The sequence below is a fragment of the Streptomyces sp. NPDC047841 genome (assembly GCF_040704085.1).
Taxonomy (GTDB): domain Bacteria; phylum Actinomycetota; class Actinomycetes; order Streptomycetales; family Streptomycetaceae; genus Streptomyces; species Streptomyces argyrophylli.
Map to the genome: position 1 here is coordinate 280462 of NZ_JBEYRP010000008.1, position 56918 is coordinate 337379.

Consider the following 56918-nt stretch of genomic DNA (forward strand, 5'->3'; position numbering starts at 1 on the left):
CGGAGCCTGTGCTGGTTGCCGGTGCTGGGGAGGTCGTGGCTGCGGAGCAGGTTGTCGCGCAGGCCGTTGAGGTTGCGCACGCTGCCGAAGCGGCTCAGTTCGCCCAGCCCGCGCAGGCTGCTGCCGTCGGGCAGGCTTCTGACGCGGTGCCGGTTGCGGATGGTGTCCAGGTCGCCGAGGTGCCGCAGGCCGCCGAAGCCGGGGATGCCGCTGACGTGGCGCAGCCCGCCGGTGCCCCGCAGCCCGCCGACGCCGCCCAGGTTCCCAGCGGTGACCAGATCGCCGAGGTGCCGGAGGTCGCCGTTGCGCAAGCCGCCGACGCCGCACAGCCCCACCTTCCCGCAGAGGCTCAGGTGCCCGCCGAAGCCCAAGCCGCCGTCACCCCCCAGGGTGTGGTGGAGTCCGCCGACGCGGTTGCCGTCCAGAGCGCGGCCGCGACGCACGAAGCGGCCACCGTCCAGCCTGAGGAAGCGGCCGGCGCCCAGCCTCAGGACGCGCCCGTCCAGGTGACCGTCGACAGCGCCGCCCCGGCCGTCGCCGAGCCCGCCGTCGCCGCCCATCCCACGGCCGCCCAGGTACCGGAGCCAGCCGCCCCGGTCGCGGAGGCACCGCACGGTGACGGCGTCCAGGCACCGGAGCCAGCCGCCCCGGCCGCCGCGGAAGCACCCCAAGCCGACCCGGCTCCCCAAGCCGACCCGGCTCCCCAAGCCGACCCGGCTCCCCAAGCCGACCCGGCACCTCACGCCGACCCAACGCAGGCCCCCGTACCCACAGCCGCCGACGGAGAGACCGCCGTACCCGTCGCCGCCGGGCCGGCCCCCGTACCCGCCGCGCCCGCCGGTGACAGCGCCGCCGAGGCCGTAGGGGTGGCCGAGCCGGCCGTGCTCCAGGGCCCGCAGCTCGCCGAGAGCGTCCCGCAGGCCCCCGGTGCCCCGGCCGCCCCGCAGCCGGACGCCGCCGTACCCGGAGCCCCGCACCCGCAGGGCCCCGCGCAGGAGCCCGCCCAGGTCCCGGAGCAGCCGCTGCCCTCCGGGCTCCCCGCGGGCGCGGATCCTCGGCCGCTCGGGGAGTTCGTGCCGGTGGAGGGGCAGGTCCCCACCACCCCGCACCTGGCGCCCACCCCGCCGCACCCCCTCGTCGTGCCCGCACCCCGCGACGGCGAGCCTGCCCCGGCGCCCGCCCCCGATGTCGTCCAGCACGCGGAGGACCTGCGGACCAGGGGCGCCGACCAGGAAGAGGACACGGTCCCGGTGGCGGAGGCACGCCAGTCCGCCGGCCCCGCCGCGCCGGGCTACGCCGACGCCGAGCGCGAGGCCGTCCTGAAGGTGATGCGCGAGCGCCGCGACATCCGCAACGGCTTCCGCGGCGACCCCATCCCGCACGAGGTGCTGCTCAGGGTCCTGGAGGCCGCGCACACCGCGCCGTCCGTGGGCCACTCGCAGCCCTGGGACTTCGTCGTCATCCGGTCCGCCGAGACCCGGCGGACCATGCACGAACTGGCGATGCGGCAGCGCGAGGCGTACGCCAAGTCGCTGCCGAAGGGCCGGGCCAAGCAGTTCAAGGAACTGAAGATCGAGGCCATCCTCGACACCCCGGTCAACATCGTCGTCACCGCCGACCCCACCCGCGGCGGCCGGCACACGCTCGGCCGTCACACCCAGCCGCAGATGGCGCCCTACTCCTCGGCGCTCGCGGTGGAGAACCTCTGGCTCGCCGCCCGCGCCGAAGGCCTCGGCGTCGGCTGGGTCAGCTTCTTCGACGAGCGGGAGATGGTCCGCGCGCTCGGCCTGCCCGAGCACCTGGAGGTCGTCGCCTACCTGTGTGTCGGGTACGTCGACGAGTTCCCGGACGAGCCCGAGCTGATGCAGGCCGGCTGGTCCAAGCGACGCCCCCTGTCCTGGGTGGTGCACGAGGAGACGTACGGCCGCCGCGCCCTGCCCGGAGAGGAACCCCACGACCTGCTTGCCGAGACCGTCGCACAGATCCGCCCGCTCGACGCCAAGGCGCTCGGCGAGGCGTGGGAGCGCCAGAAGCGCATGACCAAGCCGGCCGGCGCGCTCGGCATGCTGGAGATCATCTCCGCACAGCTGTGCGGGCTGTCCCGGCAGTGCCCGCCGCCGATCCCGGAGCCCGCCGCCGTCGCCATCTTCGCCGGCGACCACGGCGTGCACGCCCAGGGCGTCACCCCCTGGCCGCAGGAGGTCACCGCCCAGATGGTGGCCAACTTCCTCGGCGGGGGCGCCGTCTGCAACGCCTTCGCCAGTCAGGTCGGCGCCGAGGTGTGCGTCGTGGACGTGGGCGTCGCCGCCGACCTGCCGGCCACCCCCGGCCTGCTGCCCCGCAAGATCCGCGGCGGCACGTCCGACATGACCACCGGACCCGCGATGACCCGCGAGGAGGCCAAGGCGGCCATCGAGGTCGGCATCGAGACCGCCCGCGACCTGGTGGCGGCCGGCAACAAGGCCCTGCTCACCGGGGAGATGGGCATCGCCAACACCACCGCCTCCGCCGCGCTGATCTCCGTGTTCACCGGCGCCGACCCGGCGGAGGTGACCGGGCGCGGGACGGGCATCAACGACGAGACGCTCGCCCGCAAGACGGAGGTGGTCCGCCGTGCCCTGGAAGTCCACCAGCCGGACCCGGCCGATCCGATCGGCGTCCTCTCGGCGATCGGCGGCTTCGAGCACGCGGCCATGGTGGGCCTGCTGCTCGGCGGTGCCTCGCTGCGCACGCCGGTGATCCTGGACGGCGTGAGCGCCGGCGCGGCCGCCCTCGTGGCCCGCGCCATCGCCCCGGAGGTCCTCGCGGCCTGCATCGCCGGCCACCGCAGCGCCGAGCCGGGCCACGTGGCGGCCCTGAACAAGCTGGGCCTGCGCCCCCTGGTCGACCTGGACCTCCGTCTCGGCGAGGGCACCGGCGCCCTGCTCGCGCTGCCGCTGGTGCAGAGCACGGCGCGGGCCATGCACGAGGTGGCCACGTTCGATTCGGCGGGGGTCACGGAGAAGTAGGCCCGGCGGCACGGGCGGTCCGGTGTTCAGCTGCCGGACCACCCGTGCCCCGCGCCCTGCCCTCCGCTTAAAATCTGCACGTCAGGGCCGCTCCGAAGGTGCAGCGCGCCCATCGCACAGCTGCACGAGGAGCCGTCCCTCATGGCCGAACACCCCGCCTACCCCGTAGGCCTCCGCCTCTCCGGCCGTCGCGTGGTCGTCCTCGGCGGCGGCCAGGTCGCGCAGCGCCGCCTCCCGGCGCTCATCGCGGCCGGCGCGGACGTCGTCCTCGTCTCCCCGGAGGCGACCCCCTCGGTGGAGGCCATGGCGGACGCGGGCGAGATCACCTGGGTGCGGCGCGGGTACGCGGACGGCGACCTCGCCGAGGCCTGGTACGCCCTCATCGCCACCAGCGACCCCGCGGCGAACACGGCCGCCTCCGCCGAGGCGGAGCGCCACCGCGTCTGGTGCGTCCGCTCCGACGACGCCGACCAGGCGACCGCCTGGACCCCGGCGACCGGCCACAGCGAGGGCGTCACCGTCGCCGTGCTCACCACGCACGCGCGGGGCCGCGACCCCCGGCACACCGCGGCCATCCGGGACGCGGTCGTCGAGGGCCTGCGCGACGGCACCCTCGTCGCCCCGCACCACCGCACCCGCACCCCGGGCGTGGCCCTGGTCGGCGGCGGCCCGGGCGACCCGGACCTGATCACGGTCCGCGGCCGGCGCCTGCTCGCCGAGGCGGACGTCGTCATCGCCGACCGGCTCGGCCCGCGCGACCTGCTCGCCGAGCTCCCCCCGCACGTCGAGGTGATCGACGCGGCGAAGATCCCGTACGGCCGGTACATGGCCCAGGAGGCCATCAACAACGCGCTCGTCGAGCACGCCAAGCAGGGCAAGGCGGTCGTCCGGCTCAAGGGCGGCGACCCGTTCGTCTTCGGCCGGGGCATGGAGGAGGTCCAGGCGCTCGCCGAGGCCGGCATCCCGTGCACGGTGGTCCCGGGCATCTCCAGCTCGATCTCGGTGCCGGGCGCGGCCGGCATCCCGGTCACGCACCGGGGGATCGCCCATGAGTTCACCGTGGTCAGCGGCCATGTGGCGCCCGACGACGAGCGCTCCCTGGTCGACTGGGCCTCGCTGGCCAAGCTCACCGGCACCCTGGTGGTCCTGATGGGCGTCGACAAGATCGGGAAGATCGCCGAGACGCTCGTCGCCCACGGCAGGCCGCCCGCGACGCCGGTCGCCCTGGTGCAGGAGGGGACGACGGCCGCGCAGCGGCGCGTGGACGCCACCCTGGCCACGGTCGCCGAGGCGGTCCGCGCCGAGGACGTGCGGCCCCCGGCGGTCATCGTCATCGGCGACGTGGTGCGGGTCGGCCCCGCGCCGGTGGCCTGACCCCGGCCTGATCACGCGTAACCCGGGGTAACCCATCCGTTGGCACCACCTCCAGGACAAGGCAGTATCACCCCGTGGCCGATCTCATCACCGTCGAGGATCCCGACGACCCGCGCCTGGCCGACTACACGGGCCTGACCGACGTGGAGCTGCGCCGCAGGCGTGAGCCCGCCGAGGGCCTGTTCATCGCCGAGGGGGAGAAGGTCATCCGCAGGGCGAAGGACGCCGGTTACGAGATGCGGTCGATGCTGCTCTCGGCCAAGTGGATCGACGTCATGCGCGACGTCATCGACGAGCTGCCCGCGCCGGTCTACGCCGTCAGCCCCGAACTCGCCGAACGGGTCACCGGCTACCACGTGCACCGCGGCGCCCTCGCCTCCATGCAGCGCAAGCCGCTGCCGACGGCCGGCGAACTGCTCCGCTCCGCCCGCCGGGTGGTGGTCATGGAGTCGGTGAACGACCACACCAACATCGGCGCCATCTTCCGCTCGGCGGCGGCCCTCGGCATGGACGCGGTGCTGCTGTCGCCCGACTGCGCCGACCCGCTGTACCGGCGGAGCGTCAAGGTCTCCATGGGCGCGGTGTTCTCGGTGCCGTACGCCCGGCTGGAGACCTGGCCCAAGAGCCTGGACTCGGTGCGCGAGGCCGGCTTCACCCTGCTCGCGCTCACTCCGGACGAGAAGGCCCGCACCCTCGACGAGGCCGCCCCGCACAGGATGGACCGGGTGGCGCTGATGCTCGGCGCCGAGGGCGACGGACTGTCCACGCGGGCGCTGGTCGCCGCCGACGAGTGGGTCCGCATCCCGATGTCCCACGGCGTCGACTCGCTCAACGTGGGCGCGGCAGCGGCGGTCGCCTTCTACGCGGTGGCCACGGGCCGGCCGGAGTCCTGACCGGGCACACCCCGGGCCGCCGAACCGCCCCGCGGGCGGCCCTCAGTTACCGGCGTCGCGGCTCACGGCGGACGTGTCCGGGTTCGGCACGAACGTCGCGTCGCCCAGCGGGAAGTGGCCCGGCTGGGTGTGCTGCTGCCGGGGGACGCCGTCGTCGCCGAGCCCGCGCGCCGGTCCCTGGCAGCCCTGGGCCACCGCGATGCCGAGCGCCACGAGCAGCGTCACCACCACGAACACGAACAGCCGCTGGCGCAGCAGCCGCGGATTGGCCGGCCGCCGCAGGCTCCCCGTAGGGCGCTGCCCCGGCCGGCCGGAACCACCGCGCTGAGCGGGCCGGCCGCCACCGGAGCGCGGACCCCTGCCGCGCGGCACCGGGGTGGGGCGCGCCGTACCCGGCCGGGAGGACCCGGCGCCGCGTGAGGGCACCCCGCCGCGCGAGGACGCCCCGCCACGGGACGGCACCTCGCCGCGCGAGGACAACCCGCCCCTGGAGGACACGGAGGGCGCGCCGCCCCGGGCGGGGGTGCCGCCGCGCGGCAGCGGGGTGCCGGGGGAGGCGCGCCGCTGGGTGCGCTGCTGCTCGGGGTAGGTGTCGGCGAGCCGTCCGGTGGGCCGGTCCGCCTCGGCGGCACGCGGCGAGGGCGGCCGTACGCCGTCCAGGCCCTGCGCCTCCCGGGCGGCGATCTCCTTCAGCCGCAGCGACAGCTGGAGCGTGCTGGGCCGCTCGTTGGGGTCCTTCGCCAGGCAGGCCCGGATCAGCGGGGCCAGCGCGTCCGGGACGCCGTACAGCTGCGGCTCCTCGTGCACCACCCGGTACAGCATCACCTCGGAACTGCCCTGCCCGAACGGCGAGTCGCCGGTCGAGGCGTACGCCAGGGTCGCGCCCAGGGAGAAGACGTCGGTGGCCGGGGTGACCGCGGCCCCGCGCACCTGCTCCGGGGCGAGGAAGCCGGGGGAGCCGACCGCGGTGCCCACGTGGGTGAGCGTGGAGGCACCGGTGGCCCAGGCGATGCCGAAGTCGATGATCCGCGGCCCCTTCGGGGACAGCAGGATGTTGGAGGGCTTCAGGTCCCGGTGGACGACCCCGGCCTCGTGCACGGCGACCAGCCCCTCGGACAGGGCCGCGCCGATCGCCGCCGTGTCCGCCGCGCCGAGAGCGCCCTCCTCGGCGACCTTGTCGTGCAGGGACGGGCCCGGTACGTACTGGGTGGCGAACCAGGGCCGCTCGGCCTCCAGGTCCGCGGCGACCAGCCGGGCCGTGCACCCGCCCCGGATCCGCCGGGCCGCCGACACCTCGCGCGCGAAGCGCGACCGGAACTCCTGGTCCTCCGCGAGATCGGGCCTGATCACCTTCAGGGCGACCCGTTGCCCCTTCTTGTCGGAGCCGAGATAGACCACGCCCATCCCGCCCGCGCCGAGCCGTCGGTGAAGCCTGAACGAGCCGACGACGCGCGGGTCCTCGCGCCTCAGGCGCATCATCGCCATGTTCATCCCCGCTGCCCGGTCCCTGTGACGTGGCACAGCTTACGTTTCCACGGCCGCCAGCGCGCAGAGGCCGCGCCCTCCGGGCCGGATGGATTGTGTCGGCCGTCCGGGGGAGGTGAAAGGCGGTCAGCAGGCTCCGGCGAGCGGCGACTTCGCGCCACCGGTGGCCCCAACCGGTCGGTGGGGCAGGCAGGTTGACGTTCTGCTGGGCGGCGGTGCACGGGCCGGTACGCCCACCGGCCCGTGCCCGGCGGCGACCCGCGGCCGCGCCCGCGCCGCGGATGCCGGTCCATCCCCGGCGCTCCCTCCGACCCGGACGGGAGTGATCGAAGTCACTCAACTCATCCCATAGAGCGCGTCGGAAATAACAGGACGAAGTGGGCTACCCCTCCGGGAAGACCCCGAGACGCCGGCCCACGTCTCCACCCAGGGGAGTACGTCGCAGGTCACGGCTCATCCTCATGGAGGCCCGGCAATCGGTACGCGGGCATGACGCCCGGTGGGAGCCGCGCGCCTAGATTTGAGGTCAAGCGGCGGGTGCAGCACTCGTCCCCCGAGGTCACCACCCGCCGCTGCCGACGACAACCGAAACGGTCAGGAGAGGGACCATGGCCCACACGGCACCGCGACGCACGGCGCTCGCCACCCGCCGGACGGGCCGTCGCCACCCCCTGGTGGCGACGCTCATGGCCCTTCCCCTGGCGGCCCTGCTCCTGCTCGTCTTCGACGGCTGGGAGACGGTGGCCACACAGGCGTCGTCCGTGGGTGCGATGCTGGGGCGCTGAGCGGCGTCCCCAGGCCCGGAAGAGCGGTCCGGGCGGGGACATCCATCCATGAAACCCCGTGGGGACGGGGGTACGGCGGACGGCACAAATGCCGGCGCAGCTGGGGAGCTGCGCCGGCATTGGCCGTTCCCCGGCGTCGCCGGCCCGCGGTGCGCACGGCCGCGAGGCACCCGGGGCGGTCTCACCCGGTTCGCCCGACCCCCGCCGCCCCGCACCCCGGTACGCTCACCCGAGCACCCCGCCCCAGCCCGTCCGAGGCCCTCCTTGACCGCAGACACCGACACCGGAGCCGCCGGGACCGACGACCCCGCCCTCGGGTCCGCGCTGGCCGACCGGGCCAAGGCCGCCGCTCACCCCCGTACCCCCGCCGTCCCCTGCTCCTGCCCCAGCACCCCCCTCGCCGACCGCCGGGACGCCACCGTCGTCCGCCACGACACCACCGTCGCCAAGGCCCACGCCCCGGACACCGACCCCGCCGCGCTCACCCTCCGCGTCGCCACGGCCGCCCGCCTCCCCGGCCTGCTCCTGCCCCCGCTCACCCCGGTCACGGACACCCTGCGGGACCGCCTGGTCACCTTCTGGCCGTACGGCGCCCCCGTGGACCCGGACGACCCGGACGCCGCTCCCTGGGAGGCCGCCGCCACCCTCCTCGCCCTCCTGCACCGCACCCCCGTCCCCGCCGGCCTCCCCCCGATGCGCGGCCCCGTCAAAGCCGCCCGCGCGCTCGACCGGCTCCGGGCGGCCCTGCGCACGACGCCCGGCCGGGCCGCGCACCCGGCCGCCCGGCCCGTCCTGGAGGCCTGGGCCGCCCTGCCCGCCTGGGCCCGCGCGCAGGCGCCGATGCCCGGCCCGCCGGCCCTCTGCCACGGCGACCTGCACCTCGGCCAGCTCGTCCGGCACCCCGCGCCGGACGGCCCGTGGCAGCTGATCGACGTGGACGACCTCGGTGCCGGCGTGCCGGCCTGGGACCTCGCCCGCCCCGCCGCCTGGTACGCCTGCGGACTCCTCCCGCCCGAGGAGTGGACCCGCTTCCTGACCGCCTACCGGCAGGCCGGCGGCCCGGCCGTGCCCGCGGACGGCGACCCCTGGACCGCCCTGGACGTCCCGGCCCGCGCGCTCACCGTGCAGACGGCGGCCCTCGCGGTCACGAAGGCGCTCGCCGCGGACCGCCCGCTGGACGAGGTGGAACAGGCCGTGGTGGACGCGTGCGCGCGCATGCCGTCCGTCCCCGCCGGCTTCCCGCGTCCCCCGCGGCCCGCGCCCTGATTCCCGGTCCAGGCTGCAACCGCCCGGGGCCGGACGGAGTCTGTCCTGGGGAAACACGAAGCACGACCGACTGGCGAGGAGTTGAGCCGACCATGCAGTGTCCGAAGTGCCATGCGCCGATGCACACCTACAACCGCAACGGCATCCAGATCGAGCAGTGCAGCGGCTGCCGCGGCATATTCCTCGACTACGGCGAGCTGGAGGCGCTGACCCGCCTGGAGGCCCAGTGGTCGCAGCCGGCCCCGCCGCCGCCCGCCGCACCGCAGGCCTACCCGGCGGCTCCGCCCGCACCTGCCTGGGGCGCCCCGCACGGCGGCCACGGCGGTCACGGTCACTACGGCCACCACCGCCACAAGAGCTTCGGGCACATGCTCTTCTCCAGCTGATCACCCGCTGGGCACGCGCAGGAGCCCCCGGCCGTACGAGACGGCCGGGGGCTCCTTGCTGCGTGGACGATACTGGGATTGAACCAGTGACCTCTTCCGTGTCAGGGAAGCGCTCTCCCGCTGAGCTAATCGTCCGCGGGCTGTGACCCGTGAGTCACAGGCAGTGCGCGATACTGGGATTGAACCAGTGACCTCTTCCGTGTCAGGGAAGCGCTCTCCCGCTGAGCTAATCGCGCGGGCAGGATCTCCGAGAAGACCCAGGATCCGAAGATCCAGTGGACGATACTGGGATTGAACCAGTGACCTCTTCCGTGTCAGGGAAGCGCTCTCCCGCTGAGCTAATCGTCCTTGGAGGTGGAGACGGGATTTGAACCCGTGTAGACGGCTTTGCAGGCCGTTGCCTCGCCTCTCGGCCACTCCACCAGGAGTGTAAGGGGATCGGGACGACCCCTTCTCCTTCGAGCGGACGACGAGGCTCGAACTCGCGACCTCAACCTTGGCAAGGTTGCGCTCTACCAACTGAGCTACGTCCGCCTGTCGTTTCGGACCGCTTCCGCGTCCCGGCGACGTGTTGAACTCTAGCGGATTCCCGGGCCAGCACAAAAACGCGTTTGCGCAGCGTGCTGCGGTGCGTCCGGCGGACCCCGTGGTCAGGGCCCCCTCCGGGACATCCCGCGGCCGCCTCCCGGACACCCGCCCTAGACTCGACCACGTGCTCCACCACCCATCCGGCCTCCCCCCGCTGGCCCGTTTCGGCGACCGCGTCGCCACCGGCCTCCTCGACGTCACCGGCGATCCGGCCGCCCTGGACTCCACCGGCTTCTGGGCCGTCTGCGCGGACTTCGAGGGCCGCTTGACCTGCGCGCGCTTCGCGGACGTACGCGAGGAGCCGGTGCCCGCGCCGGTGCCCGGCGGATGGCGGGGACCACGGCCGGGGGACTGGAGCTCCTCCCTGGACCGCGCCGCGTACACGGCGGCCGTCCACCGCATCCGCGAGCACATCGCGGCCGGCGAGGTCTACCAGGCCAACCTCTGCCGCGTGCTCAGCGCGCCGGCCGGCCCCGGCGCCGACGTGGACGCCCTGACCGCGCTGCTGGCCCGCGGCAACCCGGCGCCGTACGCGGGAACGATCCGGCTGCCGGAGCACGGCGTGGAGATCGCCACCGCCTCGCCCGAGCTGTTCCTGCGCCGCGCCGGCCGTACGGTCGAGTCGGGACCGATCAAGGGCACCGGGCGCACCGAGGCGGACCTGCTGGAGAAGGACTACGCCGAGAACGTGATGATCGTGGACCTGGTCCGCAACGACATCGGCCGCGTCTGCGCGACCGGCAGCGTGACCGTCCCCGACCTGTGCGCCGTGGAGAAGCACCCGGGGCTCGTCCACCTCGTCTCGACCGTCCGCGGCGAGCTGCGGGCGGACGCCGGCTGGCCGGAGCTGCTGGCCGCGGCGTTCCCGCCCGGCTCGGTCACCGGCGCCCCCAAACCGAGTGCCCTGACGATCATCGAGGCGCTGGAGACGGCGCCGCGCGGCCCGTACTGCGGCGGCATCGGCTGGGTGGACGCCGACCGGGGCACCGCCGAGCTGGCCGTGGGCATCCGCACCTTCTGGATCGACCGCGCCGCGGGCGCCCTGCGCTTCGGCACCGGAGCCGGCATCACCTGGGGGTCCGACCCGGAGGGGGAGTGGCGGGAGACCGAGCTGAAGGCGTCCCGGCTGCTCGCGGTAGCGTCGGGGGCGTACGACGAGACCGAGGGGGCGCTCCTATGAGGATCTGGCTGGACGGCGAGCTGCGGGACCTGGAATCCGCCAGGATCTCCGTCCTCGACCACGGACTGACCGTCGGCGACGGTGTCTTCGAGACCGTCAAGGCGGTCCACGGCACGCCGTTCGCGCTCACCCGGCACCTGGACCGGCTGACCCGTTCGGCTCGCAGCCTCGGCCTGCCCGACCCCGACCACGACGAGGTGCGCCGCGCCTGCGCGGCCGTCCTGGAGGCGGACCCGGTGCCGCTGGGCCGGCTGCGGATCACCTACACCGGCGGCCACGGCCCGCTCGGCTCCGACCGCGGCGACGCGGGCCCGACCCTGGTGGTCGCCGTCGGCGAGACCAGCCGCCGTCCCGACTCCACGGCGGCGATCACCGTCCCGTGGACCCGCAACGAACGCGGCGCCCTCGCCGGCGTGAAGAGCACCTCGTACGCCGAGAACGTCGTCGCCCTGGCCCGCGCCCACCAACACGGCGCCTCCGAGGCGCTGTTCGGCAACACGGTCGGACAGCTCTGCGAGGGCACCGGCTCCAACGTCTTCGTCGTCCTGGACGGCGAGATCCACACCCCGCCCGTCACCTCCGGCTGTCTGGCCGGCATCACCCGGGCCCTGGTCGTCGAGTGGGTCGGCGCCAAGGAGACCGACCTGCCGCTGGACGTCCTCCAGCGCGCCGACGAGGTCTTCCTGACCTCCACCCTGCGGGACGTACAGGCCCTGCACCGGATCGACGACCGCGAACTGCCCGGCACCGGCGGCCCGGTGACCGCCGAGGCCATGCGGATCTTCGACGCGCAGGCCGGGCGGGACCTGGACCCCTGAGCCGGAAAACGGGCTGACGCGGGCGGTCGTCCTGGGTAGAACACCTGTGATGACCACGACCCTGCGGCCGGCCGAGCCGCTCCAGCAGCACCCCGACGGATCCCGTTCCCGCCGCTACGCGGTGTGCGTGAACAGCCGTCCCGTCGGCGAGATCCACCTCGGCACCTCGCCGTCCCTCGGCGCCTCGGTGGCCCGCGTCGTCGACCTGCGGATCGCCGGGCCCGACCGGCGGCGCGGCCGGGGCACCGTGGCCGCGCTCGCCGCCGAGGAGGTGGCCCGGGGCTGGGGCTGCGCACAGATGGAGGCGGTGGTGCCCGCCGCGGCGGACGCCGCGCTGCGCCTGTTCGGTGCCCTCGGCTACACGGTGCGCAACCGCGGCATGGAGAAACGCCTCGGCGCCACCCCGCCCGCGCTGCCGCCGGGCAGCCACGCCCGCCCCATGACCGAGGCCGAGTTCGCCGCCTGGCGGGAGGCGGAGGGCGAGCGGTACGCGCGCGGGTGGATCGGGCGGGGCGTGCCCGAGGCCGCGGCCCGGGCCAAGGCCCGCGACGACCACGCGCGGCTGCTGCCGCACGGGCTCGCGACCGAGGGCGTGCTCTTCAGCGTGCTGGAGCACGAGGGCACCCGGGTGGGCACCCTCTGGCTGGCTCTGGAGGACGCCAAGGCGTTCGTGTTCGACGTGGAGACCTTCGCCGCCCACCGGGGGCGAGGACACGGCCGTACGCTCATGCTGCTGGCGGAACGCCAGGCGATCGAGGCCGGCCGGACGGTCCTCGGCCTGAACGTGTTCGCGGGCAACAGCCCGGCCGAGCGGCTGTACGCGTCACTCGGCTACGAGACGGTGACCTGTTCCCTGAGCAAGCCCCTGCTGTAGGACCGAGCGGGGCCCGTGCCGCGCGGCACGGGGCGACGGCCCGCGCGCCGCCGGGCCCCGCGGAGCGGTCCCGCGGCCTCGCCCGCGCCCGGTCAGACCTCCCGGTCGGCCAGCAGCCGGTCCGCGATCTCCTCGATGCGCTCGCGCAGGCCCTCCTGGCTCTTGCCGCCGTCGAGGCGCTCGCCGCCGATGACGTACGTGGGGGTGCCGGTCACGCCGATGGCCTTGCCCTCGGCCTGGTCGGCGTCGACGGTCAGGATGTGCCGCCCGTCGATCAACGCGGTGTCGAACTCCTCCGCGTCCAGACCGAGTTCCCGGGCCACCTCGACCAGGAGGGGTTCTCCCTCACGGTCCAGCTCCGCCACGCGCTCCAGCACGGCCTCCACGTACGCCCAGCCCTTGCCCTGCTCCAGTGCCTCCTCGGCGGCCTGGGCGGCGGCGAAGGCGTGCTTGTGCTTCTCCAGCGGGAAGTGCCGCAGCCGCAGCTCGAGCCGGTCGCCGTAGCGGGCGCGCAGGGCGCGGACGTCGTCCAGGGCGGTGCGGCAGTCGGGGCACTGCAGTTCGCACCAGACGTCGAGGACGAGGGCTTCGGTGCGTGCGGGGGAGGAGTCGCTCATGTCCACAGTCTTCCAGGCCGGGACCGGGCGGCCCAATCGGGACCCCGGCCGGCCGGGGGTGGTGACCGGCGCTCCGGGCATCGGGCCTGGACGGCACTCCAGGAGGAGGCGACCCGGAGATGTCCCTGATGTCTGGCCGGGGCATGGCATCGCGGGGACCGGGCGGTGCACGATGGAAGCGACGGACGAGCCCGCCAGGAGGACGGATGATTGCCGAGACAGTCTGCTCCGCCGTGTCGGCGGCGGGCCTGGGTATCGCGGTGGTCACGGCCTACCGCAAGCGCTTCCTGGCGGCGGCCCGCCTCGCGGCCTACTCGCTGGTGCCGGTCGGCCTGGTCATGACCGGGGTCGTCGGCTGGCTCGCCGACACCGCCCTGAGCCCCACCGCCTGGGCGGGCTTCGGGGTGCTGGGCGCGGCCTGGCTGCTGTTCGCCGGCACGCGTGCCGTGGAGCGACGGCGCGGAGGCGCCGGACGCGAGGCGGCCGGGCGGGCCGAGCAGGACGCCGTGGCGCCCGCGGCCTCGGCGCCGTCCCTCGGCGGGGCACCCCGGCCCGCGGCGCGCCCCACGGCCGGCCCCCGGGCAGGCGCGCCCCGGACCGCCGACTCGGGCGAGGACTTCAGCGACATCGAGGCCATCCTGAAGAAGCACGGCATATGACAGTCACATGACTGGCTGAAACGACACAGTGGGTGCCCGGACGGCCGGAATCGTTCACGAGCCGGACGAGACCTCGCGGTATTCGGCGAAGTCCCGCAAGATCCGTGAGCGTTGATCGCGTACGGCCCCTCGGGTGCGCCATCATCGGCCGCGAGATGCTGGACACGCAACAGAGCGAGGCCGCGCCGCAGAAGGACGAGCCGCGCGGATGCCTCTTCGCCCTTTCCCAGCCACCGCTGATGATCTTCCTAGCGGTGATCGGGTGTCTGCTGCTCATGGCTGCGCTGCACGACCTGCTGCTGCTGTGAGCCGTACACGTCCGTCCCGGCGCCACCCGCCGGGACCGACGTCGCACCGGGGCGGGCGGAGGACACCCCGGCCCGCCGCTCCCGGCCCGCGCCGCCTCCCCGGCCAGGCCGCCTCCTCAGCCCGTCGCCTCCTTGCGCCGGGCCCGGTAGGCGGCGACGTGCAGCCGGTTGCCGCAGGTACGGCTGTCGCAGTAGCGGCGCGAGCGGTTGCGGGACAGATCCACGAAGGCGCGCCGGCAGTCCGGGGCCTCGCAGCGCCGCAGCCGTTCCTGCTCGCCCGCCACCACGAAGAAGGCGAGCGCCATCCCGCAGTCCGCGGCGAGGTGGTCCGCCACGGAGGCGCCCGGTGCGAAGTAGTGCACATGCCAGTCGTAGCCGTCGTGGTCGGTCAGACGGGGCGTGGTGCCCGCGGCGGCGACCAGTTCGTTGATCATCATCGCGGCGGACCGGGCGTCCGGGGCCGCGAAGATCGCCGCGAACCGCGCCCGGACCCTGCGCACCGCGGAGAGGTCGAACTCCGAGAGCACGCCGACGTCGCTCATCTTGTGGCTCCGCACGAAATCCGCAAGAGCCGGGACGCCGGGCAGTCCGTCCGCCGCCGCGTCGTCCTCCGGCGCGGTGTTCACCAGATCCACCACGGTGTCGAGGGCGCACCGGGTGTCGTGGGTGATCAGCACGTTTCGCTCCCTGGCCTGGGGGGTCGGGCGGACGCCCGCCGATGCTGGCCGATGGTAGCGACAACAGCGCCCACCGCACCCGTGTGTGCCGGACCTCTCGCCCGGGGGTAGGACGCCGCCGGCCGCCCGGGGGTTCCCGGGCCAGGCCGGGCGCACGCAGCGCGCCCGGACGGACACGCAGGGCAGCCGGACGCGGACGGCCCGACGCCGCCTCCGTGACACTCACGGTGACGGCGACGGCCTGTGCCGTATGCGGTTGTCTTGGCCCGAGCCGTCTCCCCGAGTGGACGGCGCCGGGCTGCTCGGGAGGGCCGCGGCCTAGCTCTCCGCCAGGATGTGCGAAAGCTCCTGATCCAGGTCGAAGTGCCGGTGTTCCGTGCCGGGCGGCACGGCGGCGTCGGTTCGCTTCAGGAAGGACTCCAGGGCCCGCGCCGGGGCCTCGAGCAGCGCCTCCCCCTCCGGGGAGCTGAGGGCGATGCACACGACGCCCTGACCATGGCTGCGGGATGGCCAGACGCGGACGTCGCCGGTGCCGGTGGGCCGGTGAAGCCCCTCGGCGAGGAGGTCGCGGGCGAACACCCACTCGACGGTCTCCTCGGCTCCGGTGTGGAAGGTGGCGTGCACGGCGTAGGGGTCGGCCGTGTCGTACCGCAGGCCTGCGGGGACAGGCAGGGAGGACTCGCTCGACACAACGAGGCGCAGGTGCAGCTCGCAGCTGACCGTGGTGTTCATAAGCGCCAGGGCCTTTCGCTCAGTGTGCGCTCGGGGATTCGCACGTCGGCGAAATCGACATGCCACCTACGGTGCCGTTGTAAACCCCTCTGAGGGTTTTGCGTGTGTTTACGTAACTCTTCCGGCCGAGAACTCGTGCCGGATCTACGACCATTCCGGTGACTGGATTCACTCGGGTAGGGTTTGTCTGTATGAATACGGGGAGTGACGAGCCGGGCGAGGTCGCCGTGGCAGCGGACAAAGCGAGGGCGGACCGGAGCGACACCGGGGACGACACCGGCCACGAGGCCGGGCACGAGGGCGAGCGCGGGCTCGGCTCGCGGGCGCCGGAGTTCGTCAAGGCCCGCCGGGTCCTGCACCTGAGCTGGCAGGTCGGGGTCTTCGTGGTCGGCCTCGCGGTGGTCGGCGCAGGGATCGTCATGCTGCCGCTGCCCGGGCCCGGCTGGGTGGTGATCTTCGGGGGCATGGCGATCTGGGCGACCGAGTTCGTCTGGGCCCAGCTCGTGCTCCGCTGGACCAAGCGCAAGGTCACCGAGGCGGCCCACCGGGCCCTCGACCCCAGGGTGCGCCGCCGCAACATCGTCCTGACCGTGATCGGACTGGTGATCATCGGCGTGCTCGCCGGGATCTACCTGTGGAAGTTCGGCCTCGTCATGCCGTGGAAGATCAAGGACCAGTGACGCGGCCCGGGGGCCCGGCCCGCCTCCGCCGTCCAGCGCCGGTCGGAGGCACCCCCTGACATGGGGTAATCTTCTTCCTGTGCCCGGGCGATTAGCTCAGTGGGAGAGCGCTTCGTTCACACCGAAGAGGTCACTGGTTCGAACCCAGTATCGCCCACCCGGACCGACGGCCCACCTGCGACCAGCAGGTGGGCCGTCGGCGTATGCGCGCCGCGCCCTGCCGGTCGGTGGCGGGTGCGAGGGGGTCGGGCCCCCGGCCTCCCGTACCGGCGCGTTGTGCGGAAACGGCGACAACGCTCGGGGCTGCGCACCTGATCGTGGTGACGCGGGCCTCGGCCGGGCAGCCCGAGCGCCGGACCCCGGCCCGGTCACCGGACCCCGGCCCGCGCGCCGGTCGCCGCACGACGGGCGGCCCGCACCCCGGGGACCACGTCAGCCGGCGCCGACGACCGGCCATCACGGGCCGGCCCTCCTGTCCTGCGCCGACGTCCCCGCCCCCACCCACCTCAAGACGGGCTTCCCGACGTAGTAGTCCTTGTGGAAGAAGCCCCAGACGGAGGCCGTCGGCGGAAAATCCCCGGGACGTTTTCCAAAAGGCCGTCATATTCCTTGGGAAGTATGACAAGCGAGGAATTCGCCTCGACCTGATGTCACAGGTGCGAGCCGGAATCCGAGCCTGGACCACAACTTCCGGAAGGCGGGCGCCGAACCGCGGCCGGCCGAGACCTTGGAGGAGTAGTCCAGGCTGATCTGACGGAGTGGTGGACCGGCGCCTACAGCCGGCAGGCCCCGCACCACGACCCCCGCACCACCTCGCGCACACTCGACCCATGGAATGGAACCACTACCGCTTCCTCAGCGTGTGGCCCCTGCCCGCCCCGCCGGCCACCGTGTACGCGGCACTGGAACGGGCCGAGGACTACCCCCGCTGGTGGCCGCAGGTACGGGCGGTGACCCGGCTGGACGACGGCACCGGCGTGATCACCATCCGCTCCGCGCTGCCGTACGCCCTCACGTCCACCGTGCGGGAGACCCGGCGCGACCCCGCCGCAGGCGTCCTGGAGGTCACCCTGTCCGGCGACATCGAAGGCTGGGCCCGCTGGACGGTGACCCCCGGCGGCCCCGGCACCCTCGCCCGGTACGACCAGGAGGTCCGCCTCCGCAAACCCCTGCTCAGACGGCTCGCCGTACCCGGACGGCCGCTCTTCCGCCTCAACCACCGGCTGATGATGCGGGCGGGGCGGCGCGGACTGCTGCGCCACCTGGAAGCGGTTTGAAGGAACCCGGCCCGGGCCTGTATTGTTCAGTGCGTTCCCGGGCGATTAGCTCAGTGGGAGAGCGCTTCGTTCACACCGAAGAGGTCACTGGTTCGAACCCAGTATCGCCCACCGGGAGAGGCCGGTCCGCCGACGCGGGCCGGCCTTCCGCATGCCGCCAGGCCCTCACGCGGCCGCCGGCAGCTCCGGCCGGAGCGGCCACTCCGTACTGACGACCTCCTCCGAACCGCTGCGCGCGAACCACGCCTGCAACCCCCGCGCCTGCGCCGCGTGCCAGTTCGCCTGCAAGGTGTGCAGGTCGGCGGGGGACAGGCGTTCCAGCCGGGCCGCGAACCGGCGGCCCAGCGCCCGGACGACCTCCATCGCGGCCAGCGCGTCCGCCGCCGCGTCGTGCGCGTCCTGCAGCGTCACCTCGTAGTGCGCGCACAGGTCCGTCAGCGTGCGCCGGCCCTTGCGGTACCGGTCCAGGTGCTTGTCCAGCACCCGCGGGTCCAGCACCCTGAGCGGCACCGACTCGAACCAGCGGTCCAGCGACGACGCCCGGTGCCGGCGCAACTCCCGGTCCAGCAGCGTCAGATCGAACGGCGCGTTCATCACCACCAGCGGCCGGCCCAGCGCCGCGTGCTCGGCCAGCTGCTCGGCTATCTCGTACACCACCGGGGCCGGCCAGCGCCCGTTGTGCTGCAGGTGCTCCTCCGTCAGCCCGTGCACCGCCGTCGCCGCCTCCGGCACCGGCACACCCGGGTTCACCAGCCACCGGCTGATCCGGGGCCGGGTTCCCGGCGCGTCCTGGACGACGACGGCGGCCGACACGATCCGGTCGGTCTCGACGTCCACGCCCGTCGTCTCCGTGTCGAAGGCGGCCAGCGGCCCCTCGTACCAGGTCGTCATGCCAACCCAACTCCTCGCTCACCCATGGCAGATGGCGTTCCGTCTTCTGCCCGTTTGGTGATACCCGGGCCGTTTGCGCCGTACGCCGCGAGGAGACAACAGGAGTACGGGTCTTTGCAGTTCAACGGCCCGCAGCGGGGAAACCCTTGCCCTGGAAGGCTGTTGGTCATGGCCATAGCGCAGCCCGAGCGGGGCGGGCTGCTGCCCGAACGTCCGGGACACCTTCGCGGCTCGCTCGCCACCACCGCCTGCATGGAGACACTGCAGGTCGGCTATCTGCACGCGGTCGCCGCCGCGGCGGGCTGCTCGCTGTCCCAGCCGTTCCCGGACAACGGCATCGACTGGCACGTCAGCCACAGCGCGCCCGGGCACACCGTCGACGACGAGGTCACGATCAAGGTGCAGCTGAAGGCCACCTACCAGATCCCGCCGAACCCCCCGGGGCGCTCGTTCTCCTTCACCCTCGACAACGACCACCTGCGCAAGCTCGCCCGCACCCCCGTCTCGGTGCACAAGATCCTGGTCGTCATGCTCGTGCCGCGCTCCCAGGACGACTGGCTGCGCGCCGGCCACGACCGCCTCGACCTGCGGCACTGCTGCTACTGGAGCAACCTCGCCGGCCACCCCGTCACCGGCCGGAACCGGACCACCGTACGGATACCGACCTCGCGCATCTTCGACGACCGGGCGCTCTGCGAGATCATGACGCGGGTCGGGACGGGAGGCAGACCATGAGGAACCGTCCCTGCGACGAGCCGGTGCGGCACGTCCGGCCGCACCCCGACGACCTCCCCTGGGACCGGCCGCCCGAGCCCGCCGACGTCGACCCCGCCGTGCTCGGCGCCCTGCTGCGCCGGCACGGCTGGCAGCGGCGCGGCGGAGCACCCGGCCGGTACGGCCGCTGGACCCCGCCCGGCCCGGCCGACGGCGCGACCAGCCTGCTCGTCCCCGAGAGCCGCGCCTTCCCCGACAGCGACGACCTGCTCGGCGAGGCCCTCGGCGCCCTCGCCCGCAGCCGCACCCCCTCCGCGCGCGAAGTCCTGATCTCCCTCGCCGTACCCAGCGACGAGGTCCGCTGGTGGCGCGACACCCCGGCCGGACCCGCCGGCGCCGCCCCCTGGACCGCCGACGACCACCTGCGCGGCGCCGCCCGGCGCACGCTGCTCGCCGCCGCGCTCGCCACGCGCGCGCGTGCCGGCTACTACGGCGCCCGCCACCGCCGCTCCGCCGCCGTCCTCCTGGACGACGTCCTCGTCGGCCCCGCCGGCGAGGGCCGCACCCTCACCGCCTTCGTCCCCCTGACCGCCGGCCGGCCCCTCGCCGTCCGCCTCCACCAGGCCCTCCACGCCGCGCGTGAGGCCATCGACTACCGCAGGGCCACCGGCGGCATGGACGCCTTCGACGGCGCCGTCGAGGCCGGGGTCAGCCGGGAACTCACCGAGGCGCTCGCCGCCCTCGTCCGCGGCACCGAGGGCGCCCGCGTCGCCGTCGCCTGGGCACCCGGCGCCGGCGTCCCCGAAGGCTGCGCCCCCTCCGCCGAACCCGTCGAGTTCTCACCCGGCGACCTGCCCGCGCTCCGCGAGGCCGCCGCCCGCTACCTGCGCGCCGAACCCTCCGTCCCGGTCACCGTCACCGGCGCCGTCGTCCGCATGCGCCGCTCCGGGCCCGGCGGCGAGGGCACCGTACGCCTGCGCGTCCTCGCCGGCGCCGACGTCCCGCACGTCCGCGTCACCCTGGGCGAGGAGGACTACCGCATCGCCGGCCACGCCCACCTCGTCGGCCTCCCTGTCCGCGTGCGCGGCCGGCTGGAGCGCCGGGGCGGCTTCCGCACGCTCACCGGCGCCTCGGGAGTGGTCCCCGTGCAGGTGGACGAGGCCGAGCGGGACCGGCTGCTGAAGTCCCTGCAGGAGAACCTCGACTTCTTCGAGGAGGCGTGCGGGGAGGCGTGACGGAAGGGGGGCGGACGGTAACCGTTTCGCGGTCGGTGCCGTCGGGTCGGTACGATCGCCTGTGCGCGCGCTCCTGGTATGGCGCCGCACCCCACCTTCAGTCAGGAGAGACCGGTGTCAGACGTCCGTGTGATCATCCAACGCGATTCCGAGCGGGAAGAACGCGTGGTGACGACGGGCACTACGGCCGCCGACCTCTTCGCGGGCGAGCGCTCGATCATCGCCGCGCGCGTGGGCGGCGAGCTGAAGGACCTCGCGTACGCACTGTCCGACGGCGACGAGGTCGAGGGCGTCGAGATCTCGTCCGAGGACGGCCTGAACATCCTGCGCCACTCCACCGCGCACGTCATGGCGCAGGCCGTGCAGGAACTGTTCCCCGAGGCCAAGCTGGGCATCGGCCCGCCCGTCAAGGACGGCTTCTACTACGACTTCGACGTCGAGAAGCCGTTCACGCCCGAGGATCTCAAGGCCATCGAGAAGAAGATGCAGGAGATCCAGAAGCGCGGGCAGCGCTTCGCCCGCCGTGTCGTCACCGACGACGCGGCCCGCGAGGAGCTCGCGGACGAGCCGTACAAGCTGGAGCTGATCGGCCTCAAGGGCTCGGCGTCGCACGACGACGGCGCGGACGTCGAGGTCGGCGCCGGCGAGCTGACGATCTACGACAACCTGGACGCCAAGACCGGCGAGCTGTGCTGGAAGGACCTGTGCCGCGGTCCGCACCTGCCCTCGACCCGCCTCATCCCGGCGTTCAAGCTGATGCGCAACGCGGCCGCCTACTGGCGCGGCAGCGAGAAGAACCCGATGCTCCAGCGCATCTACGGCACCGCCTGGCCCTCCAAGGACGAGCTGAAGGCGTACCTGGACTTCCTCGCCGAGGCCGAGAAGCGCGACCACCGCAAGCTCGGCAGCGAGCTGGACCTGTTCTCCATCCCCGAGCAGATCGGCTCCGGCCTCGCCGTCTTCCACCCCAAGGGGGGCATCGTCCGCCGGGTCATGGAGGACTACTCGCGGCGCCGCCACGAGGAAGAGGGCTACGAGTTCGTCTACACCCCGCACGCGACGAAGGGGAAGCTCTTCGAGACGTCCGGGCACCTGGACTGGTACGCCGACGGCATGTACCCGCCCATGCAGCTCGACGAGGGCGTGGACTACTACCTCAAGCCCATGAACTGCCCGATGCACAACCTGATCTTCGACGCGCGCGGCCGGTCGTACCGCGAACTGCCGCTGCGCCTCTTCGAGTTCGGGACCGTGTACCGGTACGAGAAGTCGGGCGTCGTGCACGGCCTGACCCGCGCGCGCGGCTTCACGCAGGACGACGCGCACATCTACTGCACCCGTGAGCAGATGTCCGACGAGCTGGACAAGACGCTCACCTTCGTCCTCGGCCTGCTGCGCGACTACGGCCTGACCGACTTCTACCTGGAGCTGTCCACCAAGGACCCGGAGAAGTTCGTCGGCTCCGACGAGGTCTGGGAGGAGGCGACCGAGACCCTGCGCGAGGTCGCCGAGAAGCAGGGCCTGCCCCTCGTCCCCGACCCGGGCGGTGCCGCCTTCTACGGCCCGAAGATCTCCGTCCAGGCCAAGGACGCCATCGGCCGGACCTGGCAGATGTCGACCATCCAGCTCGACTTCAACCTGCCCGAGCGGTTCAACCTGGAGTACACGGGCCCCGACGGCTCCAAGCAGCGCCCGGTCATGATCCACCGCGCGCTGTTCGGCTCCATCGAGCGCTTCTTCGCCGTCCTGCTGGAGCACTACGCGGGTGCCTTCCCGGCGTGGCTGGCGCCGGTCCAGGCGATCGGCATCCCGATCGGCGACGCGCACGTGGAGTACCTGCAGAAGTTCGCGGCCGCCGCCAGGAAGCAGGGGCTGCGCGTCGAGGTGGACTCCTCCTCGGACCGCATGCAGAAGAAGATCCGCAACGCCCAGAAGCAGAAGGTGCCCTTCATGGTCATCGCGGGCGACGAGGACATGTCGAACGGCTCGGTGTCCTTCCGCTACCGCGACGGCTCGCAGGAGAACGGCATCCCGTTCGACGAGGCCCTGGCGAAGATCGCCAAGGTGGTCGAGGAGCGGGCCCAGGTCTGAACCGCCCGAGCACCGAAGGCCCCCGGACCACGGTCCCGGGGGCCTTCCCCGTGCCCGCCCACCGGCCGGGCCCGGTCACGGAGCGCCGGCCGGCCGCCCCGGCGACACGCCGGGAAGGGCCGAAGCCATATGCTGCCTAGCATGACGAGTGAGCCGGAGCAGCAGATCGGAGTGGGGACGCAGGACGCGTTCCAGCGCCTGTGGACGCCCCACCGGATGGCCTACATCCAGGGCGAGAACAAGCCGACCGGCCCGGGGGCCGGCGACGGCTGCCCCTTCTGCTCGATTCCGGCCATGTCGGACGAGGACGGGCTGGTCGTCCGGCGCGGTGAGCATGTGTACGCCGTCCTCAACCTGTACCCGTACAACGGCGGCCACCTGATGACCGTGCCCTACCGCCATGTGGCCGACTACACGGACCTGACCGGGCCGGAGACCGCCGAGCTGGCGGAGCTGACCAAGCAGGCGATGACCGCCCTGCGGACCGCGTCCGGCGCGCAGGGGTTCAACATCGGCATGAACCAGGGCGGGGTGGCGGGGGCCGGTATCGCCGCGCACCTGCACCAGCACATCGTCCCGCGCTGGGGAGGCGACACGAACTTCATGCCGGTCGTGGGCCACACGCGGGTGCTGCCGCAGCTCCTGGCGGACACCCGGAAGATGCTGGCGGAGGCGTGGCCGGCGGCGTGAGCCCGTCCGGCACGTGCGGACCGTGAGGACGAGGCCGTCCACGACCGGCGCGCGGGCCCAGGGCCGGCCCCGGACCCGCGCACCGGCCGAACCGACGGGGGCCTACGCGTCGTAGACGTCGGCCTTCTTCGGCATCGGGTCCTGGACGTTGCCGCTGAGGAAGGCCGAGCGGGCGCCGAACTTCTCCGTGTTCACGCCGTTCTCCGCCAGGAGCTTGATCGCGGCGGAGTGGACCACGCGCAGCACCGGGGTCGCCGCGCGCAGCGCGTCGTCGGCCATGAAACGGTGGCGCCACGGCTGGTCGGCCCAGGCGTGCCGCAGGCCGAACGGCTCGGGCAGGCCCAGTGAGCCGCCGAGCCAGTTCAGCAGCGGCGGGTACCAGGTCAGCGGGGCCCGCACGGCGAGCCGTACCACCTCGTCGGTGGTGACCAGCGGCAGCTTGATCGTGCGGTTCTCCCAGGGCTTGAAGGACTTGGCGACCTCCTTGGTCGGCGCCTCCGGCTTGCTGGTGAACAGCGAGTTCACCGGCCCCAGCGCGTGCCCGGTGACCTCGATGCGCAGCGTCTCGTGCAGCACGGTGACGGTGATCAGCATGGTGATGACCAGCTGCCCGTCCCACAGGGTCCACTGCACGCCCAGGTAGTGCCGGTCACCGCTGCCGAACTGCTGCTTGTTGCAGATGTCCTGTATGGCGTGCGGCTTGACCTGGAAGGCCTCGACGTCGGTGCCCTCGGGCCGGGACACCGCCGTCGCCTTCTCGCCGATGGGGGTGACGATCCAGTGCCGTATCGACGGCTTGGGGAAACCGCCGGTGTTCAGCGGGCCGCGCTCCAGGAGGGCCAGCTGGTCGTGGATCGCGCGCACGACGTCCCAGCTGCGGAAGGGGTGGATCTCCCGGCCGGGGTCGGCGGGCACGAGGTCCTCGGCGAGCTGCCAGGCGCCCCAGCGGGTGCCCATGCCGAGTATGCCCTTGGGGCCGGCGTAGAAGACCGAGTTCGACTGCTGCTCGGCGCTCAGCCGGGCCAGTGACTGGCGCAGCTCCTCCGCGGCGGTCTGGCCGGGGCCGCGCGGCACGGCCTCCGGGACCTTGGCGCCGACGCTGGTGCCCGAGAGCAGGCCGTCCCAGCGGACGCGCAGGTCCTTGGCGGTGCGCTCGCAGATCTGCTTGGCCCAGAACCAGCCGAGCACGGGCACGACCACGCACGCGCGGGCGTACCAGGCCCAGAAGCCGGAGAACGGCATCTTGATCAGGAACAGCGCGGCGAGCACACCGACGCCCAGCAGGAGCGCGGTGGCCAGTGCCCCGGCCCGCTTGTCCTCGCGCCTGGCGACGAACGTGCGCAGCTGGAAGACGAGCAGCCAGCCGATCATCCCGGGCAGGAAGAGCAGGCCGCAGACGACGGTGATGACCGTCAGGCGGTTGTCGCGCTCCCGGCGGATGTTGTTGGCCGCCAGGGCGTGCTCCACGACGAACTTCGGTTCGGAGCCGAAGGACTGGATGAGCGGCTTGCGTCCGGGGGCGAGCATCCGGTCGACGAGGGCCCGGGAGAACGCCTCACCCAGATTGGGCCGGAACAGCTTGAGCCGGCCGGGCTTGACCGTCGACTGGTGCCACTCGTTGTCGGCCTTCTTGATCTCCTCGATCGGGCTGTCCCGGTACGCCGCCGAGGCCAGCGCGGAGGTGGCCGCCTGCCCCTCGTCGCCCGAGACGGGTACCTGGGGCCCGTCCCACTCCGTTCCAAACGACATTCCCGCCCCCATCACCGCCGGTGCCGTTCCTGCGGCCTTCCCGACTTCCCTGCCCCGCACACCTGTTGGACCGGCCGTCGTGCCGGCACCGGTCGGCTGCCGGTCGGTCGCGGCGCGACGACATCAGGTGATCAGCGTATCCGCCGGCACCGACAGCGTGTGGGCGGACGGCCGAAGCCGCCCGCCCGTGCGCCGGTCGTGCGCCGGTGTACTAGGCCTCGTCCCCGGCCTGTTCGCGGACGCGTTCGGCGATCTGCGGCGGCATCGGCTCGTGCCGGGCGTACCTGCGGTCGAAGCGGGCCGTGCCGTGCGACAGCGAGCGCAGGTCCACGGCGTACCGCCCGATCTCGAACTCGGGCACCTCGGCGCGGATCAACGTCCGTCCCGTGCCCACCTGTTCGGTGCCGAGCAGCCGGCCGCGGCGGCTGGAGAGGTCGCTCATCACGGCCCCCACGTAGTCGTCGCCGACCAGGACGGTCACCTCGGCGACCGGCTCCAGCAGATGGATCCTCGCGTCCGCCGCGGCCTCGCGCAGCGCGAGCGCGCCCGCCGTCTGGAAGGCGGCGTCGGAGGAGTCCACCGAGTGGGCCTTGCCGTCCACCAGCGTGACCCGCACGTCGACCAGGGGGTAGCCGGCGGCGACCCCCTTGGCGGCCTGCGCGCGGACGCCCTTCTCGACGGACGGGATGAACTGGCGGGGCACCGCGCCGCCGACCACCTTGTCCACGAACTCGATGCCCGAGCCGCCCGGCAGCGGTTCGATCTCGATCTCGCAGATGGCGTACTGGCCGTGGCCGCCCGACTGCTTGACGTGCCGGCCGCGCCCGGCGGCCCGGGTCGCGAACGTCTCCCGGAGGGAGACCCGGTGCGGGACGACGTCGACCTGGACGCCGTAGCGGCTGCGCAGCCGTTCCAGGGCGACGTCGGCGTGCGCCTCGCCCAGGCACCACAGGACGACCTGGTGGGTGTCCTGGTTCTGCTCCAGGCGCATGGTCGGGTCCTCGGCGACCAGCCGGGACAGCCCCTGGGAGAGCTTGTCCTCGTCGGCCTTGCTGTGCGCGTGGATGGCGAGCGGCAGCAGCGGGTCGGGCATCTGCCAGGGCTCCATCAGGAGCGGGTCGTCCTTCGCGGAGAGGGTGTCGCCGGTCTCGGCGCGGCCGAGCTTGGCCACGCAGACCAGGTCGCCGGCGACGGCGTGAGTGACCGGGCGCTGCTGTTTGCCGAACGGCATGGACAGGGCGCCGACCTTCTCGTCCACGTCGTGGTCCTCGTGCCCGCGGTCGGCGAGGCCGTGCCCGGAGACGTGCACGGTCTGGTCCGGGCGCAGGGTGCCGGAGAAGACGCGGACCAGCGAGAGCCGGCCGACGTACGGGTCGGAGGAGGTCTTGACGACCTCGGCGACCAGCGGGCCGTCCGTGTCGCACGGCTTCAGCTCGCGCGGCTCGCCGTCGATGGTGGTCACCCCGGGCAGCGGGTGCTCGAACGGGGTCGGGAAGCCGCGCGTGACCAGCTCCAGGAGTTCCACCGTGCCGAGACCCTGCCTGGCGCCCTCGGCGGCGGGGGCGGCGGCCAGCACGGGGAAGAACGAGCCGCGTGCCACGGCCCGCTCCAGGTCCTCGATCAGCGTCTTGACCTCGACCTGCTCGCCGCCCAGGTAGCGGTCCATGAGGGTCTCGTCCTCGCTCTCCGCGATGATCCCCTCGATGAGCCGGTTGCGGGCCTCCTCGATGTCCGGAAGCTGGTCCTCGCCCGGTTCGGACTCCTTGCGTTCCCCGGTCGAGTAGTCGAACAGCTTCCGCGACAGCAGTCCGACGAGCCCGGTCACGGGCGCGTGCCCGTCGGGGCCCTCGAGGCCGCGCAGCGGCAGGTACAGCGGCAGGACGGCGTCGGGGTCGTCGCCGCCGAAGGTCTCCGCGCAGATCCGGGTCATCTCCTCGAAGTCCGCGCGGGCGGCCTCCAGGTGCGTGATCACGATCGCGCGGGGCATGCCCACGGCCGCGCACTCCTCCCAGACCATCCGGGTCGATCCGTCCACGCCGTCGGAGGCCGAGACGACGAAGAGGGCCGCGTCCGCCGCCCGCAGACCGGCCCTCAGCTCACCGACGAAGTCGGCGTAGCCCGGGGTGTCCAGGAGGTTGACCTTGATGCCGTCCCATTCGACCGGCACGAGGGAGAGCTGTACCGAGCGCTGCTGCCGGTGCTCGATGTCGTCGTGGTCGGAGACGGTGCCGCCGTCCTCGACGCGCCCCGCCCGGTTCACCGCCCCCGCGGTCAGCGCGAGCGCCTCCACGAGGGTCGTCTTTCCCGAGCCGGAGTGGCCGACCAGCACCACATTCCGTATGGACGCGGGTCGGTCGGCCGCCAGAGCCCTGCCGGCGGCCCCGGGGTGGTGTGTCTGTGCCTTGTCGCCCATGATCCTGCCTCCCGTACACGGTGAGGGTGGGCGCGGACACGCGGGATCCGCGTGTGCGGCGGCTCCGGCGACGCCCGCGGTTATTCGAGCTTTCCACTCCCGTCACGCCGCGTCCATACGAAGGACCGCGACGGGTGCGCAGCGTGCGTACGCGGCACCGATCCCGTCACGCACGCCCCGCGCGCGACGGCACGCGCCGGTTCCCGGCGCGGCTGTGGGTGCCCGCCCGCCACGCACACGCGCGCGTGGCTACGATGGGCCAGCCGGCGGCCACCAGGGGCCGCGGCGACACCGACCGTCGGGAAGGCCATGCTGAACAAGTACGCGCGTGCATTCTTCACGCGTGTCCTCACACCGTTCGCCGCGTTTCTCATCCGCCGGGGCGTGAGCCCCGACACGGTCACGCTCATCGGCACGGCCGGGGTGATCGCGGGGGCGCTGGTCTTCTACCCCAGGGGCGAGTTCTTCTGGGGCACGGTCGTGATCACCCTGTTCGTCTTCTCCGACCTGGTCGACGGCAACATGGCCCGCCAGCTGGGCCGCTCCAGCCGCTGGGGCGCCTTCCTCGACTCCACCCTGGACCGGGTCGCCGACGGCGCGATCTTCGGCGGCTTCGCGCTCTGGTACGCGGGCAACGGGAACGACAACGTGCTGTGCGCGGTGTCGATCTTCTGCCTCGCGAGCGGCCAGGTGGTGTCGTACACCAAGGCGCGCGGCGAGTCGATCGGGCTGCCGGTCGCCGTCAACGGGCTCGTCGAGCGTGCCGAGCGGCTGGTGATCTCGCTGGTCGCGGCCGGCTTCGCGGGCCTGCACAAGTTCGGTGTGCCGGGCATCCAGTGGCTGCTGCCAATCGCCCTGTGGATCGTCGCCGTCGGCAGCCTGGTCACCCTGGTCCAGCGGGTCGTCACCGTCCGCCGCGAGTCCGCCGAGGCGGAGGCGGCGGCCCGGCAGAGCACGAGCGAGGCGACGCAGTGAGCGCCGCCGACCGGCTCACCGACACGCTGTACGGACTCGGCTGGAGCACCGTCAAGAAGCTCCCGGAGCCGGTGGCGGTGCGTCTCGGCCGGACCATCGCCGACCTCGCCTGGAAGCAGCGCGGCAAGGGCGTCCAGCGGCTGGAGGCCAACTACGCGCGCGTGGTGCCGGGCGCCACCGCGGAGCGGCTCGCCGAGCTGTCCCGCGCGGGCATGCGCTCCTACCTGCGCTACTGGATGGAGTCCTTCCGGCTGCCGGCCTGGAGCGCCGAGCGCGTGCGGACGGGCTTCGACCCCAAGGACGTGCACCACCTGACCGACGGCCTCGCCTCCGGCCGGGGCGTGATACTCGCCCTGCCTCACCTGGCCAACTGGGACCTGGCCGGCGCCTGGGTCACCACGGAGCTGAGGACGCCGTTCACGACGGTCGCCGAGCGGCTGAAGCCCGAGACGCTCTACGACCGGTTCGTCGCCTACCGCGAGGGCCTCGGCATGGAGGTCCTGCCGCACAGCGGCGGCTCCGCGTTCGGCGCGCTGGCCCGCAGGCTGCGCGACGGCGGCCTGGTGTGCCTGGTCGCCGACCGCGACCTGTCCGCCTCCGGCGTCGAGGTCGGCTTCTTCGGCGAGACGGCCCGGATGCCGGCCGGACCGGCCCTGCTGGCCCAGCAGACCGGCGCGCTGCTGCTGCCCGTCACCCTCTGGTACGACGAGACGCCCGTCATGAAGGGCCGGGTGCATCCGGCGATCGAGGTCCCCGGGTCAGGTAACCGGGCCGAGAAGACGTCTGTCATGACACAGGCGCTGGCCGACGCCTTCGCCACCGGGATCGCCGACCACCCGGAGGACTGGCACATGCTCCAGCGGCTGTGGCTCGCCGACCTCGACCCCGCGAAGGGACCCGCGTGAGAATCGGGATCGTCTGCCCGTACTCCTGGGACGTGCCCGGTGGCGTCCAGTTCCACATCCGCGACCTCGCCGAGTACTTCCTGCGGCTCGGCCACGAGGTGTCCGTCCTCGCCCCGGCCGACGACGACACCCCGCTGCCGCCGTACGTGGTCTCCGCCGGCCGCGCGGTCCCGGTGCCGTACAACGGCTCGGTGGCCCGGCTGAACTTCGGCTTCCTGTCGGCCGCGCGGGTACGGCGCTGGCTGCACGAGGGCGCCTTCGACGTGGTGCACATCCACGAGCCGACCTCTCCCTCGCTGGGCCTGCTGACCTGCTGGGCGGCGTCCGGCCCGATCGTGGCCACCTTCCACACCTCCAACCCGCGCTCGCGCGCGATGATCGCCGCGTACGCGATCCTCCAGGCGGCGCTGGAGAAGATCAGCGCGCGGATCGCGGTCAGCGAGTACGCCCGCCGCACCCTGGTCGAGCACCTCGGCGGGGACGCGGTGGTCATCCCCAACGGCGTGGACGTGGACTTCTTCGCCGGGGCCGAGCCCAAGCCGGAGTGGCAGGGCGGCACCATCGGCTTCATCGGCCGCATCGACGAGCCCCGCAAGGGCCTGCCGGTGCTGATGCGGGCCCTCCCGCGCATCCTCGCCGCCCGGCCCGGGACACGGCTGCTGGTCGCCGGCCGGGGCGACGAGGAAGCCGCCGTCGAGAACCTGCCGAAGGAGCTGCGCTCCCGCGTCGAGTTCCTCGGCATGATCAGCGACGAGGACAAGGCGCGGCTGCTGCGCAGCGTGGACCTGTACGTCGCCCCCAACACCGGCGGGGAGAGCTTCGGCATCATCCTGGTCGAGGCGATGTCCGCCGGCGCCCCCGTGCTCGCCTCCGACCTGGACGCGTTCGTGCAGGTCCTCGACCAGGGCCAGGCCGGCGAGGTCTTCACCAACGAGGACGCCGACGCGCTGGCCGAGGCGGCCGTACGGCTGCTGGAGGACCCCGCCCGCCGGACCGCACTGCGCGAGCGGGGCAGCGCCCACGTGCGGCGGTTCGACTGGTCCACGGTCGGCGCGGACATCCTGTCCGTCTACGAGACCGTGACGGCGGGCGCGGCGGCGGTGGCCGCGGACGAACGCACGACGGGCCTGAGAGCACGCTTCGGGCTGGCACGGGACTGAGCGCCGGGCCGGACGCGCGGGCCGTCCGAGCCGAGCCGCGGAGCCTGCCCGGAGCCGCTCCCGGGCCGTGCCGGACGGCGTGGTACCGGCTCGTGGCGGCGGTCCGCGCAGCCGATAGCCTTCCGGCGTGACCGCAACCCTCATCTGGATCCTCGTCGCGCTCCTCGCCGTCGGCGTGTACCTCAGCTGGACGGCCGGGCGGCTGGACCGGCTGCACGTGCGGATGGACGCCGCGCGGGCCGCGCTCGACGCCCAGCTGCTGCGACGGGCCTCGGTCGCGCAGGAGCTGGCGACCTCGGGCGTGCTGGACCCGGCCGCCTCGATCGTCCTGTACGAGGCCGCGCACGCGGCCCGGCAGGCGGAGGAGGAGCAGCGGGAGGTCGCCGAGAGCGAGCTGAGCCAGGCGCTGCGGGCGGTCTTCGAGGACCCGGCGCAGGTGGAGGCCGTACGGGAGGCCCCCGGCGGCGAGGAGGCCGCCCGCGAACTGGCCGAGGCCGTCCGCAGGGTGCCGATGGCCCGCCGCTTTCACAACGACACCGTGGGGGCCGCCCGCCGGCTCCGCGAGCACCGCAAGGTCCGCTGGTTCCGGCTGGCCGGCCACGCCCCCTTCCCGCTGGCCTTCGAGATGGACGACGAGCCGCCCGCGGCCCTCGTCGAGCGGGTCGCCTGACCGACGGGCGCAGCAAAAGGATCCACCGGCTTGTCATTGGCCCTTGCTGTGGCCTGGTCCACTCGCGTTTCCTCGTCGGTGCAGAAAACCCTCTTCCCTTTCAGTGAGGTCACCCGTGTCCACCATCGACAACCAGGCTCCCGAGACCGGCACCGCCCGCGTGAAGCGCGGCATGGCCGAGCAGCTCAAGGGCGGCGTGATCATGGACGTCGTCACGCCGGAGCAGGCGAAGATCGCCGAGGACGCGGGCGCCGTCGCCGTCATGGCCCTGGAGCGGGTCCCGGCCGACATCCGCAAGGACGGCGGCGTGGCCCGCATGTCCGACCCGGACATGATCGAGGGCATCATCGACGCCGTCTCGATCCCGGTCATGGCCAAGTCCCGCATCGGCCACTTCGTCGAGGCCCAGGTGCTCCAGTCCCTCGGCGTCGACTACATCGACGAGTCCGAGGTGCTCACCCCGGCCGACGAGGTCAACCACTCCGACAAGTGGGCCTTCACCACGCCCTTCGTCTGCGGCGCCACCAACCTGGGCGAGGCCCTGCGCCGCATCGCCGAGGGCGCCGCGATGATCCGCTCCAAGGGCGAGGCCGGCACCGGCAACGTCGTCGAGGCCGTCCGCCACCTTCGCCAGATCAAGAACGAGATCGCCCGCCTGCGCGGCTTCGACAATCACGAGCTGTACGCCGCCGCCAAGGAGCTGCGCGCCCCGTACGAGCTGGTCAAGGAGGTCGCCGAGCTGGGCAAGCTCCCGGTGGTGCTGTTCTCCGCCGGCGGCGTGGCCACCCCGGCCGACGCCGCCCTGATGCGCCAGCTCGGCGCCGAGGGCGTCTTCGTCGGCTCCGGCATCTTCAAGTCCGGCGACCCGGCCAAGCGCGCCGCCGCCATCGTCAAGGCCACCACCTTCTACGACGACCCGAAGATCATCGCGGACGCCTCCCGCAACCTCGGCGAGGCCATGGTCGGCATCAACTGCGACACCCTCCCCGAGACCGAGCGCTACGCGAACCGCGGCTGGTAAGGCACTGGAACCCATGAACACCCCCGTCATCGGCGTCCTGGCCCTCCAGGGCGACGTACGGGAGCACCTCATCGCCCTGGCCGCGGCCGACGCCGTGGCCAGGCCGGTGCGGCGCCCCGAGGAACTCGCCGAGGTCGACGCCCTCGTCCTGCCCGGCGGCGAGTCCACCACCATCTCCAAGCTGGCCGTCCTGTTCGGCGTGCTGGAGCCCCTCCGCGCGCGCGTGCACGCCGGCATGCCGGTCTACGGCACCTGCGCGGGCATGATCCTGCTCGCGGACAAGATCCTCGACCCCCGCTCGGGCCAGCAGACCATCGGCGGCATCGACATGATCGTTCGCCGCAACGCCTTCGGACGGCAGAACGAGTCGTTCGAGGCCGCGGTCGACGTCAAGGGCGTCCCGGGCGATCCTGTGGAGGGCGTCTTCATCCGCGCCCCGTGGGTGGAGTCCGTGGGTGCCGGGGCCGAGGTGCTCGCCGAGCACGACGGCCACATCGTCGCCGTACGCCAGGGCAACGCGCTCGCCACGTCGTTCCACCCGGAACTGACCGGCGACCACCGCGTGCACTCCCTGTTCGTCGACATGGTGCGCGCGCACCGGACACCGGAGTAGGACGAGAGTCCTTGTAGGATCTCTGGCGTTCGTATCTGGATGGGTTACGCGAAGGAGACAGGCAGATGTCCGGCCACTCTAAATGGGCCACGACGAAGCACAAGAAGGCCGTGATCGACGCCAAGCGCGGCAAGCTCTTCGCGAAGCTCATCAAGAACATCGAGGTCGCGGCGCGGATGGGCGGCGCGGACCCCGAGGGCAACCCGACGCTGTACGACGCCATCCAGAAGGCGAAGAAGTCGTCGGTCCCCAACAAGAACATCGACTCCGCGGTCAAGCGCGGCGCGGGCCTGGAGGCCGGCGGCGCCGACTACGAGACGATCATGTACGAGGGCTACGGCCCGAACGGTGTCGCGGTCCTCATCGAGTGCCTCACCGACAACCGCAACCGCGCCGCCTCCGAGGTCCGCGTCGCCATGACCCGCAACGGCGGCTCCATGGCCGACCCGGGCTCGGTGTCGTACCTGTTCAACCGCAAGGGCGTCGTGATCGTCCCCAAGGGTGAGCTGAGCGAGGACGAGGTCCTCATGGCCGTCCTGGACGCGGGCGCCGAGGAGGTCAACGACCTCGGCGAGACCTTCGAGGTCATCAGCGAGGCCACCGACCTGGTCGCGGTCCGCACCGCCCTCCAGGAGGCCGGCATCGACTACGACTCCGCCGAGGCGAACTTCGTCCCCACCATGCAGGTCGAACTGGACGAGGAGGGCGCGAAGAAGATCTTCAAGCTGATCGACGCCCTGGAGGACAGCGACGACGTGCAGAACGTCTTCGCCAACTTCGACGTGAGCGACGAGATCATGGAGAAGGTCGACGCGTAACGCCCAGAGCCGACTGACCGGGCCGACGGGACACCCCGTCGGCCCGTCGCGTTGTCCGGCGTTGTCAGTGGCACCCGATAGCCTGCACGGACAAGCGACGGGGTGATCGAAGGAAGGGGCGCGCGTGCGCGTACTGGGGGTGGACCCCGGGCTGACCCGGTGCGGGGTCGGTGTCGTCGAAGGGGTCGCGGGCCGTACGCTCACCATGCTCGGCGTCGGGGTCGTCCGCACCCCCGCGGACGCCGACCTCAGCCACCGGCTGCTCGCCGTGGAGCAGGGCATCGAGCAGTGGATGGACGAGCACCGCCCCGAGTTCGTCGCCGTCGAGCGCGTCTTCAGCCAGCACAACGTGCGCACGGTCATGGGCACCGCCCAGGCCAGCGCCGTCGCCATGCTGTGCGCCGCCCGGCGCGGCATCCCCGTCGCCCTGCACACCCCGAGCGAGGTCAAGGCCGCCGTCACCGGCACCGGGCGCGCCGACAAGGCACAGGTCGGAGCGATGGTGACCCGGCTGCTCCGGCTCGCCGCGCCGCCCAGGCCGGCCGACGCCGCCGACGCCCTCGCGCTCGCCATCTGCCACATCTGGCGGGCGCCCGCCCACAGCCGGCTCCAGCAGGCCGTCGCCCGGCAGGCAGTCCACGCAACGAAAGGCCGTACGGCATGATCGCCTTCGTCAGCGGCACGGTCGCCGCGCTCGCCCCCGACGCCGCGGTCGTCGAGGTCGGCGGCGTCGGCATGGCCGTCCAGTGCACCCCGAACACGCTGTCGACGCTCCGGATCGGTCAGCCGGCCAGGCTGCACACCTCCCTCGTCGTCCGCGAGGACTCGCTCACCCTGTACGGCTTCGCCGACGACGACGAGCGCCAGGTCTTCGAACTGCTCCAGACCGCGAGCGGCGTCGGCCCCCGCCTGGCCCAGGCGATGCTCGCCGTGCACGCCCCGGACGCGCTGCGCCGCGCGGTCGCCACCGGTGACGAGAAGGCCCTCACCGCCGTCCCCGGCATCGGCAAGAAGGGCGCCCAGAAACTGCTTCTGGAGCTGAAGGACCGGCTCGGCGCGCCCGTCGGCGCCCCCGCCGTCGGCGCACCCGTCAGCCAGGGCTGGCGCGACCAGCTGCACGCCGCCCTGATCAGCCTGGGCTACGCCACCCGCGAGGCCGACGAAGCGGTCGCCGCCGTCGCCCCGCAGGCCGAGGCCGCGGGCGGCACCCCCCAGGTCGGGCAGCTGCTCAAGGCCGCCCTGCAGACCCTGAACCGCGCCCGCTGACCTGCGCCACCGCTAGGAGAACTTCGTGAACTGGGACGACACGACCGACGGCGCCGCCGAGGAGCGGCTCGTCGGGCCCGCCGAGGAGCGGCTGGTGGGCTCTGTCGCCGACCGGGAGGACCAGGCCGTCGAGGCCGCCCTGCGCCCCAAGGACCTCGGCGAGTTCATCGGCCAGGAGAAGGTCCGCGAACAGCTCGACCTCGTCCTGCGCGCCGCCCGCGCGCGCGGCGCCACCGCCGACCACGTGCTGCTCTCCGGAGCGCCGGGCCTCGGCAAGACCACCCTGTCCATGATCATCGCCGCGGAGATGGGCGCCCCGATCCGCATCACCTCCGGCCCCGCCATCCAGCACGCCGGCGACCTCGCCGCGATCCTCTCCTCCCTCCAGGAGGGCGAGGTCTTCTTCCTGGACGAGATCCACCGCATGTCCCGGCCCGCCGAGGAGATGCTGTACATGGCGATGGAGGACTTCCGCGTCGACGTCATCGTCGGCAAGGGTCCCGGCGCCACCGCGATCCCGCTGGAGCTGCCGCCGTTCACCCTCGTCGGCGCCACCACGCGCGCGGGCCTGCTGCCGCCGCCGCTGCGCGACCGCTTCGGCTTCACCGCGCACATGGAGTTCTACGAGCCGCACGAGCTGGAGCGCGTCGTGCACCGCTCGGCGCACCTGCTGGACGTCGAGATCGAGCCGGACGGCGCCGCCGAGATCGCCGGCCGCTCCCGGGGCACGCCCCGCATCGCCAACCGCCTGCTGCGCCGGGTCCGCGACTACGCCCAGGTCAAGGCCGACGGGGTGATCACCCGTGACATCGCGGCCGCCGCCCTCGCCGTGTACGAGGTCGACGCGCGCGGCCTCGACCGGCTGGACCGCGCGGTGCTGGAGGCCCTGCTGAAGCTGTTCGGCGGCGGGCCGGTCGGCCTGTCGACCCTCGCCGTCGCGGTGGGGGAGGAGCGGGAGACCGTCGAGGAGGTCGCCGAACCGTTCCTGGTCCGGGAGGGCCTGCTCGCCCGCACCCCGCGCGGCAGGGTCGCCACGCCGGCGGCATGGTCGCATCTCGGCCTCACCCCACCGCGCTCGTCCGGCGCGGGAAACGGACAACAGGACCTGTTCGGGGCGTGATGGTCACCGTCCGGCGAGGGCAATGGTGCGGGCCGGAACCCAGGTGCCATGCTGGGCGTTGTTCCATGCGAGCGGACTCGCTTAGACTCCGCCGATGCCGCCCTCGCGGGCGGCGCCGACCACACCCCCATCCAACTGGCCGCTCACCCGCGCGGTCGCGCGAAGGAATTCCGTCCCGTGAATGCCTATACCCTTCTCCCGTTCATCGTGCTCATCGCGGCGATGTTCCTGATGACGCGTTCGGCCAAGAAGAAGCAGCACCAGGCCGCCCAGATGCGGAACGAGATGCAGCCCGGCTCCGGTGTCCGCACGATCGGGGGTATGTACGCGACGGTCAAGGAGGTCAACGAGGACACCGTCCTCCTCGACGCCGGACCGGGCGTCGAACTCCTCTTCGCCAAGAACGCCATCGGCAGCGTCCTCAGCGACGACGAGTACAACCGGATCGTCCACGGCGTCGAGCACGACCTCAAGTCCGACGCCGGCCTCGTCCCGGACGACGCCTCCTCCCTCACCGAGACCGACGAGACCGACGGGCCTGCCGCCGCTGCCGCCGCCTCCGACGACAAGATCGACCTCGGTAAGAAGGACGCCGTGGAGGACGCCGACGCGGCCGGTGCCGCCGACGCCAAGGCGGAGGACGAGCCGAAGAAGACCGACGGCGACTCCGACGCGAAGTAGTCACGCCCCGGGAGGCGCGACGGCGGCATGACGGCGCCCCGCGCATCCCGGGCGCGTCTGTTTCCCGCACGGGAGCCCGACACCATGTCATGGCCGACCGCGCCGACGGGGCGCGGGGCGGCCCGAGAGGGAGTACGAGAAGGTGGCAGCACCTAAGAGGGGCCGAAGCGCGAGCGCCCAGAGCAAGCCAGGGCGCTCGCTGGCCCTCATCCTGATCGCCATCGTGGCGCTCACCGGGGGGATGTTCCTCTCCGGGCACACCACTCCGCGTCTCGGTATCGACCTCGCCGGTGGCACGAGCATCACGCTCAAGGCGAAGGCCGACCAGGGGTCCGCGATCAACAAGGCCAACATGGACACCGCGGTCGACATCATGAACCGCCGTGTCAACGGCCTCGGCGTCTCCGAGGCGGAGGTGCAGACCCAGGGGACCGACAACATCATCGTCAACATCCCCAAGGGCACCAACTCCAAGGAGGCCCAGGACCAGGTCGGCACCACCGCCAAGCTGTACTTCCGGCCGGTCCTGGCCAGCCAGCCCACCGGCGCCGCCGCGCAGAGCCCCTCGCCGAGCGCGTCCCCCAGCGGCGGCTCCTCGTCGAAGCCGAGCACGAGCCCGTCGTCCAGCGCCTCCTCGCAGCAGAAGGCCTCGTCCGGCTCATCCGGCTCCGCGTCCCCCTCGGCCACGGCGACCTCCCAGGGCCGCGCCGTCAGCGACGCGCTGAAGGCCGACTCCACCCCCTCGCCGAGCGCTTCCGCCTCCGGCAGCGGCAAGCCGTCGGCCACCCCCTCGGCCAGCCCCAGCGGCGGCACGAACACGGACTCCAAGCTCCAGGCCCAGTACGCGGCCCTGGACTGCAGCAAGCCCACCGACCGCGCCAACGCCGGCAAGAACGCCAAGCCCGGCGAGTCCACCGTGGCCTGCGGCGAGATCGACAAGGCCTGGTACAAGTACCTGCTCGGCCCCGCCGCCGTGGACGGCACCGAGGTGAAGAAGGCCCAGGCGGTCTTCGACACCCAGGGCGCCGCCGGCTGGCAGGTCCAGATGACCTTCACGGGCAGCGGCGCCAAGAAGTTCTCCGACATCACCGGCGAGCTGGCCAAGAACCAGCCCCCGCAGAACGAGTTCGGCATCGTCCTCGACGGTCAGGTCGTCTCCAGCCCGTACGTCAGCTCGGCCATCACCGGCGGCCAGGCGGAGATCTCCGGCAGCTTCAAGCAGGAGGAGGCGCAGAGCCTCGCCAACATGCTGTCGTACGGCGCCCTGCCGCTGTCCTTCCAGGAGCAGTCCGTCACCACCGTCACCGCCGCGCTCGGCGGTGAGCAGCTGCACGCCGGTCTGCTCGCCGGCGCGATCGGTCTCGCGCTGGTCGTGATCTACCTGGTGGTCTACTACCGCGGTCTGTCCCTCGTGGCCATGGCCTCCCTGGTGGTCTCCGCGATCCTCACCTACGTGATCATGTCGCTGCTCGGCCCGGCCATCGGCTTCGCCCTGAACCTGCCCGCCGTCTGCGGCGCCATCGTCGCCATCGGCATCACCGCGGACTCGTTCATCGTGTACTTCGAACGCATCCGGGACGAGATCCGCGAGGGCCGCACGCTGCGCCCCGCCGTCGAGCGGGCCTGGCCGCGCGCCCGGCGCACCATCCTGGTCTCCGACTTCGTGTCGTTCCTCGCCGCCGCGGTGCTGTTCATCGTCACGGTCGGCAAGGTGCAGGGCTTCGCCTTCACCCTGGGCCTCACCACGCTCCTCGACGTGGTCGTCGTCTTCCTCTTCACCAAGCCGCTGATGACGCTGCTGGCCCGCCGCAGGTTCTTCGCGAGCGGCCACAAGTGGTCCGGACTCGACCCGAAGAGCCTGGGTGCCAAGCCGCCGCTGCGCCGCACCCGCCGTCCCGCCGGACCCGTCGCCGGCCCTGTCGACCCGAAGGAGGCGTGAGCGATGTCGAAACTCGGCAACCTCGGCGCTCGACTGCACCGCGGCGAGATCTCCTACGACTTCGTCGGCAAGCGCAAGATCTGGTACGGCGTCTCGATCCTGATCACCATCACGGCCATCCTCGGCCTGGCGGTGCGCGGCCTGAACATGGGCATCGAGTTCCAGGGCGGCGCGGTCTTCACGACGCCCACGAAGATGAGCACGTCGGTGGCCCAGGCGGAGGACTACGCCAACACGGCCTCCGGCCACCAGGCGGTCGTGCAGAAGCTCGGCAACGGCAGCCTGCGCATCCAGATCGCCGGCATCGACACCGGCCAGTCCGACAAGATCAAGCAGGAGCTGGCCAAGGACCTGAACCTCGACCCCGAGAAGCTCGCCGCCGACCTGGTCGGCCCGAGCTGGGGCGAGCAGATCGCCAACAAGGCCTGGGAGGGCCTGGGGATCTTCATGGTCCTCGTGGTGATCTACCTGGCGATCGCCTTCGAGTGGCGGATGGCCATCGCGGCGCTGGTCGCGCTGATCCACGACATCACCATCACGACCGGTATCTACGCCCTGGTCGGCTTCGAGGTCACGCCCGGCACGGTCATCGGTCTGCTGACCATCCTCGGTTACTCGCTCTACGACACGGTCGTCGTCTTCGACAGCCTCAAGGAGCAGACGAAGGACATCACCAAGCAGACCCGGTTCACCTACGGCGAGATCGCGAACCGCTCGATCAACGGCACCCTGGTCCGCTCCATCAACACCACGGTCGTCGCCCTGCTGCCGGTCGCCGGTCTGCTCTTCATCGGCGGCGGCTTCCTCGGCGCGGGCACCCTCAACGACATCTCCCTGTCGCTGTTCGTCGGCCTCGCGGCCGGTGCCTACTCGTCGATCTTCATCGCCACGCCGCTCGTCGCCGACCTCAAGGAGCGCGAGCCCGCGATGAAGGCCCTCACCAAGCGGGTCCTGGCCAAGCGCGCCCAGGCCGGCACGGAGGGGGACCTCGCCGCGGAGACCCGGGGCGGCGCCGATGACGACGCCGACGACGCCGCTCCCGCCGTGGTGGGCCCGCGCAACCAGCCCGCCTCCCGTGGCCGGGGCCGCGGCCGGACCTCGGGGAAGCGCCGATGACCGACATCCAGGAGCTGCTGCTCAGCCGCATCCGTGACGTCGTCGACTACCCGGAGCCCGGGGTGACGTTCAAGGACATCACCCCGCTCCTGGCCGACCCGGCGGCCTTCACCGCGCTCACCGACGAGCTGGCCGGCATCGCCGCCGGCACCGGCGCGACCAAGGTCGTCGGCCTGGAGGCCCGGGGCTTCATCCTCGGCGCCCCGGTCGCCGTCCGCGCGGGCCTCGGCTTCATCCCCGTCCGCAAGGCGGGCAAGCTGCCCGGGGCCACCCTGCGCCAGGCGTACGACCTGGAGTACGGCTCGGCGGAGATCGAGGTGCACGCGGAGGACCTCGTCGCCGGCGACCGCGTCCTGATCGTGGACGACGTCCTGGCCACCGGCGGCACCGCCGAGGCCGCGGTCCAGCTCATCCACCGCGCGGGCGCCGAGGTCGCCGGCCTCGCGGTCCTGATGGAGCTGGGCTTCCTGGACGGCCGCTCCCGGCTGGAGCCGGCCCTCGCCGGAGCCCCGCTCACGGCCCTCCTCCAGGTCTGACAGGTCTGACGACCAGAACCAGCTACGCCGGTCAGGTCCGACCGGTCCGCACGGCGCGACGGCCGCCCCGGGAACACCGGGGCGGCCGTCGTCGTAGCGCCACGCCCGCACCGCGGCCGCCGTCGCCGTACGGACACGCGCCGCACACCCGGAGACCCCCCCGAGGACACCTCCCGGAATCCCCAGGTGGCCTCCCGCGTTGCGGGGGTACACGGTCCTCACATCCGCCTGCGGGGGATGACCGGGCGCCGGATCGCTACCATGGGGTTTCCGGAGCCTGACCGGGGGACCCGGATCGCGCACGAGGAGCCCTCTTGCCAGACGAGGCCCAGCCACTGACCGCCGCCAAGCCCGAGCCCGCCTCGGCCGCCGCGGCGAAGCCCGCGCCGAACGCTTCCCACGTGAAGAACGACACCCGCGGGACGGTCCAGCGCGCCCAGTCCGCGCCCGTCGAGAAGAGCGGCGAGTCCGCGCGCCCCAAGCCGGCCCCTACCGAGCGCCCGGCACAGCCGCCCGTGGTCCGCCAGCCGGCCACGCCGCCCACCCGCACCGGCTCCTCCAACCGCGTCCGGGCCCGCCTCGCCCGCCTCGGCGTCCAGCGCGCGAACCCGTACAACCCGGTCCTGGAGCCGCTGCTGCGGATAGTGCGCAGCAACGACCCCAAGATCGAGAACTCCACGCTGCGCCAGATCGAACGCGCCTACCAGGTCGCCGAACGCTGGCACCGCGGCCAGAAGCGCAAGAGCGGTGACCCGTACATCACGCACCCGCTCGCCGTCACCACCATCCTCGCCGAGCTCGGCATGGACCCGGCCACGCTGATGGCCGGGCTGCTGCACGACACCGTCGAGGACACCGAGTACGGGCTGGAGGACCTGCGCCGCGACTTCGGCGACGTCGTGGCCCTGCTCGTCGACGGCGTCACCAAGCTGGACAAGGTCAAGTTCGGCGAGGCCGCGCAGGCCGAGACGGTGCGCAAGATGGTCGTCGCCATGGCCAAGGACCCCCGCGTCCTGGTCATCAAGCTCGCCGACCGCCTGCACAACATGCGCACCATGCGCTACCTCAAGCGCGAGAAGCAGGAGAAGAAGGCGCGCGAGACGCTGGAGATCTACGCGCCGCTCGCCCACCGCCTGGGCATGAACACCATCAAGTGGGAGCTGGAGGACCTCGCGTTCGCGATCCTCTACCCCAAGATGTACGACGAGATCGTACGGCTGGTGGCCGAGCGGGCGCCGAAGCGTGACGAGTACCTGGCCATAGTGACCGACGAGGTCCAGGCCGACCTGCGCGCCGCCCGCATCAAGGCGACCGTCACCGGCCGCCCGAAGCACTACTACAGCGTCTACCAGAAGATGATCGTGCGGGGCCGCGACTTCGCCGAGATCTACGACCTGGTGGGCATCCGCGTCCTCGTCGACACGGTCCGCGACTGCTACGCCGCCCTCGGCACGGTGCACGCGCGATGGAACCCGGTCCCCGGCCGGTTCAAGGACTACATCGCGATGCCCAAGTTCAACATGTACCAGTCGCTGCACACGACGGTCATCGGACCCAACGGCAAGCCGGTCGAGCTGCAGATCCGCACCTTCGACATGCACCGCCGCGCCGAGTACGGCATCGCCGCGCACTGGAAGTACAAGCAGGAGGCCGTGGCCGGTGCCTCCAAGGTCCGCACCGACGTGCCGAAGTCGTCCGGCAAGGGCAAGGACGACCACCTCAACGACATGGCCTGGCTGCGGCAGCTGCTGGACTGGCAGAAGGAGACCGAGGACCCGAGCGAGTTCCTGGAGTCCCTGCGCTTCGACCTGTCCCGCAACGAGGTCTTCGTCTTCACCCCCAAGGGCGACGTCATCGCGCTGCCGGCGGGTGCCACCCCGGTGGACTTCGCGTACGCCGTCCACACCGAGGTCGGCCACCGCACCATAGGGGCGCGGGTCAACGGCCGTCTCGTACCGCTCGAATCCACCCTGGACAACGGCGACCTGGTGGAGGTCTTCACCTCCAAGGCGGCCGGCGCCGGCCCGTCCCGGGACTGGCTCGGCTTCGTCAAGTCACCGCGGGCGCGCAACAAGATCCGTGCCTGGTTCTCCAAGGAGCGCCGGGACGAGGCGATCGAGCAGGGCAAGGACGCCATCGTGCGGGCCATGCGCAAGCAGAACCTGCCGATCCAGCGGATCCTCACCGGCGACTCGCTCGTCACGCTCGCGCACGAGATGCGCTACTCGGACATCTCCGCGCTGTACGCGGCGATCGGCGAGGGCCACGTCTCCGCGCAGAACATCGTGCAGAAGCTCGTCCAGGCCCTCGGCGGCGAGGAGGCCGCCACCGAGGAGATCGACGAGACGGTCCCGCCGTCCCGCACCCGGGGCCGCAAGCGCCGCTCCAGCGCCGACCCGGGCGTCGTCGTCAAGGGCGTCGAGGACGTGTGGGTCAAGCTGGCCCGCTGCTGTACGCCCGTGCCCGGCGACCCGATCATCGGTTTCGTCACGCGCGGCAGCGGCGTATCGGTTCACCGCAGCGACTGCGTCAACGTGGACTCCCTGTCCCGTGAGCCCGAGCGCATTCTGGACGTCGAGTGGGCGCCCACCCAGTCCTCGGTCTTCCTGGTCGCCATCCAGGTCGAGGCGCTGGACCGCTCCCGGCTGCTCTCGGACGTCACCCGGGTCCTGTCCGACCAGCACGTCAACATCCTGTCGGCGGCCGTCCAGACGTCCCGCGACCGCGTGGCCACCTCCCGCTTCACCTTCGAGATGGGCGACCCGAAGCACCTCGGCCACGTCCTGAAGGCCGTCCGGGGCGTGGAGGGCGTGTACGACGTCTACCGCGTGACCTCCGGCCGCACCCGCTCGTAGGACGGCTCCGGCCGGGCGCCGCGCCCCGCACAGGGGAAGGGCCCCGTACGCCTCGTACGGGGCCCTTCGCCATGCGACGGGCAGGGTCAGCCGCCGAACTCCTGAAGGCCCTTCAGCGCCTGGTCCAGGAGCGCCTGACGGCCCTCCAGTTCCTTCTCCAGCTTGTCGGCCCTGGCGTTGTTGCCCTGGGCGCGCGCCTGCTCGATCTGCGCCTTCAGCTTGTCCACGGCGGCCTGGAGCTGACCGGTCAGACCCTCCGCACGCGCGCGTGCCTCCGGGTTCGTCCGGCGCCACTCGGCCTCCTCGGCCTCCTGGATCGCCCGCTCGACGGCGTGCATCCGGCCCTCGACCTTCGGCCGCGCGTCCCGCGGGACGTGACCGATGGCCTCCCAGCGCTCGTTGATCGAGCGGAAGGCGGCCCGCGAGGCCTTCAGGTCGGTGACCGGCAGGAGCTTCTCGGCCTCCTCGGCCAGCTCCTCCTTCAGCTTCAGGTTCTCCGACTGCTCCGCGTCCCGCTCGGCGAAGACCGAGCTGCGGGCGGCGAAGAACACGTCCTGGGCGCCGCGGAAGCGGTTCCACAGGTCGTCCTCGTGCTCGCGCTGGGCGCGGCCCGCGGCCTTCCACTCCGCCATCAGCTCGCGGTACCGGGCGGCCGTGGGACCCCAGTCCGTCGAGTCCGACAGCGCCTCGGCCTCCGCGACCAGCCGCTCCTTGGTCCGGCGGGCCTCCTCGCGCTGCGCGTCCAGCTGCGCGAAGTGACCCTTGCGGCGCTTGGAGAACGCCGACCGGGCGTGCGAGAAGCGGTGCCACAGCTCGTCGTCGGACTTGCGGTCCAGGCGCGGCAGGCCCTTCCACGTGTCCACCAGCGCCCGCAGCCGCTCTCCGGCGGCCCGCCACTGGTCGGACTGCGCCAGCTGCTCGGCCTCGGCGACCAGGTCCTCCTTGGCCTTGCGGGCCTCGTCGGACTGCCGGGCCCGCTGCTGCTTGCGCTCCTCGCGGCGCGCCTCGACGGTCGCGACCAGCTTGTCCAGCCGCCCCCGCAGCGCCTCCAGGTCGCCGACCGCGTGGTGCGCGTCCACCTGCTCGCGCAGGTGGTCGATCGCGGCCTGCGCGTCCTTCGCCGACAGGTCGGTGGTCCGCACTCGCTTCTCGAGGAGGCCGATCTCGACAACCAGGCCCTCGTACTTGCGCTCGAAGTAGGCAAGCGCCTCCTCGGGGGAGCCGGCCTGCCAGGAACCGACGACCTTCTCGCCGTCGGCCGTACGCACGTACACGGTCCCCGTCTCGTCGACGCGGCCCCACGGGTCGCTGCTCACAGCGCCTCCTCCACATGATGCCTGCGCGGGCCTCAGCGCCCCCGGGCATCGTCCACAGTTTCGTCACGGCCAACATAGGCGACCAGCGGGTTGCCTGTCCGCATCCAGCGCGACCGAAATTCGGCAGTCGGCCGTTCCCGGCCCCCGTTGACCTCAGGACTTGGTGCCGGGCGGCCTCAGGACTTGCTGACGGTCGCCTTGTTGATCACGACCGTCGCGTTCGGCGCACCGTCACCGGCGCCCGTGCTCTCGCCGGCCGCGGCGATCTTGTTCAGCACCTTCATGCCCGCCGCGTCGATCGTGCCGAACGGGGTGTAGCTCGGCGGCAGCTGGCTGTCCTTGTAGACGAGGAAGAACTGGCTGCCGCCGGTGTGCTTCTGGCCGGTGTTGGCCATCGCCACCGTGCCCGCCGGGTAGATGTTGTTCTTCAGGCTCTTGTCCTTGAGGTTCTCGTCCGGGAGCGTGTAGCCCGGACCGCCCATGCCGGTGCCCTGCGGGTCGCCGCACTGCAGGACGTAGATGCCCTGGGTGGTCAGGCGGTGGCACTTGGTGTGGTCGAAGTAGCCCTTGCCCGCGAGGAAGTCGAACGAGTTCACCGTGTGCGGGGCCGCCGCCGTCTTCAGCGCGATGCCGATGTCACCGCACGTCGTCGCGAGCTTCAGCGTGTACGCCGCCGACGTGTCGATCGTCATCGCCGGCTCCTTCTTCCAGCTCAGCTTCTCCACCGAGCCGGCCGCCGGCTTCGCGCACGGGTCCGGGGCCTTGCTGGTCGGCGCCGCGCTCGGGCTGGCGCCCGGGGTGACCTCGGCGCTCGCGTTCTCCTTCTTGCCGCCGTCGTCCTTCAGCGCCCCGGTCGTGTACAGGGCGACACCGCCGATCACGACCACGCCCAGTACCGACGCGATCACGGAGTTGCGCAGGCGGGCCTTGCGCCGCGCCTCGGTGCGCCGCTGCTGCTGCCGCAAGAACTTCTCCCGGGCGAGCTGACGCCGCCGCTGCTCCTGGCTGACCACCGGGTTGTCTCCTCATGCGTGTCGTGTGTCGGGCGGTACGCGTGCGTGCTGGTGCTCCGACCGCTGCGTGTAGCCCCGTACCGTATATGGGTTCGCTGAGGAAACGGCAGCGCCGGTAGGCTCTGACTCCGACGGAAGCCGCCTGTAATCGACACAACGAAGGACGATCGTGCTCATTGCCGGGTTCCCCGCCGGGGCCTGGGGGACGAACTGTTATCTCGTCGCCCCCGCCGCCGGTGAGGAGTGCGTGATCATCGACCCCGGCCACCAGGCCGCCGACGGCGTCGAGGAAGCACTGCGCAAGCATCGGCTCAAGCCCGTCGCCGTCGTCCTCACCCACGGCCACATCGACCATGTCGCCTCGGTCGTCCCCGTCTGCGGGGCGCACGACGTCCCGGCCTGGATCCACCCCGAGGACCGGTACATGCTGAGCGACCCCGAGAAGGCGCTCGGCCGTTCCATCGGCATGCCGCTGATGGGCGAGCTGACCGTGGGGGAGCCGGACGACGTCAAGGAGCTGACGGACGGCGCCACCCTCGGCCTGGCGGGCCTGGAGTTCTCCGTCGCGCACGCGCCGGGCCATACCAAGGGGTCGGTGACCTTCCGGATGCCCGAGACCGCCGACGTCCCGTCGGTGTTCTTCTCCGGGGACCTGCTGTTCGCCGGCTCCATCGGACGCACCGACCTGCCGGGCGGATCCATGGAGGACATGTTGCGGTCGCTGGCCAGTGTGTGCCTGCCCCTCGACGACTCCACCGTGGTGCTGTCCGGCCACGGTCCCCAGACGACCATCGGCCAGGAGCGCGCCACCAACCCCTATCTGCGGGAAGTGGCCGCGGGCCGCCAAGATCGCGGCGCCGCCGAGGCTCCCCGACGAGGAATGTGACGAGAGACCTTCCGTGAGCACCTTCCAGGCCCCCAAGGGCACCTACGACCTGATCCCGCCGGACTCGGCGAAGTACCTGGCGGTCCGTGAGGCGATCGCCGCCCCGCTGCGCAACTCCGGCTACGGCTACATCGAGACCCCCGGCTTCGAGAACGTCGAACTCTTCGCCCGCGGCGTCGGCGAGTCCACCGACATCGTGACCAAGGAGATGTACGCCTTCGAGACCAAGGGCGGCGACAGGCTCGCCCTGCGTCCCGAGGGCACGGCGTCCGTGCTGCGCGCGGCCCTGGAGGCCAGCCTGCACAAGTCGGGCAACCTCCCGGTCAAGCTCTGGTACTCCGGCTCCTACTACCGCTACGAGCGTCCCCAGAAGGGCCGTTACCGGCACTTCTCCCAGGTTGGCGCGGAGGCGATCGGCGCCGAGGACCCGGCACTCGACGCCGAGCTGATCATCCTGGCCGACCAGGCGTACCGCTCGCTGGGCCTGCGCGACTTCCGCATCCTGCTGAACAGCCTCGGCGACAAGGAGTGCCGCCCGGTCTACCGGACGGCGCTCCAGGAGTTCCTGCGCGGCCTGGACCTGGACGAGGACACGCGCCGCCGCATCGACATCAACCCGCTCCGGGTCCTCGACGACAAGCGCGAGTCGGTCCAGAAGCAGCTCACCGGCGCCCCGCTGCTGCGCGACTACCTGTGCGACGCGTGCAAGGCGTACCACGAGGAGGTCCGCGAACTGATCACCGCCGCGGGCGTCTCCTTCGAGGACGACCCGAAGCTGGTGCGCGGCCTGGACTACTACACCCGCACCACCTTCGAGTTCGTGCACGACGGCCTCGGCTCGCAGTCCGCGGTGGGCGGCGGCGGGCGGTACGACGGCCTGTCCGAGATGATCGGCGGCCCCGCGCTGCCGTCCGTCGGCTGGGCCCTGGGCGTCGACCGCACGGTCCTCGCGCTGGAGGCCGAGGGCGTGGAACTCGACATCCCGGCGCCGACCAGCGTCTACGCCGTCCCGCTCGGCGAGGAGGCCCGCCGGGTGCTGTTCGCCAAGGTCACCGAGTTGCGCAAGGTCGGCATCGCGGCGGACTTCGCGTACGGCGGCAAGGGGCTGAAGGGCGCCATGAAGAACGCCAACCGGTCGGGCGCCCGGTACGCGGTCGTCGCCGGTGAGCGCGACCTCGCCGAGGGCGTCGTCCAGCTCAAGGACATGGAGTCCGGCGAGCAGGCGGCGATCGGCGTGAACGAGATCGTGGCCGAGCTGGAAGCGCGGCTCGGCTGACGGCACGCGCGCGCGTGGGCGCCGGACGCCCTCCCCGAGGGGGCGTCCGGCGCCTTCGCCGTACCAGGGGCGCGAGGCGGCCGGCGCTGTCCGGAACCGAGCGGGCGGTACCCGTCGTACGCACATCCTTATGCGGAGCGAACGGTGCGCACACACGCGTGTGCGGCACAATGACCCGTGCCCGAAGATGGTCCGAGTCTCGAGTGACGGAATCGGCGTGATGAGCAAGACGACAGTCAAAGACGTCTCCACGGAGCCCGGCCCGGAGCGCGCCGCCGACGCCCCGCGCGCGGTGGGCGGCAGCCGCGCCTTCGCCATCCTGCTGGTGATCACCGGCGCTGCCGGACTGCTGGCCGCCTGGGTCATCACGATCGACAAGTTCAAGCTGCTCGAAGCCAAGGTCGCCGGCAAGACGTTCACCCCCGGGTGCAGCCTCAACCCGGTCGTCTCCTGCGGCAGCGTCATGGAGAGCAAGCAGGCCGCCGCCTTCGGCTTCCCCAACCCGATGCTCGGCCTCGTCGCCTACGGCATCGTCGTCTGCGTCGGCATGAGCCTGCTGGCCCGCGCCCGGTTCCCGCGCTGGTACTGGCTGACCTTCAACTTCGGCACGCTCTTCGGCGTGGCCTTCTGCACCTGGCTGCAGTTCCAGTCCCTGTACCGGATCAACGCGCTGTGCCTGTGGTGCTCGCTGGCCTGGGTCGCCACGATCACCATGTTCTGGTACGTCACCTCCTTCAACGTCCGCAACGGCCTCCTGCCGTCCCCGCGCTGGCTGAGGTCCTTCTTCGGCGAGTTCACCTGGGTGCTGCCGGTCGTGCACGTCGGCGTCATCGGCATGCTCGTCCTCACCCGCTGGTGGGACTTCTGGACCAGCTGACGGTCCCGGCCGGATTGTCAGTGCGGTGTTCTAGGGTTTCAGCGTGGAACCCGACCTCTTCACCGCAGCAGCAGAAGACCGCCAGGAGAAGGATCCGGCGGCCAGCCCCCTGGCCGTACGCATGCGCCCGCGCACCCTCGACGAGGTCGTCGGCCAGCAGCACCTGCTCGGGCCCGGCTCCCCGCTGCGCCGGCTGGTCGGCGAGGGCAACGGCGGCCCGGCCGGCCCGTCCTCGGTGATCCTGTGGGGCCCGCCCGGCACCGGCAAGACCACCCTGGCCTACGTCGTCTCCAAGGCGACGAACAAGCGGTTCGTGGAGCTGTCCGCGATCACCGCGGGCGTCAAGGAGGTCCGCGCGGTCATCGACGGCGCCCGCCGCGCCACCGGCGCCTTCGGCAAGGAGACCGTCCTCTTCCTGGACGAGATCCATCGCTTCAGCAAGGCCCAGCAGGACTCCCTGCTGCCGGCCGTGGAGAACCGCTGGGTGACCCTGATCGCGGCCACCACGGAGAACCCGTACTTCTCGGTGATCTCCCCGCTGCTCTCCCGCTCCCTCCTGCTCACCCTCGAACCGCTCACCGACGACGACATCCGCTCGCTGCTCCGCCGCGCGCTGAGCGACGAACGCGGCCTCAAGGAGGCCGTCGCCCTCCCCGAGGACACCGAGGAGCACCTGCTCCGCATCGCCGGCGGCGACGCCCGCCGCGCCCTGACCGCCCTGGAGGCCGCCGCCGGGTCCGCGCTGGACCAGGGCGAGGACGCGATCAGCCTGCGGACGCTGGAGCAGACGGTCGACCGGGCCGCCGTGAAGTACGACCGCGACGGCGACCAGCACTACGACGTCGCCAGCGCCCTCATCAAGTCCATCCGCGGCTCCGACGTCGACGCGGCCCTGCACTACCTGGCCCGCATGATCGAGGCCGGCGAGGACCCCCGGTTCATCGCCCGCCGCCTGATGATCTCCGCCAGCGAGGACATCGGCCTCGCCGACCCGAACGCGCTGCCCATCGCCGTGGCCGCCGCCCAGGCCGTCGCCATGATCGGCTTCCCGGAGGCCGCGCTCACCCTCAGCCACGCCACGATCGCCCTGGCCCTCGCCCCCAAGTCCAACGCCGCGACCACCGCGATCGGCGCCGCCCTGGAGGACGTGCGCAAGGGCCTGGCGGGACCGGTGCCGCCGCACCTGCGCGACGGGCACTACAAGGGCGCGGCCAAGCTCGGCCACGCCCAGGGGTACGTGTACCCGCACGACCTGCCGGAGGGCATCGCCGAGCAGCAGTACGCCCCGGACGCCCTGAAGGACCGCGAGTACTACACGCCGGGCCGGCACGGCGCCGAGGCGAGGTACGCGGACGCCGTGGAGTGGACCCGCAAGCGCCTCGGTCGCAAGCGGTCCTGAGCACCCTGTAGACTGCCCCGAAGTGCTGAGTCCCGTGCTGTCAGAGCGGGACAGCCGGCCGGAGACCCGGTCCCTCGCGGACCGGCTCCAGGAGCGTCGCGCACCGTCGAACGGTGTCGCGGGCAGCCCACCACCACCCCGGAGCCCCGGGAGCGGTCGGTGGGCCACTCGCGTGCTGCACGTATGTGCCCAGACCAGGGAAGCGGCTGCCCGTCAGGTCCCCTGCGGACCCGGTGGGTTTTCCCGGCTGCGGATGCGACCTCCCTGAACACTGACGAGCCGAACACTACGAAAGAGACGAAAGACAGTGGCGAACCAGTCCCGCCCCAAGGTCAAGAAGTCGCGTGCCCTCGGCATCGCGCTGACCCCGAAGGCCGTCAAGTACTTCGAGGCCCGCCCCTACCCGCCGGGTGAGCACGGCCGCGGCCGCAAGCAGAACTCGGACTACAAGGTCCGTCTGCTGGAGAAGCAGCGCCTGCGCGCTCAGTACGACATCTCCGAGCGCCAGCTGGTGCGCGCCTACGAGCGTGCGTCCAAGGTCCAGGGCAAGACCGGCGAGGCCCTGATCGTGGAGCTGGAGCGCCGCCTCGACGCGCTGGTCCTGCGTTCGGGCATCGCCCGCACGATCTACCAGGCCCGCCAGATGGTCGTGCACGGCCACATCCAGGTCAACGGCCAGAAGGTCGACAAGCCGTCCTTCCGTGTCCGTCCGGACGACGTCGTGCAGGTCCGCGACCGCTCCAAGGACAAGACGCTGTTCCAGATCGCCCGTGAGGGTGGCTTCGCCCCCGACGGCGAGATCCCGCGCTACCTGCAGGTGAACCTCAAGGCCCTGGCGTTCCGCCTGGACCGCGAGCCGAACCGCAAGGAAGTTCCGGTCATCTGCGACGAGCAGCTCGTCGTCGAGTACTACGCCCGCTGACCCTCGTCACGGCGTACTTCCTCAGCCCGCCGTCTCCCCGCCCTTCCGGGTGGGCGAGGCGGCGGGTTCGCGCTGTCCGGGGCGGGTGCGCGGGACCGGGCCCCGCGGCGCGGGCAGCGCCGGCAGCGGCCGTCCGTCCTTCCGCAGCGCACGGGCGACCGCGCTCTCCCGGTCCAGCCGCGCCCCCCGGCGCACCCACTCCTCGTACCGCTCGTCGCCCAGCGCCTCCCGGGCCGCCGTCTCGCAGTGCTCGTGCGGCGCGTTGTAGTAGGCCGAGCCGAACAGCGGCAGCCCGACCGACGGCCACATCCGTCCGGCGGCGCCCTGGAGCACCGCCGCCTCCACCGGGTCGCCCTGCGTCACCGTCACCAGGGCCAGCAGCTCGATCGACAGCACCGTGCCCAGCAGGTCGTGGAAGCCGTGGGCGTTGTCCAGGCAGTCCGTCAGCAGCTCCCGCGCGCGGGCCGCGTCACCGCCCTGCCAGGCCGCGTACGCCAGCACGAACAGGGCGTACGACCGCGCCCACCGCTCCCCGTGGTCCTCGCACACCCGGCGCACGTCCTCGCACAGCCGCACCGCGTCCGGCAGGTCCCCCTGGAAGGCCCGCGCCATGGCGAGTTCCACCTGGCCCATCAGGACGTTGCTGTTCAGCTCGCCGATCTCCCGGTAGCGGTCCAGCGCCGACCGCAGCAGCGTCTCCGCGCGGGCCAGGTCGTCCGTGACCAGGGCCAGGCAGCCGGTGCGGTGCTCGGCGTACGCCACCGCCGCCGGATCGGCGGACCGTTCCGCCTGCTCGCGGCACATCCGCAGGGCCCGCAGCGCCGGTACGGCGTCGCCCTGGAGGACCGCCACGTAGCCGAGCACCCACAGCGCCTTCAGCCGGGACCGCTCGTACTCCGAGTCCAGCTCCAGGCCGCGCTCCAGCCACCGCCGCCCCTCCGCGAGCCGGCCGCACCCCACCCAGCAGAACCACAGCGAACCCGCCAGATGCTGGCCGAGGTGCGCCTCCTCCGGCTCGGTCAGGCAGAACTCCAGCGCGGTCCGCAGGTTCGGCAGCTCCGCCTCGACCCGCGCGGCCACCTCACGCTGCCGGGGCGAGAACCAGTCCAGCTCGCACATGGTGGCGAGGCCCAGGTACCAGTCGCGGTGCCGTCTGCGCAGCCGGCCCGCGTCCCCGGTCGCCTCCAGCCACTCGGCGCCGTAGGCCCGGACGGTGTCGAGCATCCGGTAGCGCGGGCCCGCCGGGGTCTCCTCACGGCAGACCACCGACTGGACCAGCAGCTCCGACAGCACGTCCAGCACGTCGTCGGCGGCCAGCCCGTCCCCGCTGCACACGTACTCGGCCGCCTCCAGGTCGAAGGAGTGCGCGAACACCGACAGCCGTGCCCACAGCAGCCGTTCGGCCGGCGAGCACAGCTCGTGGCTCCAGCCGATCGCCGTGCGCAGCGTCTGGTGGCGGGGGAGGACGTCCCGGCCCCCACCGGTCAGCAGCCGGAACCGGTCGTCCAGGCGCCGCAGCAACTGCGCCGGGGACAGCGCCCGCAGCCGCCCGGCCGCCAGCTCCAGAGCCAGCGGGATGCCCTCCAGCCGCCGGCACAGCTCCCGCACCTCGGCGCCGTCGGCCACCGGCACGCCCTGCGCCCGCGCCCGGTCCGTGAACAGCTCCACCGCCTCGTCCTCGCCGAGCGGCGCCAGCGGGAACAGCCGCTCGCCCGCGAGACCGAGCGGGCGCCGGCCGACGGCCAGCACCCGCAGCTCCGGGAGCCTGCGCAGCAGCTCCGCCGTCAGCTCGGCACAGGCGGCCACCAGGTGCTCGAAGCCGTCCAGCACCAACAGCGCCCGCCGCCCGGCCAGATGCTCCAGCAGCGTCTGACGGGGCAGACGCGTCGTGTGGTCGGTCAGCCCCAGCGCCTCCACGGCCGCGTACTCCACGAACTGCGGGTCCCGCACCGCCGCCAGCTCCACCCGCCCCAGGACCGGGGCGTCCGCCCGGCCGGTGGACGCCCAGCGCGCCGCCACCCGTGCGGCCAGCCGGGACTTGCCGACCCCGCCCACCCCGGTCACGGTCACCAGCCGTGCCTGGCCGAGCGCCGCCGTCAGCCCGGCCGCCTCGGCCGAGCGCCCGACGAAAGCGGTGAGTTCGAGGGGCGGATCGCCGTCCGCCCGGGAGCCGGGGCTGTGAGGACCTCGCATGGGACACGGAGCGTACTGAACCGTGTTCACCGCGTACAATCGCTTCCCGCAACCCCGCCCGCTGCACCCGGTAATCCGGTACGGAGCCTCCGCCCCGGCGCGATAGGCTCGGGACACTGCTTTTGCATGGTTCAGATGTTCAGAGCACGTTTCAGGGAGCGGGTGCGCACAGTGTCCGGTGGTGAGGTGGCCGGGATCCTGGTGGCCGTCTTCTGGGCGATCCTGGTCTCCTTCCTCGCCGTCGCACTGGCGAGGCTGGCCCAGACGCTCAAGGCGACCACCAAGCTCGTGGCGGACGTGACCGATCAGGCGGTCCCGCTGCTCGCCGACGCCTCCCAGGCGGTGCGCTCCGCGCAGACGCAGATCGACCGGGTCGACGCGATCGCCTCCGACGTGCAGGAGGTGACGTCGAACGCCTCCGCGCTGTCCACCACCGTCGCCTCCACCTTCGGCGGCCCGCTGGTGAAGGTCGCGGCCTTCGGCTACGGCGTCCGCCGGGCGCTCGGCGGCCGCAAGGAGGAGGACGTGCCGGGGAAGTCGCCCCGGCGTACCGTGATCGTGGGCCGGACGGTCCCCGCCGCACGGCGCAAGCGGAAGTAAGGACTGAGACCGAGCGATGTTCCGCCGTACGTTCTGGTTCACCACGGGTGTCGCCGCCGGTGTGTGGGCCACCACCAAGGTCAACCGCAAGCTGAAGCAACTGACCCCGGAGAGCCTGGCCGCCACCGCGGCGAACAAGGCCCTGGAGACCGGTCAGCGGCTGAAGGACCGCGCGGTCGGCTTCGCGCTCGACGTCCGCGACAACATGGCCCAGCGGGAGGCCGAGCTGGAGGAGGCGCTCGGCATCCAGGAGAGCCCCGGACTCACGGCGTCCCGGCGGTATGCCGCCATAGAGAACAACCGCAGCAACCCGCAGTACATCGAGAACACGACGTACTCGTACAACCGGAATGAGGACCACTGATGGAGTCGGCCGAGATTCGCCGCCGCTGGCTGAGCTTCTTCGAGGAGCGCGGGCACACCGTCGTCCCTTCGGCGTCGCTCATCGCGGACGACCCGACTCTGCTCCTCGTCCCCGCCGGCATGGTGCCCTTCAAGCCCTACTTCCTGGGTGAGGTCAAGCCGCCGTTCCCGCGCGCCACCAGCGTGCAGAAGTGCGTGCGCACGCCCGACATCGAAGAGGTCGGCAAGACCACGCGCCACGGCACGTTCTTCCAGATGTGCGGCAACTTCTCCTTCGGCGACTACTTCAAGGAAGGCGCCATCAAGCTCGCCTGGGAGCTGCTCACCAGCCCCCAGGACAAGGGCGGTTACGGCCTCGACCCCGAGCGCCTGTGGATCACCGTCTACCAGGACGACGACGAGGCCGAGCAGATCTGGCACGAGGTCGTCGGCGTGCCCAAGGAGCGCATCCAGCGCCTGGGCATGAAGGACAACTTCTGGTCCATGGGCGTCCCCGGCCCCTGCGGCCCCTGCTCCGAGATCAACTACGACCGCGGCCCCGAGTTCGGCGTCGAGGGCGGCCCCGCCGTCAACGACGAGCGGTACGTGGAGATCTGGAACCTCGTCTTCATGCAGTACGAGCGCGGCGAGGGCACCGGCAAGGACAACTTCGAGATCCTCGGGGACCTGCCGAGCAAGAACATCGACACGGGCCTCGGCCTGGAGCGGCTCGCCATGATTCTGCAGGGCGTGCAGAACATGTACGAGATCGACACCTCCATGGCGGTCATCAAGCGCGCCACCGAGCTGACCGGTGTCCACTACGGCGACTCGCACACCTCGGACGTCTCCCTGCGCGTGGTCACCGACCACATGCGCACCGCCACCATGCTCATCGGTGACGGCGTCACGCCCGGCAACGAGGGCCGTGGCTACGTGCTGCGCCGCATCATGCGCCGCGCCATCCGCAACATGCGTCTGCTCGGGGCCACCGGACCGGTCGTCAAGGACCTCATCGACATCGTGATCCGGATGATGGGCCAGCAGTACCCCGAGCTGGTCACCGACCGCGAGCGCATCGAGAAGGTCGCCGTCGCCGAGGAGAACGCCTTCCTCAAGACGCTGAAGGCCGGCACCAACATCCTCGACACCGCCGTCACCGAGACCAAGGCCGCCGGCTCCGCCGTCCTGCCCGGCGACAAGGCCTTCCTGCTCCACGACACCTGGGGCTTCCCGATCGACCTCACCCTGGAGATGGCCGCCGAACAGGGCCTCTCCGTGGACGAGGAGGGCTTCCGCCGCCTGATGAAGGAGCAGCGGGAGCGCGCCAAGGCCGACGCCCAGGCCAAGAAGACCGGCCACGCCGACCTCGGTGCCTACCGCGAGATCGCCGACGCCGCCGGCGAGACCGACTTCATCGGCTACACCGACACCGAGGGCGAGTCCACGATCGTCGGCATCCTCGTCAACGGTGTCTCCTCGCCGGCCGCCACCGAGGGCGACGAGGTCGAGGTCGTCCTGGACCGCACCCCGTTCTACGCCGAGGGCGGCGGCCAGATCGGCGACACCGGCCGGATCAGGGTCGACTCCGGTGCCGTCATCGAGGTCCGCGACTGCCAGAAGCCGGTCCCGGGCGTGTACGTCCACAAGGGCGTCGTCCAGGTCGGCGAGGTGACCGTCGGCGCCAAGGCCCACGCCGCCATCGACGCCCGCCGCCGTATGGCCATCGCCCGCGCCCACTCGGCCACCCACCTCACCCACCAGGCGCTGCGCGACGCCCTCGGCCCGACGGCCGCCCAGGCCGGTTCCGAGAACCAGCCCGGCCGCTTCCGCTTCGACTTCGGCTCCCCGTCCGCCGTGCCGACGGCCGTGATGACCGACGTCGAGCAGAAGATCAACGAGGTGCTCGCCCGCGACCTCGACGTGCGCGCCGACATCATGGGCATCGACGAGGCCAAGAAGCAGGGCGCCATCGCCGAGTTCGGCGAGAAGTACGGCGAGCGGGTCCGGGTCGTGACCATCGGCGACTTCTCCAAGGAGCTGTGCGGCGGCACGCACGTGCACAACACCGCCCAGCTGGGCCTGGTCAAGCTGCTCGGCGAGTCCTCCATCGGCTCGGGTGTGCGCCGTATCGAGGCCCTGGTCGGCGTCGACGCCTACAACTTCCTCGCCCGCGAGCACACGGTCGTCCACCAGCTGACCGAGCTGCTCAAGGGCCGCCCGGAGGAGCTGCCGGAGAAGGTCTCCGCCATGCTCGGCAAGCTGAAGGACGCCGAGAAGGAGATCGAGAAGTTCCGCGCCGAGAAGGTGCTCCAGGCCGCCGCCGGTCTCGCCGAGTCCGCCAAGGACGTGCGGGGCGTGGCCCTGGTCACCGGCCGGGTCCTGGACGGCACCACCCCGGACGACCTGCGCAAGCTGGTCCTGGACGTGCGCGGCCGCATCCAGGGCGGCCGGGCCGCCGTCGTGGCCCTGTTCACGGTCAACAACGGCAAGCCGCTCACGGTCATCGCCACCAACGAGGCCGCCCGCGAGCGCGGCCTCAAGGCCGGTGACCTGGTCCGCACGGCCGCCAAGACGCTCGGCGGCGGCGGTGGCGGCAAGCCGGACGTCGCCCAGGGCGGCGGCCAGAACCCGGCGGCCGTCGGCGAGGCCGTCGACGCCGTCGAGCGCCTGGTCGCCGAGACCGCCAAGTAGGAAGCGGCCGGAACATGCGCAGAGGACGTCGGCTCGCGATCGACGTCGGGGACGCCCGGATCGGGGTCGCCTCGTGCGACCCCGACGGGATCCTCGCCACCCCGGTGGAGACCGTCCCGGGCCGGGACGTCCCCGCCGCCCACCGCCGGCTGCGTCAGCTGGTGGAGGAGTACGAACCGATCGAGGTCGTCGTCGGCCTGCCTCGCTCCCTCAAGGGGGGCGAGGGCCCGGCCGCGGTCAAGGTCCGCGCCTTCGCCCAGGAGCTGGCGAGGGGCCTCAAGCCGGTGACGGTGCGGCTGGTGGACGAACGGATGACGACGGTGACGGCCAGTCAG

At 72.4% G+C, this 56918-nt stretch carries 50 protein-coding genes, 7 tRNA genes and 2 pseudogenes (1 of these 59 running past the window's edge); 43 read left to right on the plus strand and 16 right to left on the minus strand.

The window, feature by feature from the left end:
* Positions 1-311 (minus strand): annotated as a pseudogene (locus tag AB0947_RS15465) (hypothetical protein); the annotation flags it as partial.
* A 195-nt stretch (positions 312-506) separates the two neighbouring features.
* On the opposite strand from AB0947_RS15465, the gene cobT reads away from it, so the two are divergent.
* The 3 genes from cobT to AB0947_RS15480 all read left to right on the plus strand — a co-directional run bounded on the left by cobT (position 507) and on the right by AB0947_RS15480 (position 5275).
* The gene (cobT, locus tag AB0947_RS15470) at positions 507-3008 is read left to right on the plus strand and encodes a nicotinate-nucleotide--dimethylbenzimidazole phosphoribosyltransferase (RefSeq protein WP_366750928.1); all 2502 of its coding nucleotides are present in this window, start codon (positions 507-509) and stop codon (positions 3006-3008) included.
* 141 nt (positions 3009-3149) lie between these two features.
* Entirely contained in the window at positions 3150-4382 is a 1233-nt protein-coding gene (gene cobA / locus AB0947_RS15475; protein WP_366750848.1) for a uroporphyrinogen-III C-methyltransferase, read from the plus strand.
* Positions 4383-4456: 74 nt separating this feature from the next.
* The gene (locus tag AB0947_RS15480; protein WP_366750849.1) at positions 4457-5275 is read left to right on the plus strand and encodes an RNA methyltransferase; all 819 of its coding nucleotides are present in this window, start codon (positions 4457-4459) and stop codon (positions 5273-5275) included.
* 42 nt (positions 5276-5317) lie between these two features.
* On the opposite strand, the gene AB0947_RS15485 is transcribed toward AB0947_RS15480, so the two are convergent.
* Positions 5318-6766: a serine/threonine-protein kinase gene (locus tag AB0947_RS15485; RefSeq protein ID WP_366750850.1), complete on the minus strand. Its 1449-nt coding sequence runs from the start codon at positions 6764-6766 to the stop codon at positions 5318-5320.
* Between the two features lie 602 nt (positions 6767-7368).
* Here AB0947_RS15485 and AB0947_RS15490 point away from each other — a divergent pair.
* The 3 genes from AB0947_RS15490 (at position 7369) to AB0947_RS15500 (ending at position 9197) form a co-directional block, all read left to right on the plus strand.
* Positions 7369-7545: a hypothetical protein gene (locus AB0947_RS15490; RefSeq protein ID WP_366750851.1), complete on the plus strand. Its 177-nt coding sequence runs from the start codon at positions 7369-7371 to the stop codon at positions 7543-7545.
* A 264-nt stretch (positions 7546-7809) separates the two neighbouring features.
* Positions 7810-8811 carry an aminoglycoside phosphotransferase family protein gene (locus AB0947_RS15495; RefSeq protein ID WP_366750852.1) on the plus strand — a complete coding sequence of 334 codons (1002 nt, stop codon included), beginning with the start codon at positions 7810-7812 and terminating at the stop codon, positions 8809-8811.
* 92 nt (positions 8812-8903) lie between these two features.
* Positions 8904-9197: a zf-TFIIB domain-containing protein gene (locus AB0947_RS15500; RefSeq protein ID WP_366750853.1), complete on the plus strand. Its 294-nt coding sequence runs from the start codon at positions 8904-8906 to the stop codon at positions 9195-9197.
* Positions 9198-9260: 63 nt separating this feature from the next.
* Here AB0947_RS15500 and AB0947_RS15505 read toward each other — a convergent pair.
* From AB0947_RS15505 to AB0947_RS15525, 5 genes are all read right to left on the minus strand, one after another.
* Positions 9261-9332 (minus strand) — tRNA-Val (locus AB0947_RS15505).
* 29 nt (positions 9333-9361) lie between these two features.
* Positions 9362-9433: transfer RNA gene (locus AB0947_RS15510), tRNA-Val, on the minus strand.
* Positions 9434-9473: 40 nt separating this feature from the next.
* Positions 9474-9545, minus strand: a tRNA-Val gene (locus tag AB0947_RS15515).
* 1 nt (position 9546) lies between these two features.
* Positions 9547-9620: transfer RNA gene (locus AB0947_RS15520), tRNA-Cys, on the minus strand.
* A 38-nt stretch (positions 9621-9658) separates the two neighbouring features.
* Positions 9659-9731, minus strand: a tRNA-Gly gene (locus tag AB0947_RS15525).
* A 178-nt stretch (positions 9732-9909) separates the two neighbouring features.
* On the opposite strand from AB0947_RS15525, the gene AB0947_RS15530 reads away from it, so the two are divergent.
* Genes AB0947_RS15530 through AB0947_RS15540 form a run of 3 tightly spaced genes read left to right on the plus strand, consistent with a single transcriptional unit; the run spans position 9910 to position 12657 of the window.
* On the plus strand, positions 9910-10965 hold the full coding sequence (locus tag AB0947_RS15530) for a chorismate-binding protein (RefSeq protein WP_366750854.1): 1056 nt from the start codon (positions 9910-9912) through the stop codon (positions 10963-10965).
* Entirely contained in the window at positions 10962-11783 is an 822-nt protein-coding gene (locus AB0947_RS15535; RefSeq protein ID WP_366750855.1) for an aminodeoxychorismate lyase, read from the plus strand. The genes AB0947_RS15530 and AB0947_RS15535 overlap by 4 nt, the downstream gene beginning before the upstream one ends.
* Before the next feature lie 49 nt (positions 11784-11832).
* Positions 11833-12657 carry a GNAT family N-acetyltransferase gene (locus AB0947_RS15540; protein ID WP_366750856.1) on the plus strand — a complete coding sequence of 275 codons (825 nt, stop codon included), beginning with the start codon at positions 11833-11835 and terminating at the stop codon, positions 12655-12657.
* A 92-nt stretch (positions 12658-12749) separates the two neighbouring features.
* Here the strand turns inward: AB0947_RS15540 and AB0947_RS15545 are convergent, their stop codons facing one another.
* Entirely contained in the window at positions 12750-13274 is a 525-nt protein-coding gene (locus tag AB0947_RS15545; protein WP_366750857.1) for a DsbA family protein, read from the minus strand.
* Between the two features lie 206 nt (positions 13275-13480).
* Between AB0947_RS15545 and AB0947_RS15550 the strand changes: the two genes are divergently transcribed.
* Positions 13481-13933, plus strand: a complete 453-nt coding sequence (locus AB0947_RS15550) for a hypothetical protein (RefSeq protein ID WP_366750858.1) — start codon at positions 13481-13483, stop codon at positions 13931-13933.
* A gap of 155 nt (positions 13934-14088) precedes the next feature.
* Entirely contained in the window at positions 14089-14241 is a 153-nt protein-coding gene (locus AB0947_RS15555; RefSeq protein ID WP_366750859.1) for a hypothetical protein, read from the plus strand.
* Positions 14242-14357: 116 nt separating this feature from the next.
* On the opposite strand, the gene AB0947_RS15560 is transcribed toward AB0947_RS15555, so the two are convergent.
* Together AB0947_RS15560 and AB0947_RS15565 are read right to left on the minus strand one after the other, a co-directional pair.
* On the minus strand, positions 14358-14918 hold the full coding sequence (locus tag AB0947_RS15560) for a CGNR zinc finger domain-containing protein (RefSeq protein WP_366750860.1): 561 nt from the start codon (positions 14916-14918) through the stop codon (positions 14358-14360).
* 318 nt (positions 14919-15236) lie between these two features.
* Positions 15237-15650 (minus strand): SsgA family sporulation/cell division regulator, encoded by a 414-nt coding sequence (locus tag AB0947_RS15565; RefSeq protein ID WP_004002642.1) that lies wholly within the window; start codon positions 15648-15650, stop codon positions 15237-15239.
* A gap of 191 nt (positions 15651-15841) precedes the next feature.
* Between AB0947_RS15565 and AB0947_RS15570 the strand changes: the two genes are divergently transcribed.
* The 4 genes from AB0947_RS15570 (at position 15842) to AB0947_RS15585 (ending at position 17718) form a co-directional block, all read left to right on the plus strand.
* Positions 15842-16330, plus strand: a complete 489-nt coding sequence (locus AB0947_RS15570) for a TIGR02611 family protein (protein ID WP_366750861.1) — start codon at positions 15842-15844, stop codon at positions 16328-16330.
* Positions 16331-16415: 85 nt separating this feature from the next.
* A tRNA-Val gene (locus AB0947_RS15575) sits at positions 16416-16487 on the plus strand.
* Between the two features lie 673 nt (positions 16488-17160).
* Positions 17161-17607, plus strand: a complete 447-nt coding sequence (locus tag AB0947_RS15580; protein ID WP_366750862.1) for an SRPBCC family protein — start codon at positions 17161-17163, stop codon at positions 17605-17607.
* Between the two features lie 39 nt (positions 17608-17646).
* Positions 17647-17718 (plus strand) — tRNA-Val (locus AB0947_RS15585).
* A 54-nt stretch (positions 17719-17772) separates the two neighbouring features.
* On the opposite strand, the gene AB0947_RS15590 is transcribed toward AB0947_RS15585, so the two are convergent.
* Complete coding sequence (locus AB0947_RS15590) at positions 17773-18498, minus strand: 3'-5' exonuclease (protein ID WP_366750863.1); 726 nt, start codon at positions 18496-18498, stop codon at positions 17773-17775.
* 168 nt (positions 18499-18666) lie between these two features.
* Between AB0947_RS15590 and AB0947_RS15595 the strand changes: the two genes are divergently transcribed.
* From AB0947_RS15595 to AB0947_RS15610, 4 genes are all read left to right on the plus strand, one after another.
* Positions 18667-19233 (plus strand): DUF4365 domain-containing protein, encoded by a 567-nt coding sequence (locus tag AB0947_RS15595; protein ID WP_366750864.1) that lies wholly within the window; start codon positions 18667-18669, stop codon positions 19231-19233.
* Positions 19230-20447 carry a hypothetical protein gene (locus AB0947_RS15600; RefSeq protein ID WP_366750865.1) on the plus strand — a complete coding sequence of 406 codons (1218 nt, stop codon included), beginning with the start codon at positions 19230-19232 and terminating at the stop codon, positions 20445-20447. The genes AB0947_RS15595 and AB0947_RS15600 overlap by 4 nt, the downstream gene beginning before the upstream one ends.
* A gap of 114 nt (positions 20448-20561) precedes the next feature.
* Positions 20562-22538 carry a threonine--tRNA ligase gene (gene thrS / locus AB0947_RS15605; RefSeq protein WP_366750866.1) on the plus strand — a complete coding sequence of 659 codons (1977 nt, stop codon included), beginning with the start codon at positions 20562-20564 and terminating at the stop codon, positions 22536-22538.
* Positions 22539-22667: 129 nt separating this feature from the next.
* Positions 22668-23228 (plus strand): HIT domain-containing protein, encoded by a 561-nt coding sequence (locus AB0947_RS15610; RefSeq protein ID WP_366750867.1) that lies wholly within the window; start codon positions 22668-22670, stop codon positions 23226-23228.
* A 102-nt stretch (positions 23229-23330) separates the two neighbouring features.
* On the opposite strand, the gene AB0947_RS15615 is transcribed toward AB0947_RS15610, so the two are convergent.
* Positions 23331-24977: a hypothetical protein gene (locus AB0947_RS15615; protein ID WP_366750868.1), complete on the minus strand. Its 1647-nt coding sequence runs from the start codon at positions 24975-24977 to the stop codon at positions 23331-23333.
* A 211-nt stretch (positions 24978-25188) separates the two neighbouring features.
* Entirely contained in the window at positions 25189-27390 is a 2202-nt protein-coding gene (locus AB0947_RS15620; RefSeq protein WP_366750869.1) for an elongation factor G-like protein EF-G2, read from the minus strand.
* Positions 27391-27644: 254 nt separating this feature from the next.
* Here AB0947_RS15620 and pgsA point away from each other — a divergent pair.
* The 15 genes and pseudogenes from pgsA to relA all read left to right on the plus strand — a co-directional run bounded on the left by pgsA (position 27645) and on the right by relA (position 43065).
* Positions 27645-28365: pseudogene (gene pgsA / locus AB0947_RS15625) on the plus strand (phosphatidylinositol phosphate synthase).
* Complete coding sequence (locus tag AB0947_RS15630; RefSeq protein WP_366750870.1) at positions 28362-29270, plus strand: phosphatidylinositol mannoside acyltransferase; 909 nt, start codon at positions 28362-28364, stop codon at positions 29268-29270. The pseudogene pgsA and the gene AB0947_RS15630 overlap by 4 nt, the downstream one beginning before the upstream one ends.
* Positions 29267-30430, plus strand: coding sequence for a glycosyltransferase family 4 protein (locus AB0947_RS15635; RefSeq protein ID WP_366750871.1), 1164 nt, complete (start codon positions 29267-29269; stop codon positions 30428-30430). The genes AB0947_RS15630 and AB0947_RS15635 overlap by 4 nt, the downstream gene beginning before the upstream one ends.
* Before the next feature lie 127 nt (positions 30431-30557).
* Complete coding sequence (locus AB0947_RS15640) at positions 30558-31100, plus strand: hypothetical protein (RefSeq protein ID WP_366750872.1); 543 nt, start codon at positions 30558-30560, stop codon at positions 31098-31100.
* A 115-nt stretch (positions 31101-31215) separates the two neighbouring features.
* Positions 31216-32121, plus strand: coding sequence for a pyridoxal 5'-phosphate synthase lyase subunit PdxS (gene pdxS / locus AB0947_RS15645; RefSeq protein ID WP_208885584.1), 906 nt, complete (start codon positions 31216-31218; stop codon positions 32119-32121).
* A gap of 13 nt (positions 32122-32134) precedes the next feature.
* A complete protein-coding gene (gene pdxT / locus AB0947_RS15650) occupies positions 32135-32734 on the plus strand; it encodes a pyridoxal 5'-phosphate synthase glutaminase subunit PdxT (protein WP_366750873.1) in 600 nt (199 codons plus the stop codon).
* A gap of 65 nt (positions 32735-32799) precedes the next feature.
* A complete protein-coding gene (locus tag AB0947_RS15655; protein WP_171158121.1) occupies positions 32800-33552 on the plus strand; it encodes a YebC/PmpR family DNA-binding transcriptional regulator in 753 nt (250 codons plus the stop codon).
* A gap of 124 nt (positions 33553-33676) precedes the next feature.
* Positions 33677-34216 (plus strand): crossover junction endodeoxyribonuclease RuvC, encoded by a 540-nt coding sequence (gene ruvC / locus AB0947_RS15660; protein ID WP_366750874.1) that lies wholly within the window; start codon positions 33677-33679, stop codon positions 34214-34216.
* Positions 34213-34818, plus strand: coding sequence for a Holliday junction branch migration protein RuvA (gene ruvA, locus AB0947_RS15665; RefSeq protein WP_366750875.1), 606 nt, complete (start codon positions 34213-34215; stop codon positions 34816-34818). Before ruvC ends, ruvA begins: the two co-directional genes overlap by 4 nt.
* Before the next feature lie 25 nt (positions 34819-34843).
* Positions 34844-35938 carry a Holliday junction branch migration DNA helicase RuvB gene (ruvB, locus tag AB0947_RS15670; RefSeq protein WP_366750876.1) on the plus strand — a complete coding sequence of 365 codons (1095 nt, stop codon included), beginning with the start codon at positions 34844-34846 and terminating at the stop codon, positions 35936-35938.
* Between the two features lie 177 nt (positions 35939-36115).
* Complete coding sequence (gene yajC / locus AB0947_RS15675) at positions 36116-36619, plus strand: preprotein translocase subunit YajC (RefSeq protein WP_366750877.1); 504 nt, start codon at positions 36116-36118, stop codon at positions 36617-36619.
* Between the two features lie 142 nt (positions 36620-36761).
* Positions 36762-38558, plus strand: coding sequence for a protein translocase subunit SecD (gene secD / locus AB0947_RS15680; RefSeq protein ID WP_366750878.1), 1797 nt, complete (start codon positions 36762-36764; stop codon positions 38556-38558).
* A gap of 3 nt (positions 38559-38561) precedes the next feature.
* The gene (gene secF / locus AB0947_RS15685; RefSeq protein ID WP_366750879.1) at positions 38562-39674 is read left to right on the plus strand and encodes a protein translocase subunit SecF; all 1113 of its coding nucleotides are present in this window, start codon (positions 38562-38564) and stop codon (positions 39672-39674) included.
* Positions 39671-40210, plus strand: coding sequence for an adenine phosphoribosyltransferase (locus AB0947_RS15690; protein ID WP_366750880.1), 540 nt, complete (start codon positions 39671-39673; stop codon positions 40208-40210). The genes secF and AB0947_RS15690 overlap by 4 nt, the downstream gene beginning before the upstream one ends.
* Positions 40211-40524: 314 nt before the next feature.
* Complete coding sequence (gene relA, locus AB0947_RS15695; protein ID WP_366750881.1) at positions 40525-43065, plus strand: GTP pyrophosphokinase; 2541 nt, start codon at positions 40525-40527, stop codon at positions 43063-43065.
* Between the two features lie 86 nt (positions 43066-43151).
* On the opposite strand, the gene AB0947_RS15700 is transcribed toward relA, so the two are convergent.
* On the minus strand, positions 43152-44381 hold the full coding sequence (locus AB0947_RS15700; protein WP_366750882.1) for a DUF349 domain-containing protein: 1230 nt from the start codon (positions 44379-44381) through the stop codon (positions 43152-43154).
* A 176-nt stretch (positions 44382-44557) separates the two neighbouring features.
* Positions 44558-45394, minus strand: coding sequence for a peptidylprolyl isomerase (locus tag AB0947_RS15705; protein ID WP_366750883.1), 837 nt, complete (start codon positions 45392-45394; stop codon positions 44558-44560).
* A 169-nt stretch (positions 45395-45563) separates the two neighbouring features.
* Here AB0947_RS15705 and AB0947_RS15710 point away from each other — a divergent pair, with 169 nt between their 5' ends.
* The 5 genes from AB0947_RS15710 (at position 45564) to rpsD (ending at position 50754) form a co-directional block, all read left to right on the plus strand.
* On the plus strand, positions 45564-46280 hold the full coding sequence (locus AB0947_RS15710) for an MBL fold metallo-hydrolase (RefSeq protein ID WP_366750884.1): 717 nt from the start codon (positions 45564-45566) through the stop codon (positions 46278-46280).
* Between the two features lie 13 nt (positions 46281-46293).
* Entirely contained in the window at positions 46294-47556 is a 1263-nt protein-coding gene (gene hisS, locus AB0947_RS15715; RefSeq protein WP_366750885.1) for a histidine--tRNA ligase, read from the plus strand.
* A 220-nt stretch (positions 47557-47776) separates the two neighbouring features.
* Positions 47777-48433: a vitamin K epoxide reductase family protein gene (locus AB0947_RS15720; RefSeq protein WP_366750886.1), complete on the plus strand. Its 657-nt coding sequence runs from the start codon at positions 47777-47779 to the stop codon at positions 48431-48433.
* 43 nt (positions 48434-48476) lie between these two features.
* Positions 48477-49832: a replication-associated recombination protein A gene (locus AB0947_RS15725; RefSeq protein ID WP_366750887.1), complete on the plus strand. Its 1356-nt coding sequence runs from the start codon at positions 48477-48479 to the stop codon at positions 49830-49832.
* Positions 49833-50139: 307 nt separating this feature from the next.
* Positions 50140-50754, plus strand: a complete 615-nt coding sequence (rpsD, locus tag AB0947_RS15730) for a 30S ribosomal protein S4 (protein ID WP_366750888.1) — start codon at positions 50140-50142, stop codon at positions 50752-50754.
* A 21-nt stretch (positions 50755-50775) separates the two neighbouring features.
* Here rpsD and AB0947_RS15735 read toward each other — a convergent pair whose 3' ends face one another.
* Positions 50776-52947 carry an AAA family ATPase gene (locus tag AB0947_RS15735; RefSeq protein ID WP_366750889.1) on the minus strand — a complete coding sequence of 724 codons (2172 nt, stop codon included), beginning with the start codon at positions 52945-52947 and terminating at the stop codon, positions 50776-50778.
* A gap of 162 nt (positions 52948-53109) precedes the next feature.
* Between AB0947_RS15735 and AB0947_RS15740 the strand changes: the two genes are divergently transcribed.
* The 4 genes in view from AB0947_RS15740 to ruvX are tightly spaced (at most 16 nt apart) and all read left to right on the plus strand, a layout consistent with a single transcriptional unit that may run on beyond the window.
* The gene (locus tag AB0947_RS15740; RefSeq protein WP_086011507.1) at positions 53110-53547 is read left to right on the plus strand and encodes a DUF948 domain-containing protein; all 438 of its coding nucleotides are present in this window, start codon (positions 53110-53112) and stop codon (positions 53545-53547) included.
* 16 nt (positions 53548-53563) lie between these two features.
* Positions 53564-53911 carry a hypothetical protein gene (locus AB0947_RS15745; RefSeq protein WP_366750890.1) on the plus strand — a complete coding sequence of 116 codons (348 nt, stop codon included), beginning with the start codon at positions 53564-53566 and terminating at the stop codon, positions 53909-53911.
* Positions 53911-56583 carry an alanine--tRNA ligase gene (gene alaS, locus AB0947_RS15750; protein ID WP_366750891.1) on the plus strand — a complete coding sequence of 891 codons (2673 nt, stop codon included), beginning with the start codon at positions 53911-53913 and terminating at the stop codon, positions 56581-56583. Before AB0947_RS15745 ends, alaS begins: the two co-directional genes overlap by 1 nt.
* Before the next feature lie 14 nt (positions 56584-56597).
* A protein-coding gene (gene ruvX / locus AB0947_RS15755) for a Holliday junction resolvase RuvX (RefSeq protein WP_366750892.1) crosses the window boundary here: on the plus strand, positions 56598-56918 show its 5' portion. Its footprint extends 144 nt past the window's final position; the window shows 321 of its 465 coding nt (coding positions 1-321); the start codon lies at positions 56598-56600; the stop codon falls past the right edge of the window.

Bases quoted from the DNA above. Each gene is read 5' to 3' on its own strand.
- AB0947_RS15620 (WP_366750869.1), bottom strand. From the start codon at position 27,390: ATGGGCGACAAGGCACAGACACACCACCCCGGGGCCGCCGGCAGGGCT.
- AB0947_RS15600 (WP_366750865.1), top strand. From the start codon at position 19,230: ATGAGGAACCGTCCCTGCGACGAGCCGGTGCGGCACGTCCGGCCGCAC.
- AB0947_RS15540 (WP_366750856.1), top strand. From the start codon at position 11,833: ATGACCACGACCCTGCGGCCGGCCGAGCCGCTCCAGCAGCACCCCGAC.
- AB0947_RS15595 (WP_366750864.1), top strand. From the start codon at position 18,667: ATGGCCATAGCGCAGCCCGAGCGGGGCGGGCTGCTGCCCGAACGTCCG.
- AB0947_RS15570 (WP_366750861.1), top strand. From the start codon at position 15,842: ATGAATACGGGGAGTGACGAGCCGGGCGAGGTCGCCGTGGCAGCGGAC.
- AB0947_RS15590 (WP_366750863.1), bottom strand. From the start codon at position 18,498: ATGACGACCTGGTACGAGGGGCCGCTGGCCGCCTTCGACACGGAGACG.
- AB0947_RS15490 (WP_366750851.1), top strand. From the start codon at position 7,369: ATGGCCCACACGGCACCGCGACGCACGGCGCTCGCCACCCGCCGGACG.
- AB0947_RS15485 (WP_366750850.1), bottom strand. From the start codon at position 6,766: ATGAACATGGCGATGATGCGCCTGAGGCGCGAGGACCCGCGCGTCGTC.
- AB0947_RS15545 (WP_366750857.1), bottom strand. From the start codon at position 13,274: ATGAGCGACTCCTCCCCCGCACGCACCGAAGCCCTCGTCCTCGACGTC.
- AB0947_RS15610 (WP_366750867.1), top strand. From the start codon at position 22,668: ATGCTGCCTAGCATGACGAGTGAGCCGGAGCAGCAGATCGGAGTGGGG.
- AB0947_RS15500 (WP_366750853.1), top strand. From the start codon at position 8,904: ATGCAGTGTCCGAAGTGCCATGCGCCGATGCACACCTACAACCGCAAC.
- AB0947_RS15580 (WP_366750862.1), top strand. From the start codon at position 17,161: ATGGAATGGAACCACTACCGCTTCCTCAGCGTGTGGCCCCTGCCCGCC.
- AB0947_RS15690 (WP_366750880.1), top strand. From the start codon at position 39,671: ATGACCGACATCCAGGAGCTGCTGCTCAGCCGCATCCGTGACGTCGTC.
- secF (WP_366750879.1), top strand. From the start codon at position 38,562: ATGTCGAAACTCGGCAACCTCGGCGCTCGACTGCACCGCGGCGAGATC.
- AB0947_RS15535 (WP_366750855.1), top strand. From the start codon at position 10,962: ATGAGGATCTGGCTGGACGGCGAGCTGCGGGACCTGGAATCCGCCAGG.
- AB0947_RS15615 (WP_366750868.1), bottom strand. From the start codon at position 24,977: ATGTCGTTTGGAACGGAGTGGGACGGGCCCCAGGTACCCGTCTCGGGC.
- AB0947_RS15735 (WP_366750889.1), bottom strand. From the start codon at position 52,947: ATGCGAGGTCCTCACAGCCCCGGCTCCCGGGCGGACGGCGATCCGCCC.
- AB0947_RS15655 (WP_171158121.1), top strand. From the start codon at position 32,800: ATGTCCGGCCACTCTAAATGGGCCACGACGAAGCACAAGAAGGCCGTG.
- cobA (WP_366750848.1), top strand. From the start codon at position 3,150: ATGGCCGAACACCCCGCCTACCCCGTAGGCCTCCGCCTCTCCGGCCGT.
- AB0947_RS15745 (WP_366750890.1), top strand. From the start codon at position 53,564: ATGTTCCGCCGTACGTTCTGGTTCACCACGGGTGTCGCCGCCGGTGTG.
- pdxT (WP_366750873.1), top strand. From the start codon at position 32,135: ATGAACACCCCCGTCATCGGCGTCCTGGCCCTCCAGGGCGACGTACGG.
- AB0947_RS15555 (WP_366750859.1), top strand. From the start codon at position 14,089: ATGCTGGACACGCAACAGAGCGAGGCCGCGCCGCAGAAGGACGAGCCG.
- ruvA (WP_366750875.1), top strand. From the start codon at position 34,213: ATGATCGCCTTCGTCAGCGGCACGGTCGCCGCGCTCGCCCCCGACGCC.
- AB0947_RS15550 (WP_366750858.1), top strand. From the start codon at position 13,481: ATGATTGCCGAGACAGTCTGCTCCGCCGTGTCGGCGGCGGGCCTGGGT.
- AB0947_RS15565 (WP_004002642.1), bottom strand. From the start codon at position 15,650: ATGAACACCACGGTCAGCTGCGAGCTGCACCTGCGCCTCGTTGTGTCG.
- alaS (WP_366750891.1), top strand. From the start codon at position 53,911: ATGGAGTCGGCCGAGATTCGCCGCCGCTGGCTGAGCTTCTTCGAGGAG.
- AB0947_RS15720 (WP_366750886.1), top strand. From the start codon at position 47,777: ATGAGCAAGACGACAGTCAAAGACGTCTCCACGGAGCCCGGCCCGGAG.